This is a genomic window from Paraburkholderia fungorum, assembly GCF_046026025.1.
Classification (GTDB): domain Bacteria; phylum Pseudomonadota; class Gammaproteobacteria; order Burkholderiales; family Burkholderiaceae; genus Paraburkholderia; species Paraburkholderia fungorum_E.
In genome coordinates this window covers 56754-99307 of the sequence record NZ_JAQQFL010000037.1, presented here as the reverse complement: position 1 = coordinate 99307, position 42554 = coordinate 56754, and the positions used below count along the sequence as shown (strand labels likewise).

At 63.8% G+C, this 42554-nt stretch carries 33 protein-coding genes (1 of these 33 only partly in view); 23 read left to right on the top strand and 10 right to left on the bottom strand.

Annotation, left to right across the window (positions count from 1 at the left end; genetic code table 11):
• The first annotated feature begins 275 nt into the window (after window positions 1–275).
• The 4 genes from PQR67_RS31380 (at window position 276) to PQR67_RS31365 (ending at window position 6193) form a co-directional block, all read left to right on the top strand.
• Window positions 276–1496: an MFS transporter gene (locus PQR67_RS31380; protein ID WP_408466689.1), complete on the top strand. Its 1221-nt coding sequence runs from the start codon at window positions 276–278 to the stop codon at window positions 1494–1496.
• A gap of 437 nt (window positions 1497–1933) precedes the next feature.
• Window positions 1934–4252 (top strand): sigma-54 interaction domain-containing protein, encoded by a 2319-nt coding sequence (locus PQR67_RS31375; protein WP_408466688.1) that lies wholly within the window; start codon window positions 1934–1936, stop codon window positions 4250–4252.
• Window positions 4242–5459 carry an S-methyl thiohydantoin desulfurase domain-containing protein gene (locus PQR67_RS31370; protein WP_408466687.1) on the top strand — a complete coding sequence of 406 codons (1218 nt, stop codon included), beginning with the start codon at window positions 4242–4244 and terminating at the stop codon, window positions 5457–5459. The genes PQR67_RS31375 and PQR67_RS31370 overlap by 11 nt, the downstream gene beginning before the upstream one ends.
• An 8-nt stretch (window positions 5460–5467) precedes the next feature.
• Complete coding sequence (locus PQR67_RS31365; RefSeq protein ID WP_408466694.1) at window positions 5468–6193, top strand: aspartate/glutamate racemase family protein; 726 nt, start codon at window positions 5468–5470, stop codon at window positions 6191–6193.
• A 57-nt stretch (window positions 6194–6250) separates the two neighbouring features.
• Here PQR67_RS31365 and PQR67_RS31360 read toward each other — a convergent pair whose 3' ends face one another.
• Window positions 6251–7168, bottom strand: coding sequence for a LysR family transcriptional regulator (locus PQR67_RS31360; protein ID WP_408466686.1), 918 nt, complete (start codon window positions 7166–7168; stop codon window positions 6251–6253).
• 138 nt (window positions 7169–7306) lie between these two features.
• Between PQR67_RS31360 and PQR67_RS31355 the strand changes: the two genes are divergently transcribed.
• From PQR67_RS31355 to PQR67_RS31345, 3 genes are read left to right on the top strand one after another with little or no spacing between them, the layout of a single operon-like run.
• On the top strand, window positions 7307–8191 hold the full coding sequence (locus PQR67_RS31355) for an intradiol ring-cleavage dioxygenase (protein ID WP_408466685.1): 885 nt from the start codon (window positions 7307–7309) through the stop codon (window positions 8189–8191).
• A gap of 33 nt (window positions 8192–8224) precedes the next feature.
• Complete coding sequence (locus PQR67_RS31350) at window positions 8225–9295, top strand: maleylacetate reductase (RefSeq protein ID WP_408466684.1); 1071 nt, start codon at window positions 8225–8227, stop codon at window positions 9293–9295.
• 36 nt (window positions 9296–9331) lie between these two features.
• Window positions 9332–9760: a DoxX family protein gene (locus tag PQR67_RS31345; RefSeq protein WP_408466683.1), complete on the top strand. Its 429-nt coding sequence runs from the start codon at window positions 9332–9334 to the stop codon at window positions 9758–9760.
• 43 nt (window positions 9761–9803) lie between these two features.
• On the opposite strand, the gene PQR67_RS31340 is transcribed toward PQR67_RS31345, so the two are convergent.
• Window positions 9804–11180 carry an MFS transporter gene (locus PQR67_RS31340; RefSeq protein WP_408466693.1) on the bottom strand — a complete coding sequence of 459 codons (1377 nt, stop codon included), beginning with the start codon at window positions 11178–11180 and terminating at the stop codon, window positions 9804–9806.
• 29 nt (window positions 11181–11209) lie between these two features.
• A complete protein-coding gene (locus PQR67_RS31335; protein ID WP_408466682.1) occupies window positions 11210–12181 on the bottom strand; it encodes an amidohydrolase family protein in 972 nt (323 codons plus the stop codon).
• Window positions 12182–12429: 248 nt separating this feature from the next.
• Here PQR67_RS31335 and PQR67_RS31330 point away from each other — a divergent pair, with 248 nt between their 5' ends.
• From PQR67_RS31330 to PQR67_RS31280, 11 genes are all read left to right on the top strand, one after another.
• Window positions 12430–12933 carry a MarR family winged helix-turn-helix transcriptional regulator gene (locus PQR67_RS31330; protein WP_408466681.1) on the top strand — a complete coding sequence of 168 codons (504 nt, stop codon included), beginning with the start codon at window positions 12430–12432 and terminating at the stop codon, window positions 12931–12933.
• 820 nt (window positions 12934–13753) lie between these two features.
• Window positions 13754–13942, top strand: a complete 189-nt coding sequence (locus PQR67_RS31325) for a hypothetical protein (protein WP_408466680.1) — start codon at window positions 13754–13756, stop codon at window positions 13940–13942.
• 195 nt (window positions 13943–14137) lie between these two features.
• On the top strand, window positions 14138–15010 hold the full coding sequence (locus PQR67_RS31320) for a M24 family metallopeptidase (protein WP_408466679.1): 873 nt from the start codon (window positions 14138–14140) through the stop codon (window positions 15008–15010).
• Between the two features lie 11 nt (window positions 15011–15021).
• Window positions 15022–16821, top strand: coding sequence for an SDR family oxidoreductase (locus tag PQR67_RS31315; RefSeq protein WP_408466678.1), 1800 nt, complete (start codon window positions 15022–15024; stop codon window positions 16819–16821).
• Between the two features lie 55 nt (window positions 16822–16876).
• Window positions 16877–17803 carry a metal-dependent hydrolase gene (locus PQR67_RS31310; RefSeq protein ID WP_408466677.1) on the top strand — a complete coding sequence of 309 codons (927 nt, stop codon included), beginning with the start codon at window positions 16877–16879 and terminating at the stop codon, window positions 17801–17803.
• 156 nt (window positions 17804–17959) lie between these two features.
• Entirely contained in the window at window positions 17960–18472 is a 513-nt protein-coding gene (locus PQR67_RS31305; protein WP_408466676.1) for a sigma-70 family RNA polymerase sigma factor, read from the top strand.
• A gap of 11 nt (window positions 18473–18483) precedes the next feature.
• Window positions 18484–19497, top strand: coding sequence for a FecR domain-containing protein (locus tag PQR67_RS31300; protein ID WP_408466675.1), 1014 nt, complete (start codon window positions 18484–18486; stop codon window positions 19495–19497).
• Between the two features lie 117 nt (window positions 19498–19614).
• Complete coding sequence (locus PQR67_RS31295; RefSeq protein ID WP_408466674.1) at window positions 19615–22107, top strand: TonB-dependent siderophore receptor; 2493 nt, start codon at window positions 19615–19617, stop codon at window positions 22105–22107.
• A 66-nt stretch (window positions 22108–22173) separates the two neighbouring features.
• Window positions 22174–22935 carry a hypothetical protein gene (locus PQR67_RS31290; RefSeq protein WP_408466673.1) on the top strand — a complete coding sequence of 254 codons (762 nt, stop codon included), beginning with the start codon at window positions 22174–22176 and terminating at the stop codon, window positions 22933–22935.
• A 127-nt stretch (window positions 22936–23062) separates the two neighbouring features.
• Window positions 23063–23443: a helix-turn-helix domain-containing protein gene (locus PQR67_RS31285; RefSeq protein WP_408466672.1), complete on the top strand. Its 381-nt coding sequence runs from the start codon at window positions 23063–23065 to the stop codon at window positions 23441–23443.
• Window positions 23440–24825: a HipA domain-containing protein gene (locus PQR67_RS31280; RefSeq protein WP_408466671.1), complete on the top strand. Its 1386-nt coding sequence runs from the start codon at window positions 23440–23442 to the stop codon at window positions 24823–24825. Before PQR67_RS31285 ends, PQR67_RS31280 begins: the two co-directional genes overlap by 4 nt.
• A gap of 104 nt (window positions 24826–24929) precedes the next feature.
• On the opposite strand, the gene PQR67_RS31275 is transcribed toward PQR67_RS31280, so the two are convergent.
• Window positions 24930–25211, bottom strand: a complete 282-nt coding sequence (locus tag PQR67_RS31275; RefSeq protein WP_408466670.1) for a DUF4148 domain-containing protein — start codon at window positions 25209–25211, stop codon at window positions 24930–24932.
• Between the two features lie 311 nt (window positions 25212–25522).
• Here PQR67_RS31275 and PQR67_RS31270 point away from each other — a divergent pair, with 311 nt between their 5' ends.
• Genes PQR67_RS31270 through PQR67_RS31260 form a run of 3 tightly spaced genes read left to right on the top strand, consistent with a single transcriptional unit; the run spans window position 25523 to window position 31652 of the window.
• Entirely contained in the window at window positions 25523–28792 is a 3270-nt protein-coding gene (locus PQR67_RS31270; RefSeq protein WP_408466669.1) for an efflux RND transporter permease subunit, read from the top strand.
• A 19-nt stretch (window positions 28793–28811) separates the two neighbouring features.
• Window positions 28812–30131, top strand: a complete 1320-nt coding sequence (locus PQR67_RS31265; protein WP_408466668.1) for an efflux RND transporter periplasmic adaptor subunit — start codon at window positions 28812–28814, stop codon at window positions 30129–30131.
• Window positions 30132–30158: 27 nt separating this feature from the next.
• Window positions 30159–31652: an efflux transporter outer membrane subunit gene (locus PQR67_RS31260; protein WP_408466667.1), complete on the top strand. Its 1494-nt coding sequence runs from the start codon at window positions 30159–30161 to the stop codon at window positions 31650–31652.
• Here the strand turns inward: PQR67_RS31260 and PQR67_RS31255 are convergent.
• The 3 genes from PQR67_RS31255 to PQR67_RS31245 form a co-directional block, all read right to left on the bottom strand.
• Window positions 31633–33216, bottom strand: coding sequence for a heavy metal sensor histidine kinase (locus tag PQR67_RS31255; RefSeq protein ID WP_408466666.1), 1584 nt, complete (start codon window positions 33214–33216; stop codon window positions 31633–31635). The genes PQR67_RS31260 and PQR67_RS31255 overlap by 20 nt on opposite strands.
• A complete protein-coding gene (locus PQR67_RS31250; protein ID WP_408466665.1) occupies window positions 33216–33893 on the bottom strand; it encodes a heavy metal response regulator transcription factor in 678 nt (225 codons plus the stop codon). Before PQR67_RS31250 ends, PQR67_RS31255 begins: the two co-directional genes overlap by 1 nt.
• 122 nt (window positions 33894–34015) lie before the next feature.
• Window positions 34016–34939 carry a LysR family transcriptional regulator gene (locus tag PQR67_RS31245; protein WP_408466664.1) on the bottom strand — a complete coding sequence of 308 codons (924 nt, stop codon included), beginning with the start codon at window positions 34937–34939 and terminating at the stop codon, window positions 34016–34018.
• 217 nt (window positions 34940–35156) lie between these two features.
• On the opposite strand from PQR67_RS31245, the gene PQR67_RS31240 reads away from it, so the two are divergent.
• Window positions 35157–36464, top strand: a complete 1308-nt coding sequence (locus tag PQR67_RS31240) for an MFS transporter (protein WP_408466663.1) — start codon at window positions 35157–35159, stop codon at window positions 36462–36464.
• Between the two features lie 75 nt (window positions 36465–36539).
• The gene (locus tag PQR67_RS31235) at window positions 36540–38036 is read left to right on the top strand and encodes a M81 family metallopeptidase (protein ID WP_408466662.1); all 1497 of its coding nucleotides are present in this window, start codon (window positions 36540–36542) and stop codon (window positions 38034–38036) included.
• Window positions 38037–38065: 29 nt separating this feature from the next.
• Here PQR67_RS31235 and PQR67_RS31230 read toward each other — a convergent pair whose 3' ends face one another.
• The 3 genes from PQR67_RS31230 to uca form a co-directional block, all read right to left on the bottom strand.
• A complete protein-coding gene (locus PQR67_RS31230; protein WP_408466661.1) occupies window positions 38066–38980 on the bottom strand; it encodes an ABC transporter ATP-binding protein in 915 nt (304 codons plus the stop codon).
• A gap of 102 nt (window positions 38981–39082) precedes the next feature.
• Complete coding sequence (locus PQR67_RS31225) at window positions 39083–40054, bottom strand: ABC transporter permease (RefSeq protein ID WP_408466660.1); 972 nt, start codon at window positions 40052–40054, stop codon at window positions 39083–39085.
• A 111-nt stretch (window positions 40055–40165) separates the two neighbouring features.
• On the bottom strand, window positions 40166–42554 hold the 3' portion of the coding sequence (uca, locus tag PQR67_RS31220; RefSeq protein WP_408466659.1) for an urea carboxylase. 1244 nt of this gene lie beyond the right edge of the window; only the last 2389 of its 3633 coding nucleotides appear in the window; its start codon lies beyond the right edge, outside the window — the gene reads right to left on this strand; the stop codon is at window positions 40166–40168.

Sequence of the window (42554 nt, the reverse complement as noted above, 5' to 3'; positions counted from 1 at the left end):
TCGAGCTATGCATATACCCTTAGATTCCCCAGATTTCGTCAAATTGAAGGGGACGTTGCTCCGACGCCGAGCGGCTTCTTCCGTCCGCAGAATGATCGGCCCGCACAGGCGCGACTACGGATCCCCAAAACGAATAGCCCGCGCAAGCGCCACATGCATCCATTAATCAATAGACAATCCAAGGTGACCATCCGCAAAATCGATCGCCCGATCAACACACCAACAGACCCGGTCAGGTCTTCGTGTTTGCAGCAAGTCCACCCACACAAGTCACCATGGACCAACAGAATTCCTACCGTGCTCTTCTAAAGATCCCGAACTTGTCCTCGCTCATTCTTGCAGCGACTCTATCTCGCCTGGCCGGGCGCATGTTTACCCTCACATTAGTGCTGTTCGTGCTGACGCGATTTTCGTCACCGGCATTGGCCGGATGGCTGACATTCGCCGCGATTGTCCCGGGTCTGGTGGTCAGCCCAATCGCGGGTGCGTTGCTCGATCGTATAGGGCCGACAACGGCGCTCAGGATCGATCTGATCGCCAGCGCGATCTACATCGCCGCGATCAGCATCGCCAGTTGGGCTGGCTGGGCCAGCACACCGGTTCTGTTCATGTTAGTGGTGCTGTTCTCGCTTACCGGTCCCCTGGGTGCCGCGGGAACGCGAACCCTGCTGCCGCGCCTCGTGCCGGCTCACGCGCTTGACCGGGCCAATGCGCTGGACACCGCGGTCTACGCCGTGGTCGATGTCGTGGGACCCGGTTTGGCCGGGCTGATCGTTGCCTCGCTCGGACCTGAGTCCGCGCTGTCCGTTATCGCCGTGGCCTATGCAGGTGCGGCCATCTGCCTGTCGTACGTCGAGAACCTTCCAGGACTCGCCTCCACTCAGACATCCTTGCTGCGCCAGACCATCGAAGGCGTTCAGATGGTCGCGCGTCAACCAACGCTGCGCGGGCTCGCTATTTCCTACTCGTTGTATCAGGCCACCTGGGGCGTCCTGGTAGTGGTGGTTCCGGTGTTTGTGGCAAACCACTACGCCACAGCGGTGGGCAGTTCAGTAACCGGTTTGCTGTGGGCCTCGATGGGTATTGCCGGCGGCTTTGGGGCGCTTCTCGCGGGTCATCTGCGGACAACCGGCCGTGAGCGCCTCGTCATGGCTGCCGGGATGATCGTCACCGCTTTGGCCGCATGGCCGGTTGCCGCGGAGTTCGGATTTGGTGGCCTGGCCATCGGCCTGATGCTTGCCGGTGTGGCGTCCGGTCCAATCGACGTCGCCCTGCTGACCTTGCGTCAGCGCCGCACCGATCCGCGTCAACTCGGCCGCGTGCTATCCATCTCGATGAGCTTGAATCTCGCCGGCTTTCCGGTGGGATCGGCCATTGCGGGAATGGTGATTACAACGTCCTTGTCGGCGGCGTTCGTGATGGCCGGCATTGCCTCAATCATCGCCGCCATCGCGACCGTATCCATACCCCGTGATCTTGATCGAACAGTCTTTTAGTTTCATGTCGAGCGCCCCGCTCTTAAAGAACCATCGCCAAAACGCCGTTATCGCATTGATGTATTGGCAACCAGCCCGGCGTATTGCCGCCGTCACAGAAGCCACGCACTTGTGCCCTACCCTTACACGCGATAAACCGTGACCATCGCGCAACCTGCGAATCACTCCAACCTTTCATGAGTCGCCAGCCAGAAAGCCATATAGTGTTCGCAAGACAGGGCGATGAAATCTTCAGATACGCTGGTGCGAGGGTCAGGTTTGTTTCGAAAAGACAAAATCCGCCACTAGCCGTCATACTCTGTCTCTTCTTACGGCTAACGGTCCCGGCAACGCGATCGTCAGCCATCGCCAGACCCCCGATCGATGCATGACCGCCGTCTTTCCGACCGCCATTCCCGCGTAGCGACACGCGCGAATCATGTGGAGCGCATTTTGTAATGAGTTATTCCCCCGTCGTTCCGTTTGCCCAGGACAAGGCCGATTCCGGTGCCTTCGTGGGCAGCGCGCCAGCGTTTCGTCAACTGGTCCGCATGATCGACCGGATCGCCCCTACCGATCATCCGTTGCTCATTTTTGGGCCGACCGGTTCGGGCAAGGAACTGGTCGCCCGCCGCGTGCATGCGCACAGCCAGCGCCAGGATCAACCTTTCGTCGATGTCAATTGCGGCGCGATTCCCGAGAACCTCGTGGAAGCCGAACTGTTCGGGCACGTCAGAGGTGCGTTCACCGGCGCGGGCGAAAATCGCCAGGGACTTCTTCAGCAGGTCGGCAATGGCACGTTACTGCTCGATGAAATCGGTGAACTGCCGCTCGCGCTGCAACCGAAACTGCTGCGTGTACTGGAAACACGAACGTTCCGTCCAATTGGTTCTTCAACCAGTCTGCACTTCGCAGGACGCGTTGTTGCCGCGACCCACCGCGACCTGCGCGAGCTCGCGCGCGAAGGGCAATTCCGCGAGGACCTCTTTTATCGGCTCGCGGTTTTCGTGCTTGCGGTCCCAGGCCTTGAGCAGCGCGTCGAGGACATCCCCGCGCTTGTTACCCATTTCGCATCACACCACACGCGTCGTCTCGAGTTTTCGCCAGCCGCCATCCGCCGGCTTAGCCAGCACGCATGGCCAGGCCACATCCGGCAACTGCGCAACCTGATCAGTCAGTTGAGCGTGCTCGCCGAAAACACGTTCATCGACGTCGATTCGCTCGAACCGTTTCTCGCCAATGAAAGCGGCGGACCCGTGTCGCGCGCAAGCCTCGCGGACATGCTGCTGCAGCTCGAAGGACGCGACAAACTCGCCGCCGCCGAGGATCTCCTGATCGACCGCGCGCTCGAACGGACCGGGCGCAACAAGAGTGCGGCGGCCACCCTCCTCGGGGTCGGCCGCAAGACCATCGAACGGCGGCTGAAATCGCGCGAGGAACATCACCGGGAAGCGCGCAAGTGTCTCGATCACGCGAGCGCGCTAATCGATGAGTCGAAGTTCGCCGAAGCCATTCCGCTATTGCGCCGCTGCCTCGACCTGCTGCAGACGCCCCACGAACCGGAGTCCGCGCGGCGTCTTCAGTTCGACGCCCACCGCTTGCTCGGCATGAGCCTGCGCAGCGTGCACGGCTGGCTGTACGCAGAGGCCACGGCCTGCTACGCCGCCGCGCTGGCGATCGGCGAAGGCGTCTGCACGCCTGCCGAAATCGCCGCGATCCAGTTCGGCATCTGGACCACGCAACTGACCACGCTTCAGCTCAAGCAGGCGCGCGCGACGGCGCAGAACATGCTGGAGCGCGCGCAGAACGGCGGCGAACGGGTGTCGCTCGACGAAGCGCACGTCGCGATGACCAACACCCTCTTCTGGCTTGGCGACAGCGAAGAAGCGCTGGCCTGCCTCGCGCGCGGCAATCTGCTCAGCGTGGGACGCAACGACACCCGCACCGGCTCGCAAGGGATCGATCTTGCCAGTCTCGCGCTGACGTTCGAAGGGCTCGCCGCCTACCAGATCGGCGCATTCGGTCAGGCGCGGCGTGCCATGGAGATGTTGATCCTGCGCTCGTCGGAGCCGGGCGCGCACGCCTTCGCTCATGCCGTCAACCTGCAGGGCGCCGCGTGGCTGGCCTGCCTGTTCGAAGACGTGGAGCGGCTCGGACCCCTCGCGAGCGAACTCGAGTCGGTATCGATCGCGAATGGCTTCGCGTTTTATCGCGGTATCGGTCAGATTCTTCGTGCGTGCCATCTCAGTTCGCTCGGCCATTCCGAGGAAGCGGAAACTGTCATGCTCGACGGCTACGATAACCATGTCGTTTGCAATGGCGGTGCGCTGTTCTATTCGTTCATGGCCTGGCAGCACGGCGAGTTGCTGCTGCGTGCCGGCGAGGCGAAGAAATGCGAGGCGATGCTCGCCGCCGCGATCGACGAGACCCTCGCCCGTCAGGAGCGTGTCTACCTGGGCGAACTGCTGGTCACCCGGGCCCGCGCGCAGTGGGCGTTAGGTGAGACGAACGCCGCGGAACTGGGCCTGCGTACCGCCATGTCCACCGCGCTCGCGTTCGGTTCGGTGCCTGCGCGGGTGGATGCCGCGCGTTACCTCGCCGACCTGCTGCGCGCCACCGGCCGCAGCGCCGAAGCAATCGACATCATTGAGCGCGGTTTGCGCTCGCTCAAGGCGGATCCGACCGCCCGCGTCACCAGCGCGGTAAGTCTGCTCGCCGAACTCCGGCAGGACGCTTCTTTCAACCTCGACAATAAAGGAATCGCAAATGGCCTATGAGTTACATCGGGAAGATCTGGAACCGCTGCTACTGGGTGCGGCGTTCTTCGGCAGCGGCGGCGGTGGCACGATCGAATCCGCCCGGCACCTGGCTGAGCATTTCGTAGCCGGCGACTACTATCCGACCGACACGATCAAGGTCGTTTCCGTCGACGAGGCAACGGAAGGCGCGGCGGTCATGGTCGCCTATCTCGGCGCGCCGGAAGCGATCAATTCCGCCACCTATCCGCTCGGACCGGTGACCGCCGTGCAGAACGTCCAGACCCGGCTCGCGTCGCAGTCCACCCGGCTCGCCTATGTGATGCCGCCGGAAAGCGGCGCGCTGGGCTTCACCGTGGCGGCGCTCGTGGCAGCAAAGCTCGGCCTCGCGGTCATCGACGCCGATGGCGCCGGCCGCGCCGTGCCCTCCTTGCCGATGCTGACCTTCGCGGCCGCCGAGATCGATCCGCGCCCGGCGTTCCTCGTGAGCCAGGGCGGCCTGTGCGTCGAGCTCGACGTGACGCCGCGCGCCGGCAACCACGGCGGCTCGACTCATCAACGCGACGTGTCGGCGATTGTCGAGCAGATGATGCGTCCGGTCGTCGCCGATCCGGAGTTCGGCCAGTTCGGCGGCCTCGCGATGTGGGTCATGACGCCCTCCGACATCGGCCGCGCCACGCCGATTCGCGGCACGTTGACGCGCGCACTCGAACTCGGGCGCGCCTTGCAGTCCGGCCAGATCGGCAGCGCCCGGCAGATGATCGGCTATCTCGCCGAACGTTGCGGGCTGGCCGCGCGGGCCATCTCGGAGCCCGGCGAGCTGGTCTCGGCCGAAGTCGATACGAGCGGCGGCTTCGACGTTGGCAAGATTCGCATTCAGGCCGGACAGCGGACCTACACGGTGATGTACCAGAACGAGTCGCTGCTCGCGTGGGACAGCGAACGCCCGCAGCCGATCGTGTTGTCGCCGGACAGCGTCGCGTATTTCGTGGGCGGCGAAGGCCAGTCGATTTTCAGTAACGGCGATCTGGTGGAGGCCGACGGTTCGCTGAACCCGGTGATCGGCAAACGTCCGGTGACACTCATCGCCTGGCGCGCTGAAGCCGAATTGCGCAAGCCCGGTCTGATTCTCGACAGCTTCATGCAATTGCTGAACTCGCTCGGCTATCTCGGGCCGTATGTGCCGCTCGATTCGCTTCAGTCCATGCACCAGGGAGAGGCATCTTGAGCTCGCCGCTGAATTCACCTCTGCGCATCTGTGTGCTGGTGCCGGTCGCCACGGCGCAATACAACGACCGCATCCTGAAGGCAATCGCCCCCGTCGTGCCGGCGGACGTGCAGGTCGAGATTCGCAATATCACCCAGGGACATCCGGATATCGAGAACCGCACGAACTGGCTGCAGAACGGCATGCCGGTGGTCGAACTTGCGCAGGCTATCGCCAATGACGGTTTCGACGGCATCTGGCTGACCGACTTCGATATGTGCGGTGTCGAAGCCGCGCGCGAGGTGATCGATATTCCGATCATCGGCGGTTTTCCGGCTACGGCGTTCACGGCTCTCGCGCTCAGCCAGCGATTCTCGATCATCACGATCCTGCAAAGCACGCTCGCCATGCAGCGCGCTCATCCGCAGACGTACGGCATCGAAGACACGTTCGCGTCGATTCGCGCGATCAACTGCCCGGTCGCGGACCTCGCCAACGTCGACCTGGTGGTGGTCCGCACGTTTGAAGCGGCATTGAAGGCGATCAACGACGACGGCGCGCAATCCATTCTGCTCGGGTGCACGGGTTTCGTGGACGTCGCAAGCCGCGTTTCCACGCTGCTCACCGAGGCGCTGGGTGTCTATGTGCCGGTGATCGATCCGAATCAGGCCGGCTTCAGCTTCCTCGTCTCGCTGGTGCGGATGAAGGTCCGCCCCAGCCGCCTGACTTACAGCAAGGTCAGTCTCCAGTCGTAACCGTCTCGCCTCCCTCCTGTCCATCCGGCGCGCGTTTGCCGCGCCGGATGTCCTCGCCTAGACCGCATTCCAGCGCGCTTCCAGATTCGACGAGCGCACGTACTCGCGCATCGCGTCGGTAAACGCGCGAATCTTCGCCGGCAGATGCCGCCTGCTCTGATACGCAAGATTGATCGTCAGCGGAGGCAGCCGCCAGTCCTCCAGCACGGGGGAGAGACGCCCCGCGACGATGTCGTCGTGAATGAGGTAGAGCGGCTGGACCACGATGCCCATGCCGGCGCGTCCCGCCGCACAGATCACCTGCCCTTCATTGGACTCGAAGGCCGCGGTAATCGGCACTTCGAGACGTTTGCCGTTTCTCTCCAGATGCAGCACATACGGATCCGCGGCGAGCGAATAGACGAGGAACGGATGGCGCGCGAGATCGTCAGGAGAGCGCGGGCGACCGTGCTGCGCGAGATACGCGGGCGACGCCGCCAGCACGCGGCGAGTCTGCGCGAGGCGCTGCACGGTGATGCCGGAATCGCCTTCATGCTCGCGCGTTCGAACGGCCACGTCGATACCGGCTTCGATGAAATTCGGGTAGCGGTTCGCAGCGAGGATCTCGACCAGCAGATCGGGATAGCGCGACCTGAATTCGGGCAACCAGGGCGCGATATGCAGAAGCGCGAACGACACCGAACAGGTGACGCGCAACGTGCCACGCGGACGCAGTGACAACTCGCTTGCCGCGGCGTCGGCCTCAGCCATCTCCGCGAGCAACGCGCTGCAGCGCTGGTGATAGTCGCGCCCCGCCTCGGTCAGCCACAGACGCCGCGTCGTGCGCTCGATCAGCCGCGCGCCCAGGCGATCTTCGAGTGCGGTGAGCATCCGGCTCGCCGCTGCATTCGACAGACCGAGCCGATCCGCCGCCCGCGACAAACTGCCGAGCTCGGCCGTCAGCACGAAAAACTCCATCTGCGCGAAACGATCCATATTCTTCCACCCTGCGGAAAGATGTTTTCCCAACAGCGCATATTTTTCCACGAATCACGGGGCTACAGTAGTGTGCAGCACGCCGAAGGCCTCTTCATCGGTGAGATTTGATCTGAGGAAACGATTGGGAGACACCTCATGCGAAACATCAACGATGACAACATTACGCAAGCTGTCATCGCCGCCATGTCGCAATGCAGCGACGACCGGCTGCGCACGGTGATGACGAGCCTTGTGCAGCATCTGCACTCGTTCGCGCGCGACGTCCACCTGACAGAAGATGAATGGTTCGCCGCGATCCGTTTCCTTACCGAGGTCGGGCACATCACCGACGAACGCCGTCAGGAGTTCGTGCTGCTATCGGACACGCTCGGTCTCTCGATGCTGGTTACGACGCAGAACAACCGCAAGCCGGCCGAATGCACCGAAGCGACCGTGCTAGGCCCGTTCTTCGTGCCAGAAGCGCCGCGCTTTCAGAACGGCGAAGACATCTCCAACGGCGCCGCCGGGGCGCCATGCTTCGTCAGCGGCCGGGTACGCGGTCTTGACGGCGCGGGCGTCGCACATGCCACGCTCGACGTCTGGCAGTCGGACGAAGACGGTTTCTACGACGTGCAGCTTCCGCCCGGCAGCGAGGGAGACATCGAGCCGCGAGCGCGCGCTCAATTGCAGACCGACGCGGACGGCAGTTTTCATTTCCGCTCGATACTCGCCGAGGCCTATCCGATTCCGTACGACGGACCTGTCGGCCGGATGCTGGACGCACTCGGCCGGCACCCGTGGCGGCCCGCGCATCTGCATTTCTGGATTCAGGCGGATGGCTACGAACCGCTCATCACGCACATCTTCCGCAATCACGACCAGTATCTCGACTCGGACGCCGTGTTCGGCGTGCGTTCGACGCTGATCGTCGACTGGCTGCATCACGAACCCGGCGTCGCGCCGGACGGCACAAAAATGGATACGCCCTTCTACACGGTCGAATACGAGTTCGTGCTGAACCCGCTGGATATCCACGCATGATCCGCCACACAAAGATCACCACGGAGACTCAGCATGACGCCTCATGAATTCGTCTACACGGGACGCGCGGCGCGTGTCGTGTTCGGCAGCGGCAGCCTCGCCAGCGTCGCGAGCGAAGTGCGCTCACTCGGCGCACGATCCGCGCTCGTGCTCTGCGGCAAGGAGCAGCGTGCACTCGGCGACACCATAGCGAACCAGCTTGGCTCGCTATGCGCGGGCCTCGTCGACCGCGCGACGATGCATGTGCCCGCAGCGCTCGTCGCCGAAGTTCGCGAACTCGCGGCCACGTTGCGCGCCGATTGCGTCATCGCTGCCGGCGGCGGATCGGCGATCGGTCTCGCTAAGGCGCTGGCCCTCGAATTGTCACTGCCCATTGTGGCTGTGCCGACCACCTATTCCGGCAGCGAGATGACGCCCATCTACGGCATCACCGAGGACAATCTCAAGCGCACGGGCAGCGACCTGCGCGTATTGCCCGGAACCGTCATCTACGATCCGGATCTCACCGAGAGCCTGCCCGCCGCGATGTCGCTGACGAGCGGCATCAACGCGATCGCCCACGCCGCGGAGGGCCTCTACGCACGCGACGCGAATCCGGTGACCAGTCTGATGGCGCAGGACGGGATCGCCGCGTTGGCGCGCAGTCTGCCGGCGATCGTCGCGCACCCGGGCGACAAAGCCGCGCGGGCCGATGCGTTTTACGGTTCGTGGTTGTGCGGCATGGTGCTCGGATCGGTCGGCATGGCGTTGCATCACAAGCTCTGCCATACGCTTGGCGGCACCTTCAACCTGCCGCACGCGCCCACCCACACGATCGTGTTGGCGCACGCGCTCGCGTACAACGCCGAGGCCGCACCGGACGCGATGAAACGCATCGCGCAAGCCCTCAATCATCACGATGCGGCACAGGGCATCTACGAACTCGCGCGCGATCATGGCGCACCCGTTTCGCTCGCCGCGATCGGCATGGACGAAGTATCGCTCGATCTCGCTGCCGACCTCGCCTGCCGCAATCCGTACTGGAATCCTCGGCCCATCGAGCGCGAGCCGATACGTGCGCTGCTTCAGCGTGCGTTCGAGGGCGCACCGCCCTCACCGCAATGAAACCGCAACTTCCCTGACTACGAGCGAACAATTTTCATGAATACGAACACGAACGCGACGCCCACCTCCTTTGACAATCAGACGCCTCAGCGCATCGCCTGCACCTTGATGTCGGCGCTTTTCCTGGTCTCCGGAATCCGCAAGCTGATGACGTGGTCGGCCACCGCCGGCTATTTCGCGGCGCTGGGCCTGCCGCTGCCGGGCGTCGTCGTGCCGCTGGTGATCCTGCTCGAGATCGGCGGACCCATTGCGTTGATCGTCGGTTGGCGCAGGCGTGAAGTGGCGTCGATTCTGGCGGTCTATACGCTGCTGACCGCGTTCGTCGCCCATCGCTTCTGGTCTGCCGACCCGGCGCAATTCAATCCGCAGCTCAACAACTTCTTCAAGAACATCGCGATGGTCGGTGGCTTCCTGCTGCTGATTGCGGCGCCGGCACGCCGCGCGCGGAGCCAGGCAGCGAACTGAAGCGCCGCCGTCCCGCGCACACGGCCTGAGGTCAGACCTCAACTCAGGCCGTTTCCGCGGATTGCCTTGCCCGTTTGAACAGACGGTCGCGCGACATGAGCCAGACCATCGCTGCGGCAAGCAGTGCGGGAACCGCGGCAGCGCAGAACAGTTGCTGCGAATTCCAGTGCAGTTGCATCAAACCCCCGGCGACGACCGGCCCGACGATCGATCCGGCGCGGCCGACGCCAAGACTCCAGCCGACCCCCGTCGCCCGCAGCGTGACCGGATAGAGCGTAGCCGACAGCGAATTGTTGGCGGGCTGCCCGCCGACGATGCCAAAGCCGCTGATGAAAACGACGGCAAGAAGCAGCAGGAGCGACACCGACGCGGCACTGGTCATCGAGACGATCGCCGCGGACGCGAGCAGGTAGCACGGACCCAGCACGCGAAAATATCCCCAACGGTCGATCAGCGGCCCCATCGCCAGCGTCCCGAGCACCCCGCCGATCTGCAGGGTCGTGCCGATCACCGCGGCGTGAGCAACGTCGTAGCCGAGGTCGGTGGCGATCGTCGGCAACCAGTTCGCAAGAAAGAACAGGTTCAACAGATTCAGGAAATTGACGCCCCACTGCAGCAACGTCACGCGGGCGCGGCCGTCGGCGAAGAGCGCCGTCACGCGGCTGCCGCGATGCGGCGGCCCGGCCGATACGTAACGCGTGCCGGTGTGGACGGACAGCTCGGGCGCAATGCGGCGCAAAACGTTCGCGAGGCGCTGCCGGCCGCGCCCGCTTGCCACCATGAACTGCATCGATTCGGGCAGCCTGAACGCCATGACGAGCGCAACGACGATCGGCACCACACCGCCGACGACGAACACCGAGCGCCAGCCGTGCGCCGGAATCAGCAGCGCCGATAGCAGGCCGCCGAGCGCCGCACCGCCTGTGAAGCCACACGAGACCCACATCATCAGCGTGGCGCGGCGGCGCGCCGGACTATATTCGCCCGCCAGCGCGATCGCGTTACCCATGATCCCGCCGAGCCCGACGCCGGTGACGAAGCGCAGCGTCAGCAGTTGCGGCAGCGACGACGCGAACGCCGTCGCCAGCATGCACGCGCCCAGAAACGCGGAGCAGCCGATCAGCACCGGGCGTCGTCCGATGCGGTCGGCGAGCGGCCCCATCAGCAGCGAGCCGGGCAGCATGCCGATCAGGCCCGCTGCAAATACCGGCCCCATCTCGACACGGGACACGTGCCACGCCCGCATCAAGGCAGGCGCGACGAAGCCCATTGACTGGACGTCGAAACCGTCGATCACGACGCACAGCGCGAGCAGCACCATGATCGACACCTGAAAGCGCCCGACCGGACGCGCGTCGATGACGGCGGCGATATCGAGCGCACCCAGGCCTGGCGCACCACCGGCTTCGGGCTCCAGCATCGCGCGTGACGGTTGCTTCATGGCGCTCCTCATGCGAGACCAAAGAGGCGCCGCGCGTTGTCGCGCCCAATCTTGCGGCGGTCGAGCTCGCTGATCTCGCAGCGGTCGAACCAGCCTGCCGCGTCCTCATGTTTCTCGAACGGATAGTCGACGGAGTACATGATGCGGTCGCTGCCGACTTCGAGCATCGTCGACAGCAGCGTCGGCGTGCGGAAATTGCCGCTCGTCGTGATGTGGACGTTGTTGCGCAGATAGTCGCCGATTTCGCGCTCGCACGGCATGCCGCGGCGGCCTTTGCGCAAGATATGGTCGATGCGCCAGACGTTGAACGGAATGCCTTCGCCAAAATGCCCGAGGATCATCTGCAACTGCGGATGACGGTCGAACAGGCCGCTCGACAACAGACGCAGCGCATGCATGCTGGTTTCGGCCGCGAATGCCCAAGTCGGCCCGGTCAGCCAGTGACATCCCTCGTAGATCGGCTCGCGCGATGCAAGCGGGTCGCGCGGATGCATGTAAAAGGGCTTACCCAGCGATGCGGCGGTGTCCCAGAAACCGGCGAAGCGAGGATCGTCGTAGTAGACCACCGTGCTCGCATCGCCGACCTGTGAGAAGCCATTCACGAGGAAGCCGTGAAAGCCCAACTCCGTGACACAGCGTTCGAGTTCGCGCGCAGCACGTTCGGGGTCCTGCATGGGCAGCGCCGCGAACCCGCCGAAACGCGTTGGATGACGGCGTATCTGCTCGGCAAGCAGGTCGTTCGCACGCCGCGCGATATCCACCGCGCGATCCGGGTCAGGAATCGCCTGCACGGCTGGCGAATTCAGCGAGAGGATCGAAAACGACGTACCCCATTGATCCATCTGGTCGAGGCGTTGCTGTTCGAAATCAAGCAGATTCGCGCGCAAGTGCGTCCAGATTTCGGGGCGTGCATAGACCTCGGAATCGGCGATGGTCTGGTCGATGGCGAAGTGTTCTTCGAGAGCAATCTTGTCTTTCATGGTATCCCGTCAGTAACGAAGGCACGCGGCCTGGCGTCGCGTGGCACAGGTTAAAATACTTGAAAAATCATCTAATTCAAGCCGAAGCTTATACTTGAAATTTCAAATAAATACCCAGGGATTACCCGGCTTAATCCGCTAGGCATGTGTAAAGTGCGCGATGCAGATGCCTTCAACCGCACCGAAACGATGAGCGCCAAAGTGATATATACTTGCAAATGCAAATATTTCACGGGAGTAAGAGATCAATGAAGAGGCAGCGTCCCTCGCCGATCACGGTTGATCACGATCTGGAGAGAGCCGTACCGTACCTGGTGGCTCGCACCGGGAGCCGGATGGGCAATGCTTTTGCGAAAGCGCTCAAGCCATACGGTCTGAGCCTGAGCGAATGGCGCGTATGCGCGTCGCTTGGCCATAGGCCTCATCAGCGACTTTCGGAGCTGGTGACGCGGGCGTGTGTCGATATGTCCGCCCTCTCGCGCATCGTGGACCGGCTGATCGCGCAAGGGCTCGTGTCCCGTGAAAAGAGCAGCGACGACGGGCGCGCCGTCCAGCTCGCCCTGACCAGCAAAGGCGCCGAATTGACGCGCGAAATCGTTCCGCTGGCGCAGCACTACGAGACCGTCGCGTTGAACTGTTTTAGCGCGGCGGAAGCGGAAATGTTGCGTGAACTGCTAGACAGGCTCTATCACAACGCGGAACCCCTGGCTGACTTTGACATCCAGGCAGAGTCGGCGGATTCCAGCCTGTAAATTGAAGCGACCCTCTGGGTCAACTCAGGTCGGAGCGCCACTTTCCGGGTGGCGCTCCGGAGCGGTCGCCAGCCGGATGAGCAGACGAGTCCCCCGCCCCGCGCTCTGCCCCACCTCCTGGCCGGCTGGGTCCTCATGTGGACGGAAAAGCCCATCCTCTATGCGTGATACGGCCAGATGGACGAAATCGTCCATCTGTTACGAATTTCGTGGACGAGAGTGTCCAGTGTTGCAACCTCAATATCTCTAAATTCCCACGCCTGTATGACATCTTGTTCTGGCACGACTATTGCTCATAGTGTGTTGCCATCAGTGACCGCCTGGAAACTACCCGGACGGGCGTTCGCGATGTCGAGAGCAACGAATCTGTCCAATAAGCCGGGGGGCCTGAGAGACCAAAAAAGATCGCGCGCCGCAAAGTGTTCGATGCATCGGCGTCCGGCGATGTCCCGCTTGCTTCGGGATAGCCGGGCTCCATGACCGAAGGGCCGCCGCTGACCGTCGCGGCCGTTCGATTAGTCATCCGAACGATAGGCGAAGCGCCGATCGATACCGGCGATACTGGGTCGCTGGTAGCCGTTTGAGAGAGGGCTGTGCTGTTGTTGAAGTCGTAGTGACGTCGTGTGTCGACACATGGCAACTGAATACTTCCGTAGAGAAGATCGTTGCGATGCGGGCGCCGAAATCGCGGGATTAGTCTGGCTATGTACCAGACAGGCCGCTGCAGGTCCGGCCGTCGTTGCGTTCCCTTCGCGGGGAAGGCAGCGGCGGCCCGTCCTTCGCAAACCGGCCATACGGCCATTCCCGGGGAAATCGAACAATGCACCATGTCATTTTCGAAAGTGAACTCGTCCATCTGGAACGCGTAATCGCATTCGCGCCGCAGAAACCCTTTCCGCCGACCTACTGGCGCGATCGCATCAAACACCTCGAAAGTAGTCCGCAAGCCCCCCTGTACCGCAAGCGCATTGCCCGCCTGTCCCATCTTGTCGCCAAACTGACTGACTGACCCCCGCCTTCGGCCGCTGATCGGACTCCCGACACGCCGCCTAGAATCCCCGCCTTTACCCACCAGGGAAAAAACCAGTGGACTGGTCTTTCTCATGGTGTAGCATCCAATCGTTACATCATTCAATGTAACAATAAAAAATGTCATCGTGACAGGCTGCTCCGCGCCTGTCGGACAGCATATTGGGAGGCGGGTATGGGTGAGAAGGCCATTCCACACGTGAACGTGGACGAATTGGGGCAGTTCCGTGAGGTTCAGCAACTGGCTTATCGGTGCGTCGAGAGCGTCGGCGACATGCTTTCACCGGGTATGACGGAAAAAGACGCCGCCCGGCTGTTGACCGAATGGCTGCAGGACCATGGCGTGCATGACTGGCTGCACAAGCCCTTCGCCTGGTTTGGCGACCGCACCGCGTTTGAGGGCTTTTCGGGGCTGTCGCACATGGCCGGTTTCAACCTGGCTTTCTTCCCGAGCTCACGCCGCCTTGAAGCGGACATGCCGGTCATTCTCGACGTGGCGCCCGTGCTGAACGGGGTGATCGCCGATGTCGGCTACGCCACCTGCATCGGCACGAATCCGATCCTCGAACAACTGAAAGACGATCTCGCCGAACACCGCGAACTGATTGTGAATATGGTGAAGCAACGGTGCACGCTTGCCGACGTAGCACGCGCGGTCGACCTGCTGTGCAGGAAACAGGGCGTGGAGCCGCGTCATAAGGCCTATCCGTTCAAGGTGCTGGCGCATCGTGTCGCGAAGCTGCACAACCCTGCCAAGCCGCGTTTCGTCGCCCGTTTCGGCCTGAATGCCACGCGCAATCTGGTCCTCGATCAGGTGAGCGCGGGCAAAAAGGAAGGCTGGTCGCCATTGTGGTCGATCGATCGCCGCTCCGAGCATGCACCGACACCCGGCCTGTGGGCCGTCGAACCGCACCTCGGCTTTCAGGGTGTGGGCGCCAAGTTCGAAGAGCTGCTCGTCATCACCGACGACGACGCCTACTGGCTCGACGACGATCTGCCGCATGTGCGCCGCTGGGCGCAGCGCGGGCGGGCGTTGGTCGCAGCGTGACGGAGGCGCACATGCAGCTTTTAACCGAACCCGTGCCGCCCTCGCTCTACGCGGCACCGCCCGTCATGCAACACACCGCTTTCACCGTGCGCTCGGGCGACGTGACGCTAGCCGCCAGGGCCTGGGGCGATCCAGCCCGGCCTACGGTCGTGCTGGTCCACGGCTACCCCGACACCAGCGCAGTCTGGGACGCTTTGGCCGGTTTGCTGGCACACGATTTCCATGTGGTTGCCTACGATGTCCGGGGTGCGGGGCGATCCACTGCCCCAACCCGCACGAGTGCCTATCGCTTAGGAAAACTCACCGACGATTTTGTCGCCGTCATCGATGCCGTTAGTCCCAACCGGCCGGTCCATCTGGTCGCGCATGATTGGGGCTCGATCCAGGGATGGGAGTTCGTCACCGAAGAGCGCTTGCGTGGGCGCATTGCCTCGTACACATCGTGCTCGGGCCCTTGTCTCGACCATGTCGCTTTCTGGATGCGAGCGCGGTTGCTGCGCCCCACGCCGCGCTCCATCGGCAAGCTATTGGGCCAGTTGGTGCGCTCCTGGTACGTGCTGCTGTTTCATTTGCCGGTGCTCCCAGGATTGACCTGGCGTTTGTGGCTCGGCCGCGCGTGGCCGCGAGTGTTGCGCCGCGTGGAAAAGACCGAGGTCACGCCTCGTCCGACGCAAACGCGGGACGGCGTGCGCGGCGTATCGCTGTACCGCGCCAACTTCATCCGTTGCCTGTTCACGCCGCGCAAGCGTTACGCGCATGCGCCGGTCCAGGTCATCGTGCCGACGCTGGACAAATACGTCAGTCCGGCGCTCTCCGAAGATCTTTCCCGCTGGGTGCCGAAATACTGGCGCCGCGAACTGGCCGCGCGGCACTGGGTACCGCTCACCCATCCCGAACCGATGGCCCGCATGGTGCGCGAACTCGTCGAGCACACCGAAGGCGGCGACGAACCGGAAGCGCTGCAACGCGCCCGGATGGACTCGGCACGCCGGCCGCTCAGCGGCAAGCTCGCGGTCGTGACCGGTGCGGGCAGCGGCATTGGGCGATGCGTCGCGCTGGAATTCGCGAAGCAAGGTGCGGCCGTGGTCGCCGTCGATATCGACGCCGCAGCCGCGGAACGTACCGCTACGCTGATCAGGTTATTGGGCCGTCGCGCCTATGCGCGCAAGATCGACGTCGGCAGTGCCGCACAGATGGAAGCGTTGGCCGACTGGGTCGGAACGGAACTGGGCGGCGCCGATATCGTGGTGAACAACGCTGGCATCGGCATGGCAGGCGGCGTGCTCGACACCTCGGCGCAGGACTGGGAACGCATTCTTCACGTCAACCTGTGGGGGGTGATTCACGGCTCGCGCCTGTTCGCCCGGCAGATGGTGACGCGCGGCCAGGGCGGTCACATCGTCAACACGGCGTCAGCCGCGGCCTTCGCGCCTTCGCGCGACCTGCCCGCCTATGCGACCACCAAGGCCGCCGTGCTGATGCTCAGCGAGTGCATGCGCGGAGAACTCGCGGGCCAGGGTATCGGTGTCAGCGCGATCTGTCCGGGGTTTGCCGAGACCGGGATCATGGCTGCCACGCAATACGTCGGCGCCAGTGCTCAGGATCAGGACCGCATGCGCCAGAAAGCCACGAAGCTTTATCAGTTGCGGGGCCTGCAACCCGAGACGGTTGCGAAAGCGGCGCTACGTGCGGTATTGCGCAACAAGCCTGTCGTCGCGATCGGCATCGAGGCGCATTCAATGCGGTTTGTCTCGCGCTATCTGCCCTGGCTAGGTCGCGTAATCGCCCGCCTCAGCATGATGCCGCGCTGAGCTCGCCAAGTTCAATGAGCTCAATGCGCTCCCCAACCGGACGCCGGAGACCGTAATGACCCAAGAGCAGACCCAAGAGCAGACCCAAGAACAGACCCAACACAAGATCAAGGCGCGCCACGTGAAGTTCGACTGGAGCCAAACGCCGATCCAGTGGATTCCGGGCGACCCGTCGAGCACGCACATCATCAATGTGCTGAACCTGCTGTTCCCCGCCGGCGAGCTATGGTTCTGCCGCGTCTACAACAAGGCGCTGCCGCTCATCACCGACCCGGCGTTGCGTGACGACGCAGAGGGATTTCTCAGGCAGGAAGCGGTGCATTCGCGCTCGCACGGCGGTGTGCTCACGCATTACTACAAGGCCCACGGCATCGATACGCAGCCCTTCACGAAGCAACTCGACTGGCTGTTCGGCAAGCTGCTCGGCGAACAACCGCTCGGGCTGAAGATCGGCAAAACGCGCTTCTGGCTGCGCCAGCAACTTGGCGTGATCGCCGCGCTGGAGCACTTTTTCGGCTACCTCGGCAACTGGGTGCTCAATGCCGACGGGCTCGACGCAGCCCGCGCCGACCCCACCATGCTCGACCTGCTGCGTTGGCACGGCGCCGAAGAAGTCGAACATCGCACGGTAGCCTTCGACATCTTCCGGCATATGGGCGGCACCTATTTCGAACGCTGCTTCCACATGCTTTCGACCGTCATGCTTCTGTTGTACTTCCTGACGTTCGGCGCGCGCTTCATGCACCAGCGCGATCCCGCCGCCGGTCCGTACCGGGGCTTTATCCTCGCCTGGCGCGCCGGGGCGCGGCGCCGCTGCCTGCCGTCGTTCTGGAAAATGATCGCGGCGGCGCTACGCTATTTCAATCCGCGCTACACGCCTCATCACGAAGGCTCCACTGAACAGGCGCTGGCCTATCTCGCGACCTCGCCCGCGGCCCAGGCCGCGGCACATGGGGGCAACTGGGTTCGTAAAGCGGGTTAATGCGCGAGTTAATGCACGCGTTAATGCACGGGCTAATGCGCGCGCTGATCAAGACGCAAATGGATGCATTCCATCTTACATTTTGACATGTTATGATGCGAATCATTCTCATTTACAAAAGCGTCATATCCACCGATCTGACGCGCCCGGTAGGCCATGGCGGCAAACGAATCGGCCCTGCATCACGAGATGCAGGCGCTCTACAGCAATCATCACGGCTGGCTCCACGCATGGCTGCGTAAGAAGCTCGGCTGCGCGCACCGTGCGGCCGACCTTGCGCACGACACGTTCCTGCGTTTGCTCGCCCGTGATGAACCGCTGGGTCTGGACGAGCCCCGTGCGTTCCTGACAACGGTCGCGCAACGCGTGATGGCCAATTACTGGCGTCGCGAGCAGATCGAGCGTGCGTATCTGGAAGCGTTGGCACTCGTGCCCGAGCGCTTCGCACCTTCGCCGGAAGAGCGGGCGCTGCTTCTGGAAGCGCTGTGCGAAATCGACAGTCTGCTGGAGCGGCTGCCGGTCGCCGTCAAACGTGCTTTCCTGCTGGCCCAGCTCGACGGCTTGAACCACGCGGAAATCGCCACGCAACTGAAGCTTTCCGTTTCGACCGTGAAGCGCCATCTGGTGCGCGCCGGCGCGCAGTGTTTCTTCGCGCTGAACGCAGCCTGACGGATCGACGGATGAACGCGCGCGCGAGACCCGATATTCCGCAACACATCGCCATGCGCGCCGTGCAGTGGTGGATGGAATTGCAATCCGGCAAAGACACGCGCGGGCAGCAACTCGCGCTGGCGCGCTGGTGCGCCGAGCATCCGGATCACGAACGCGCATGGCAGCACATCTGCAGCGTCAGCAGCCGCTTCAGGGGGCTCGCCGAAGCAGGCGGAGCTGGTAGTGGCAGCGCGAATGCGGGCGGTGCAGCGCTCGCTCGCGCTGCGCTGACGCGTACCGGGTCGGCGAGACGCCGCGCGAACGTCAAAGTGCTTGCGACCTTGCTGTTCGCCGGCGGCGCGACATGGATCGCCGGTGAGCACGTGCCGTGGCGCGCATGGAGCGCGGATCTGCACACCGCGCTCGGTGAGCGCCGCACTCTCACGCTCGCCGACGGCACCCGCGTCACGCTGAACACCGACAGCGCCATCGATATCGCCTTCAACAGTACCGAACGGCGCGTGCGCCTGATCAAAGGCGAAATCATGATCGCCACCGGCCATCTCGCCGGGGAACGGCGGCCGTTCATTGTCGAGACCGCGCAAGGCAGTTTGCAAGCCCTGGGCACGCGCTTCGCCGTCAGGCAACAGCGTGCGCCTGGCCGCCTCGATGTGTTCGAAGGCGCAGTGCGGATCAGTCCGCTCGATGCACCTGACCTCGCGCCGGTGATCCGTGCCGGTCAACGCGTCCGCTTTACGCGTGAAGACGTCGGTGTGGTCGAGCCGATCAGCGAGAACGACGCGGCATGGACGGATGGCCTGATCGTCGCGAGCGGCATGCGGCTCGGCGATTTCGTGGCCGAACTCGACAGCTACCGCGCGGGGCATCTGAGTTGCGATCCTTCGGTAGCCGGCTTGCGGATTTCGGGCACCTTCCCGCTTTCGGACACGGACCGCGTGCTCGACACCGTGGCCAGAACCTTGCCGGTCGAAGTCGTTTTCATCACGCGTTACTGGGGCACCGTGCGCGCGGCACGCTCCTGAAACCGGCGCGCTCGCGCGGCGCTGAAAATATTTTTGTCTGCTGTGAGCTGTTTTCGAATCTCGCGTGACAAGGGAGATGAGAGCAACACATCGTCACCCTTCCAGCGAGCTTTGAACATGGGACAGTATCGAAAGACCGACGCCGGCAATGGCAGCCGTGGGGCTTTGCCCGCGCGACAGCCGGCACACTTCGCGCGGCATCTCGCCACGGCCGCGCTGATTTCGGCGGGCTTGCCGTTCAACATGGCGCTGGCGGCCGATGCCCCACCCTCCGCCGAGGCGCCGGCGCGCAGGAGCTACGACATTGCGGCCGGCCCGCTCGAAGCGGCGCTCAATCGCTTCGGGCGCGAGAGCGGGCTGCTGCTGTCGTTCCCGGCGGCACTGACAGACGGGCGCACGAGCCAGGGCCTGCATGGCGATTACGACGTACGCCAAGGCTTCGATCGAATCCTGCGGGGCACCGGACTCGGCGCGGTACAGCAGCCCAATGGCAGCTATACGCTCGTCACGCGCACGGAATCGGCGGCGAACGACCGCGACACGGACGGCACCACCCTCCCCGCCGTGACAGTCAGCTCGACGATGGTGAAAGCCGGTAGCTACCGGCCCCCCGTCGACTCGGTGGTGACGCGCTCGGACACACCGGTGCTCGACACCGCCCAGGCCGTCAACATCGTGCCGGCCCAGGTGCTGCGCGACCAGCGTCCGCGCAATCTCGACGATGCGCTCGCGAACGTGAGCGGCATCGTGCAAGGCAACACGCTGGCCGGCACGCAGGACACCTTGCTCAAGCGCGGGTTTGGCGGCAATCGTGACGGCTCGATCATGCACAACGGCATGCCGCTGGTGCAGGGGCGCGCATTCAATGCGGCCGCCGACAGCGTCGAAGTGCTCAAGGGGCCGACCTCGCTGTTGTACGGGATCATGGACCCGGGTGGTGTCGTGAACGTGGTGAGCAAGCAGCCCTTGCTCAAGCCTTATCACGCGATCTCCGTGCTCGGTTCGACCTATGGGCACGGCCGCAATGGGGCCGGCGCCACGCTCGATACGACCGGGCCGATCGGCGACTCCGGTCTCGCTTACCGGCTCGTTGTCGATCAAACCAATGAGCAATACTGGCGCAACTTCGGCGAGCATCGCGAGACGCTCGTGGCGCCATCGCTGGCGTGGTACGGACGCGATACGCAGGTGGTGGTGTCGTACGAATACCGCAAGTTTCTTTATCCCTTCGACCGCGGTACGGCGCTCGATCCGAAGACCAACAAGCCGCTTGCCATTTCGAGCCGCGAACGCCTCGACGAACCGTTCAACACAATGGACGGCGAATCGAACCTGGCGCAAATCAGCGTCGATCATCAGATCAGCCCCAACTGGAAGGCTCACTTCGGCTACAGCTACAACCGCGAGACTTACGACGCGGGCCAGTTGCGCGTGCAAGGCATCAACAGCACGACCGGCGCCGTGTCGCGCAGCAACGACGCGACGCATGGCGCGCTCAGCACCGACAGCTACGCGATTGCCTATGTGGATGGCCATTTCGACGTTGCCGGTTTGCGCAACGATCTGCAGGTCGGCGTCGACAGTGAATACCGCCGCATCTATCGCAAGGACCTGCTGCGCCAGGCCACGAAATATCCATTCAACTATTTCAATCCGGTTTATGGCCGGGAGAGCCCGTCGACCACGGTGTCGGCGAGCGACAGCGATCAGACCGACACGCTGCACGACCGCTCGTTCTTCTTCCAGGACAGTGTGCATCTCACCGACAAATGGATTCTGATCGGCGGTGCGCGTTTTCTCAGCTACAACCAGATCGCGGGAAAGGGCCGGCCGTTCGTCGTCAACACCGACATCAACGGCAGCAAATGGCTGCCGCGCGCGGGCGTGGTCTACAAATGGACCGACACGGTGTCGCTATACGGCAGCTATACGCAGTCGCTCAAGCCAACCTCGACGATCGCGCCGCTTGGCTCCGGCGTGGTGATCGATTCGTCGGTGCAGCCTGAGGAAGCCACTTCATGGGAGCTCGGCGCCAAGATTGCAATGCCCAACGGCCTGAGCGGCACGCTGGCGCTTTTCAATATCGACAAGAAGAACGTGCTGGTGCAGCAGTACAACGACACCACCAAACAGACGGACTGGCGCACCGCGGGCAAGGCGCGTTCACGCGGCGTGGAACTCGACGTGGCCGGCCAGATCGGCCAGCACTGGAGCGTGATTGCGAGCTACGCGTACATCGACGCGAAGACCACCGAAGACCCGCTGTACGCCGGCAAGCGCCTGTGGAATGCGCCGCAGAATACGGCGTCGCTCGCGGCCGTGTACGACTTCGGCACGATCTTTGGCGGCGACCAGTTGCGCGTGGGCGCCGGCGCGCACTACGTCGGCGCACGCCCGGGCGATTCGGCCAATAGCTTCACGCTGCCGGCGTACACCGTCGCCGACGCCTTCGCCACGTACGAAACGAAACTCGGCAATCGCCATCTGTCGTTCCAGCTCAACGTGAAGAATCTGTTCAACAAGACTTACTACCCGTCGAGTGCGAACAGGTACTTCGTCGCGGTTGGCGATGCACGTCAGGTGTCGTTGCTGTCGACGCTCGAGTTCTAGGCGTGCGCACCGGCACGGCGCGCACGATGCGCGCGTTCAATGGATCAACATGAGACTGGAGCTGCTATGAAGTTTTGGAACCGTTATGCCGACAAGGGCGTGGTGCCCGCACCCAAACGCCGTACTTTTCTCACCGCGGCCGCGGGCCTCGGTGCCGTGCTGGCTGTCGCGACGCCTGCTGCGCGAGCGGCATCGGGCGATTCCCGCGCGGGCAAAAAAGTCGCGATGGTCGTCCAACTGAACGGACCGAGCCTGGCCGTCGATCAGAAGATCGCGGCGCACCTGACTGCGCGCGGCTACAGCGTACGCATGCTGGATCAGGCGCAGCCGCCTGAGGCGGTGGGCGACGCGGATCTGGTCGTCATTTCATCGACGGTTTCATCGAAGCAGGTGGTGGGTGGCTGGCGCTACCTGGCCAAGCCGTTGTTGACATGGGAAAACGATCTGCTCGACGACTTCGCGATGACGGGCAAGCGTCACGACGTCGATTTTGGCGAAGCGGAGAAAGAGCGTTACGTGTGGCTGGTCAACGCGCCCCACCCGATTGCAGCCGGCCTGCCGGCCGGCGTGACGAACGTCTACGTCAAACAGGCCGGTATGAGCTGGGGCAAACCGGGCTTGGGCGCGACGACTATTGCGACGCTGTATGGCCAACCGGAAAAGGCGGCGATTTTTGCGTACGAGAAAGGCGCGACGATGGACTATGAGTCGCTGGCGCCGGCCCGACGTGTGATGTTCTTTCTGAACAACGACACCTTCGGCAATCTTTCGCCGGCGGGGAGCAGTCTGTTTGATGCAGCGGTGGATTGGGCGGTGGGATTGAGTTGAGAGGTACGATTAGTTTCCCAATGTAGAAATAATTGACAGGAGAACCCTGTTTGAACTAATGTTTCCCGATTGAGAAATAAACGAGGAAAACGCAGAGATTCTGCCTTTCTTTCCAGATAGAGAAACTATGGCACGTTCACTCGACTCCCCCGGCCCCAAACCGGCCCCGCAGGCCCAGGACCTCGGCGAGCTCGGTGAACTGGTGCGCCATCGCCGGCTTGAACTGGGGTTGCGTATCGATGATGCGGCCCATGCGTGCGGTGTGGCGGCAAACGTCCTTTCGCGGCTGGAGAACGGCAAGCCTGTCGGCGCCGACAGGCTCCTGCGCGTGTTGTCAGGGCTTGGCCTCGCCATGCTCGTGACGAGCAAGGAGGAGGCGATGTGGTATGGGCCTGCGCGCCCCCTCAAGATTGAAGGAAGCACTGCTGCCCCTGGACGGTCCAGCATGTCGCACCCGCCGGCGGCATCAGCAACGGATGATGAATGGCTGGATGACGACGAAAAATGACCTCGACCCACTCCCTTCACGTGTCCACGCGCGGCGACGCCGTCGGGCAACTCGAGTTCCAGTCGCGGGACGACCGCTACGGCTTCGCGTATGCGCCGACCTGGCAGGCCAACCGGCAGGCGTACTACCTCGCGCCGTCCATTCCGCTCGACCGCGCGCCTGACAATTCGGGCTCCGTGCACCGGTTCCTGGAGAATCTCCTGCCTGAGGGGCGCGCGCTCGATATCGCGTCGCTCTTCAGTCAGGTTTCCAAGGCCAACACCTTCGCGCTGATCCGCCTGTTGGGTCGGGAACCCGTGGGCGCGTTCAGTTTTCTAGCCATGGACGCGAGCCCGGAAGAAGCGGCGCGCATGGTGCGCGAACAGCAAAGCGAACCCGTGCGGCGTCGCATCACAGACGAAGAACTGAATGAACGGATCCGCGAGCGCGACGCCATCCCTTTTCCCGTGTGGGACGGGAAGGTCCGCCTGTCCCTGGCCGGCTACCAGGACAAGCTACAGGTACTCGTTGAAGGCAAAAACCTCTCGCTTGCCGACGGTGCGCTCAGTTCGACTCACCTGCTCAAGCCGGAGAGCCGAAACCCATACATGACGTGCATGGTGGCAAACGAGCACTTCTGCATGACCCTGGCGGCGCGGATGGGCCTCCCGGTTGCGCCAGTCGTGATTCGACGCATCCCGGAACCGATATTGCTTATCGAGCGGTTTGACCGCCGTGTCGTATGGGATAACGAGTCAGGCTTCGCGAACGCCGTCGAGCGGATGCACATCATCGACGGGTGCCAGGCGCTTGATTTGCCTTCGACATACAAATACGAGCGCAATATGGGTGGGCACGATTCGCGGCACATCCGCGAAGGCGTGAGTTTCGAACGCCTCTTCACGTTACTCGACAAGATGGTCACGCCAGCGACAGCGCGCCCATTCCTGATCCGTTGGGCTGTACTTCAGTTGCTCCTCGGCAACAGTGACGCACACGGCAAGAATGTCTCTTTCCACGTTACGGCTGCCGGACTTACGCCGGCTCCGCTCTATGACCTCGTATCCGTCAACGTATATGGCGACCGCGTCGAGAGCGACATGGCGATGGCTTACGGCGACGCGTTCACGCTCGCCGAAATTACCCCATTTGCGCTCGCAGATTTTGCACACCGCACGAACACGCCTCCTGCGCAACTTGCGCGCGAAATAACGGCTATGTCCCGTGCGGTCCTCCGGCATGCGCCGGACCTTGCCGCGTCAGACGTCTACGTAGGCGATGAGCGTGGGCTGGTCCAGGAGATTTCGGGCTTCATCAGCGCGCAGGCGCATCGGCTTATCGAGCTTGCGCCGCACATACCCAAGGTCGATCCGGACATGTTGCAGTCAGCAGCCCGAATCTGATCGACCGTCGCGCTGCGGCCGCCCCTGAACGCGACGTCATGCGTGTCAGGGGGACCGATAAGAAAACAAGGAAAGGCCAACACCGCAGGCAAACCGCCCCACCATCAGTCAGCAACCGCCTTACCCTGCCCCGCAGGCGTCGCAGCCGTTTTCAAAGCGCCATCCGTGTGATGCTGAATAGCATAAATCTCCCGATTCCTCGCAATCTCCGCCGCCGTAGGCGGATAGTCGTTATTGGGCGCCGGCACGAGCCCTTCAGCCTGAGCCTGCTGCAACTGGGCCATGACATCGGCCCGCGTCAAACCTGACGGATTGGACTGAGCAAATGCATTCGCGCCGAACGGCAAACTAAGCGCGGCAACGGCAATAGCGGTAAGCAATTTCATGATGTCTCTCCGATGGAAGTGTGTGAACTGAGTGGCCTGAACCACGCTTCCTATTCTTGTCATTTCAGCTGTCGGAGCACTGACTCGCGGATTACCGTTTTGTTATCTACGCACCGCGCTTGAACGAGAAACCCAAACTCACAAAACCAAAACCAAACGCAAACCCCAGATAACAGAACGGTAATCTACCCGACCACCCACGGTAAGCCCCCTCCCCCCACACTCCTGACTCACAAAGAAGCCCGCGTCACGCCTCGCCAGGCACTGAAACAGGACGCACGCCTCCCTCCGCCTCTTTTCAGGAAACCGTCATGTGGATCGTCAAGCTCGCGCTGAGCCGCCCATATACCTTCGTGGTTCTCGCGGTGTTGATCTTTATCGTCGGCCCGCTTGCGATACTCCGCACGCCGACAGACATCTTTCCGAACATCGACATCCCGGTGGTCAGCATTGTCTGGACCTATAACGGCTTTTCCGCCCAGGACATGGCCAACCGCATCACCTCGAACTACGAACGTGCGCTCACCTCCGACGTCGACGATATCGAGCACATCGAGTCGCAATCGCTGAACGGCGTCTCGGTGGTGAAGATCTATTTCCATCCCGGCGCGGACATCAATCGCGCGATTGCCGAGGCCGCCTCCAATTCCGCGTCGATCCTGCGTGTACTGCCGCCTGGCACGCTGCCGCCGAACATCATTACGTACAACGCATCGACGGTGCCGATCCTGCAACTCGGACTCTCCAGCAACACGCTGTCCGAACAGCAGCTCTACGACCTCGGCAACAGCCAGATCCGCACGCAACTGGCAACCGTGCAAGGCGCCTCGGTGCCGCTGCCGTTCGGCGGCAAGGTGCGGCAGATCATGGTCGATATCGATCCGCGCGCGTTGCAGGCCAAAGGCCTTGCCCCGCTCGACGTGGTCAACGCCGTCAACGCCCAGAACCTGATTCTGCCGGGCGGCACCGCGAAGATCGGCACGAAGGAATACAACGTGCAGATGAACGGCAGCACCGACACGGTGGCCGCGCTGAACAACCTGCCGATCAAGACGGTGGCCGGTGGCGTGGTGTACGTGCGCGACGTCGCCCATGTGCGCGACGGCTATGCGCCGCAAACCAATATCGTGCGCAACGACGGCAAACGCGCCGCGCTCCTCACCATCGAGAAATCCGGCAGCACCTCCACGTTGACCATCATCCAGCAGGTCAAGGCCATGCTGCCGCATATCGCGGCCGGTTTGCCGGGCGCACTGCATATCACCGCGCTGTCGGATCAATCGGTGTTCGTGAAGTCGGCGGTGGTGGGCGTGGCGCGCGAAGCCGTGATCGCGGCGGCCCTGACCGCCTTGATGATCCTGCTGTTTCTCGGCAGCTGGCGCGCCACGCTGATCATCGCGGTATCGATTCCGCTTGCCGTACTGACCTCGCTGATCGCACTTTCCGCGCTCGGCCAGACCATCAACATCATGACACTCGGCGGGCTCGCGCTCGCGGTGGGGATTCTCGTCGACGATGCCACCGTCGCGATCGAAAACATCACACATCATCTGGAAAACGGCGAGCCGTTGCACGACGCCATTCTGAACGGCTCGGGCGAAATCGCCGTGCCGACCTTCGTCTCGACACTGTCGATCTGCATCGTGTTTGTGCCGATGTTTCTGCTCTCCGGCGTGGCCCGCTATCTGTTCGTGCCGCTCGCCGAAGCGGTGGTGTTCGCGATGATCGCGTCGTACTTCTTCTCGCGTACGCTGGTGCCGACCCTGGCAATGTATCTGATGCGTGCACGCAGTAACGCGCCAGTCACGGGCAACGGCCCGATTGCACGCCTGATCCGCTTCCAGGCTGCCTTCGAACATCGCTTCGAGAGCTTGCGCGAACGCTATCGCGGGGTGCTCGGCTCGGCGATTGCGACACCGCGCCGTTTCATCGCCATCTTCCTGTTGCTGTGTATCGGTTCGCTTGCGCTCGTGCCGTTCGCCGGCCGCGATTTCTTCCCTGCGGTCGATACCGGCGAGATTCGCCTGCATCTGCGTGCGCCGACTGGCACGCGTATCGAAGACACCGCGCGCATCACCGATGAAGTCGAAGCACGTGTGCGCAGCGTGATCCCGAAACAGGAACTGGCGGCCATGCTGGACAACATCGGCGTGCCGGTGAGCGGCATCAACCTGACCTACGATTCATCCGACCCGATCGGCCCGGAAGACGCCGACGTGATGATCACGCTCGCAGCCGGACACAAACCCACCGCGGCCTATGTGGCGACGCTTCGCACTACGCTATCCAGAGATTTCCCCGGTGTCACGTTCGCTTTCCTGCCCGCCGACATCGTCAGCCAGATTCTCAACTTCGGCCTGCCCGCGCCGATCGATATCCAGATTGTCGGCAACAAGCTCGACGCCAATCGCGTCGTGGCGAACCGCTTGCTCGGGCAACTGCGCGGCGTGCGCGGTCTCGTCGATGCGCGCATCCAGCAGCCAGGCGACGAACCTGCGATCAACGTGAATGTCGACCGTACGCGGGCCATTCAGGCCGGTCTGTTGCAACGTGACGTATCGCAGAACCTGCTGATCGCGCTGTCCGGCAGTTCGCAGACTTCGCCGAATTTCTGGCTCGATCCGAGCAACGGCGTCAGCTATCCGCTGATGGCGATGATGCCGCAGTACGACATCAACTCGCTGCAGTCGCTCGCCAATATTCCGGTCGCGCAGAGCGGCGCCGCGAATGCAGGCGTGAATGCGGGCACGAACGCAGGCGCGACGGCGGCGTCCGTTGCGGCAAACGGCAACGGTCCCGCACCGCAGAACCTGCTCGGCGCGTTGAGCACGCTGACACGCGGCACCCAGCAAGCCGTCGTTTCGCACTACAACGTGCAGCCGGTGCTCGATATTTTCGCGTCGACACAGGGGCGCGACCTTGGCGGCGTGGCGACCGACGTGACCCGCCTCGTCGATCAGATCCGGCCGCAGTTGCCTCCCGGCGCGTCGATCGTGGTACGCGGCCAGGTCCAGGCGATGCACGATTCGTTCAGCGGCCTCGCCAGCGGTCTGGTGTTCGCGATCGCCCTCGTCTATCTGCTGATGGTCGTCAATTTTCAGTCGTGGCTCGATCCGTTCATCATCATCAGCGGTCTGCCGGGCTCGCTCGCCGGCATCGCGTGGATGCTGTTCAGCACCGGTACGAGCGTGAGCGTGCCGGCGCTGACCGGCACCATTCTGTGCATCGGCATTGCCACGGCTAACAGCATTCTCGTGATCAACACCGCGCGTGAGTTTCACCACGGCGGCAAGCCGCCGCTGCAGGCCGCACTCGAAGCGGGCTTCAGCCGTTTCCGGCCGGTGCTGATGACCGCGCTTGCCATGTTGATCGGCATGCTGCCCATGGCGCTCGGACTCGGCGACGGCGGCGAGCAGAACGCGCCGCTTGGCCGCGCGGTGATCGGCGGCCTCGCGCTCGGCACGGTGTCCACGCTGCTGCTTGTTCCAGTCGTCTACGGGACGGTGCACGCGTGGCTCGACAAACGCCGCGCGGCTCGCACCGCCGCACAGGAATCCCGCGTTCCCGCCCGCACACTTTGACTTCGACGAGAACATGCTCATGAACAATTCATCACTGCCACCCGAGCTCGGCGACGGTTCCGAACCGGCCCTCGAGGCGGATCGAGTCGCCGAGGCGACCACGCTCAACGACGGGACCCATGCAACCGGGCCTGCCCCGCTTTCGAGCGCCAACGAAGACGTGACCGCCCGCGCTGCCGACCAGCCCACTAGCCCAAAGCCGCGCCGCCGCCTGTGGCCGCTCGCATTGACCGGCCTCGCCGCCGCGCTGCTGATCGCCGGCATTGTGCCGCGTCTGCACGCAAGCGCCGCGCTCACGCAACAAACGCAAGCGCAAAGCATGCTCAGCGTGTCCGTGGTCATGCCGCGCCCCGCGCCGGCCGTCCATGAGTTGCTGTTGCCCGCCGCGGTGACGCCGTTCGCCGAAGCATCGATCTATGCGCGCACAAGCGGCTACCTGGCGCACTGGAATGCCGACATCGGCGCCCAGGTGAAAGCCGGTCAGACGCTCGCCACGATCGATGCGCCCGATCTGGACGCGCAACTGCGCCAGGCCCGAGCCGACGAAGCCACCGCGCAGGCCAACTTCGACTTCGCGAAGACCACCGCACAGCGCTGGCAGGAGATGCTGAAAACCCAGTCGGTCGCGCAGCAGGACGCGGATACGAAGGTCAGCGACATGGAAGCGCGTCGCGCGATGCTGGCGTCGGCGCAGGCCAACGTCGCGCATCTGGCCGAACTGGTGTCGTACGAAAAGATCACCGCGCCGTTCGACGGCACGATCACCGCGCGCAACGTCGATGTCGGCAGTCTGGTGACGGCGGGCGGCACGCCCGGCACGCCGGGTATGTCGGGCGAGCTGTTTCATATTCAGCAGACCGGCGTGCTGCGCGTGTTCGTCGACGTACCGCAGAACGACGCCCCCTACGTCACGCCCGATACCGGTGTGTATCTGAGTGCCCAGCAGTATCCCGGGCGGCGCATTGCCGCAAGAGTGGCGCGTACGACTGGCTCGATCGATCCGTCGAGCCGTACGCTGCGGGTCGAGGTCGACGTCGACAACAAGGATGGCGCGCTGATGCCGGGCGCTTACGCGCAGGTGCATCTGCAGTTGCAGTCCAGCACGCCGGCGCTCGATCTGCCGGTGAGCGCTCTGCTCTTTCGTCCGGACGGCGTGACGGTTGCCGTCGTCGACGGCAACGGGCGTGCGGCGCTCAAGACCGTGCAGATCGGCCGCGATTTCGGCACGCATGTGGAAATCACCACGGGGCTCGCCGCGACCGACCGCGTGATCGATAACCCAGGCGATTCGCTGAGTACCGGCCAGCTCGTGCAGATCGCGCCGGCCACGCATGGCTGAGCGCCTGTCATCGAAAGGATGAGCCGAATGTCTCCCCTATCTTTTTCGCGCCCGTTGTTGCGCCGTTCGTTTGCCGCCGTGCTGATCGGCGCGCTGCTGAGCGCCTGCTCGACGTTGCCGCCGTATCAACGCCCCGCTGCCGACATCCCCGCGCAGTACGCAGGCACGGTGCCGGGTTGGGCCCAGGCCGCACCTGCCGACACCACACCTCGCGGACCCTGGTGGACAGTCTTCAACGATCCGGTGTTGAACCAGCTCGAAGCGCGTATCGACGTCTCGAATCAGACCGTGCGCAAGGCGGTCGCGCAGGTTCAGCAGGCGCGTTCGATGGTGGACTATCAGCGTGCCGGTTTCTTCCCGACCATCACTGCCGGTGCAGCGCAGGACCGCTTCCGGACCTCGCAGAACGTCGAGGGCAAATCGCTCGCGGGCAAAACCGTGCCCGACTATTCGGCGGGCGTGTCGGCGAGCTGGGAGCCGGATCTGTTTGGCCGCGTGCGCGATAGCGTGGCCGGTGCGCAGGCCGATGCCCAGGCGAGCGAAGCCGACCTCGAAGCCGTGCGCCTGTCGATGAGTGCCGATCTCGCCATCGACTATTTCTCCCTGCGCTCGCTCGACACGCAAAAGACGCTGCTCGACGACAGCGTGAGCGCCTACGCCGCCGCCTTGAAGCTACTACAGCAGCAACTGAAAGACGGCGCGATCGATGCCTCCGCGGTTGCTCAGGCCACCACCCAACTCGAAGCGACGCGCACGCAAGACACCGATATCGACGTGACGCGCGCGCAGATGCAGCATGCAATCGCCACGCTGATCGGCGAGCCGGCCTCGACCTTCACCCTGCCGCCGAACGGCTCGGCCGCAACGCCGCCGGCGATTCCCGTTGGGGTGCCGTCGCAACTGCTCGAACGACGCCCCGACATCGCCGCCGCCGAACGGCGCGTGGCGTCGGCGAACGCGCAGATCGGCGTGGCGCACGCGGCTTTCTTCCCCGATCTCGTGCTGTCGGCGAGCGTGGGGCTGGAAAGCACTTTCTTCGCGCCGTGGTTGAGTGCGCCCAGTCTGTTCTGGTCGCTCGGCCCGCAACTGGTCGGCACGCTGTTCGACGGCGGCAAGCGCACGGCCAGCCTGCATGGCGCAACGGCGCAATACGACGGCGCGGTGGCGGATTACCGGCAATCCGTGCTGGTTGCCTTCCAGCAGGTGGAGGACAACTTGTCCGCCCTGCATTCACTCGCCGACGAAGCCGCGAGCCAGCAACGCGCGAGCACGGCCGCCGATCTGTCGTTGCGGCTCACGACGAACCGTTTCAACGCGGGCGCGGTCAGCTATCTCGACGTGGTCACCGCGCAGACGATTGCGTTGACGAACCAGCGCAGCGCGGATCAGATCGCGGCGCGGCGGCTGGAGTCGAGCGTGTTGTTGTTGAAGGCGCTGGGGGGCACGTGGCATGACCACGACAATGGCGCGTCGGCGGGTGTAACGGCTGCCCAACCAAGCCTTAAATCCGCCGGAACGTAAGGATGAAACGCGTGCTCTGCGCGTCGCTCTGCGCATGCACCAGGCCGCCATGCAACTCCATGATCGTGCGGACAATGGCAAGCCCCAGTCCGCTCGAACCCGTGGACCCTTGCGGTGAGCCCGCAGACGGCAGCGCACTGCGCGACGGATCGATGCGATAGAACCGGTCGAAGATCCGTTCGAGATGCTCGGGGGCGATCGGCTGCCCCTGGTTCGACACGGTGACGCGCACCGCGTCAGCGAATGCGCGAACCTCGAGCACGATCTCGCCGTCTTGTGGCGTATAACGAATCGCGTTGGCAAGCAGATTGCTGACGGCGCGGCGAAACAGTTCGAGATCCGCCGTCAGCATCGCCGCACCGGTGACCTGCACCCTGACATGCGCGTCGTCGGCGATGCCTTCGAAGTATTCGGCGATTCGCGTCAGTTCCTGCGCTGCGTCGAACTCGCGCATATGTTTGACGAACTGCGGATGCTCGGCACGGGCAAGAAACAGCACGTTTTCGATCATTCGCGCCAGACGATCGCATTCCTCCAGATTCGATGCGAGCAGCGATTCATATTCGTCGGTGGAGCGTGGCCGGGCGAGCGCGACTTCGGCGGCGCCCCGCATGTTGGCAAGCGGCGTACGCATATCGTGCGCGAGGTCGGCGGTGAAACGCGACAGGTGCTGAAAACCTCGGTCGACGCGTTCGAGCATGGCGTTGAGCGCATTCACCAGGGCGTCGAGTTCGCTCGGCACCCGCGCCACCGTGATCCGCGTATCCAGGCGATTGACCGTGACGCGGGCGGCACTCGCCGCGATATCGCGCAACGGCCGCATGGCGGCGCGAATCAGCAGATAGCTCAGCAGCACCGCCAGAATCACGCCGGCCGCGCCTGCAAGGTTGAGCTTGTCGCGATAGCGGTCGAGCAGCCGCCAGCGGTCGTTCATGTTGCGCGCGATCAGCACGGTTGCCGTGTCGCCGTCGCGCAGCCTCGCGTCCGCGAGAATCCCGCGGATCGGTGCGCCATGGCGGCCGGTCCAGGTGCCGATATCTACTTCGGTAATGCGTGCTGACGCGGCAATACGCGTGAGCGGGGGCAATGCGGCGATCGTCTCGACGCCGCCCGCTTCGGCGGTTTCATCGGGATCCTGAGTATCCGTTTGCGCGTTTGCTTCGCCCGGTTCGCTTGCCCCTTCGAGTGCGCTGGAAGCATTCGGGGCGTTCGGGACTGTCGAAGCCACGCTGCCCGTCGTACCGCCAGGCGCCGGGAATGTCTCTCCGGCGTTGTGCTCGATCGCCATGCTTCCATCCGGGCCGAACACTTCCATCGACATCGCTTCATTGCCCAGCACGAGACTGGTCAGCCGGTCGCCGTGCTCGCGAATTCCTTTTGCTGTATCGAGCTCCTGGGCGAGCCGCCGCGCATGACGCGCGGCCAGCACGATGTCGAGATCGTCCTGCGCCTTGATCTGCTTTTCCAGCGCAAGGTACAGAAAACTCCCGACCAGCACGAAAACCGCGAGCGTGGTGACACCGAAAGCAAGCGCAAGCGTTGCGGCGAGCGAGCGGCCGCGCATCAAGCGGCGTCCTTCAGTTCGAGCACATAGCCGACCCCGCGCACCGTGTGAATCAGCTTGATGGGAAAGTTATCGTCGATCTTGGTGCGCAACCGACGGATCGCCACTTCGACGACATTGGTGTCGCTGTCGAAATTCATGTCCCACACATACGACGCAATCTGTGTGCGGCTTAGCACTTCGCCCTGGCGGCGGGCCAGCAATTGCAGCAGCGAAAACTCGCGGGGCGTGAGATCGATGCGCGTGCCGCCGCGTTTCACGCGCCGTCGATTGACGTCCATTTCCAGATCGCCCACCTTGATCAGTTCGCTTTCGCGCGGCGGACCCCGGCGCGCCAGCGTACGCACCCGGGCCAGCAATTCGACGAAGGCGAACGGCTTCACGAGGTAATCGTCCGCGCCCAGCTCGAGGCCGCGCACACGATCGTCGACGTCGTCGCGGGCGGTGAGGAACAGCACGGGCGTGGCACGCGTGCTGCGCAATGTCTTGACGATGGTCCAGCCGTCCATGCCGGGCAGCATCACGTCGAGCACGATCACGTCGTACTCTTCTTCCTGCGCGAGAATCAGCCCTTGCGGGCCGTCGTTCGCGACGTCGACCGCGTAGCCGGATTCTTCCAGGCCTTTCTTCAGATAAGCCGCTGTTTTGAGCTCGTCCTCGATCACCAGGATTCGCATGGGGAGTGCTCCGCTGTGCTTGATCGTCAAATCATACCGGCAAGCGAAGCGCGTGATGATTACGATCCGGTAATGTTGGCCGCACACGGTGGCTGGCCATACCGCTCGCAGAAAGCCCCGGTTTAACCGGCCGCCGCACCGTTGAACATCGACATCCTTTCCAGCATCCAGCGCAGCAATTCGTCCGCTGCGGTGGCGAGCGGTCGCCCGGCCCGAACCAGTATCCGGGCCTTCGCCGAGGCGAACAGCGGGTAGTCGATCGGCAACGCAACCAGTTCACCCGCCGCGATTTCGTGCATCGCGGCGAAGCTGCCCATCAACGCCGCCCCCTCGCCCTTCTTCACGAAGCGTTTGAGCACCGTCAGCGAGTTGGTGGTGAGCGTTGGGCGGATCTGCACGTTATCGGCGAAGGCGAGCATCTGCGCGGCCTGCCCGAGACCGAACGCCGGCGGCATCAGTGCGAGCGGACACTGGAGCATCTCATCGACGCTGACCGGCCCGCCGCGCACCGCCAGCTGATGCCCGGCGTGCACGAGCAGCACGACAGGCTGTGGCGAGGTCGCCCGGTATTCGATGTGCGGGTCACCCGGCGGGTTGTACGCCAGCCCGATATGGGCGCGGCTTTCGACGACTTCGCTCACGATATCGTTGACCGCCAGCGTTTCCACCGTGATATCGAGCTTCGGATAGCAAGCGCAGAAGTCGGTCAGCACCTCGTCCATCAGGCCGTCGATATAGCCTTCGCTGATCGCCAGCCTGATATGCCCCTGCTGCAGCCCATGGAGCGCCTGCAAGCGCTGTTCGAATTGTTCCTGCTGCGCCTGGCAGCCGCGCCAGAACTCGATCAGATGCTGCGCCGCTTCGGTGGGCGCGACGCCGCGCGCGCGGCGCTCGAACAGCGGCGCGCCGATCTCCTCCTCCAGCAGCTTGATCTGCCGCGTGATCACCGACGCAGCCGTGTTCAGCCGGTCTGCCGCGCCGCGAATCGAACCGTGGGTGAGCACTTCATGGAAATAGCGCAAGCGGCGCTGGTTGATTTCCCGCATCGTCTGGTTCCCTTGGGTTTTGGTTTCGCCGATGTCCCCGATGTCTCGCTAATCATCGAGCGTTGCCCTATAGGCAACATTACTTCACTTTAGTTGCTCTTGCTACCCGGTTATTGGTTACCGACTATCGGCACGCGACCTGAAACACAATCGATACCCAGTTATCGCCCGGTCGTTCCCTGCCCGCCGCTCGCAACCGTTCCCCTGGAGGCTGTCCGTGTCCGCTATTCCATCGAATCCGAGTGCCGACGAGGCCACCGCGCTTTACAGCCGTCTCAACTGGCGCCTGTTGCCGTTCCTGCTTGTCTGCTATCTGTTTGCGTGCCTCGACCGGCTCAACATCGGCTTCGCGAAACTGCAGATGCAAAGCGATCTGGGTTTTTCCGACGCGGTCTACGGCGTCGGTGCCGGCATCTTCTTTCTCGGCTACGTGCTGTTCGAAGTACCAAGCAACCTGCTGCTGCCGAAAGTGGGGGCGCGCAAGACGATCAGCCGCATTCTGGTGCTGTGGGGCCTTACGTCTGCGTCGATGCTGTTCGTCCACAACGTGCCGATGTTTTACGGGCTGCGCTTCCTGCTCGGCGTATTCGAAGCCGGTTTCGCGCCAGGGATGATCTTTTACCTGACCCTCTGGTACGGCGAAGCGCGCATGGCGCGTGCGATCGCGACCGTGATGATTGCTGGGCCGCTCAGCGGCGTGGTCGGCGGCCCGTTGTCGACGTGGGTCATGACGGCCTTTGCGGGCGCCTATGGACTCGCCGGCTGGCAATGGATGTTCCTGGTCGAAGGGTTGCCGTGCATCGTGCTCGGCGTGATCGCGTGGTTCTTCCTCGTCGATCGTCCCGCCGATGCGAAGTGGCTTTCCGCCGACGACAAACGCGTGCTCGACAGCGGACTGGGCGCACCGCCCACGGCGCATCACTCATTCGGCCAGATCGCGCGTGATCCGCGCGTGTACCTGATGGCGATCGCGTACTTCTGTGTGATCTGCGGCATCTATACGGTCAATTTCTGGCTGCCGACGATTCTGAAAGCCGACGGCGTGACCGACACGATGCAGATCGGCCTCTATTCGACGATTCCCTACATTGCCGCGGTGCTCGGCATGTATCTCGGCGGCCGCAGTTCGGATCGCCACGGCGAGCGGCGTTGGCACAGCGCGGTGCCGGCGCTCATCGGCGCGGTGTCGCTGGCTGTCGCGACGCTGGCGAGCGGGCATCTCGTGATGTCGCTGCTGTTCATGACGATCGCCACGGCGATGATGTGGGTCTCCTACACCGTCTTCTGGGCCATTCCGTCCGCGTATCTGAAGGGCGATGCCGCCGCCGGCGGCATCGCGTTGATCAACACCATCGGCCTGTTGGGCGGTTTTCTGAGCCCCACGATCATCGGATGGGCCAAGACGGCAACGGGCAGCCTGCAGGCCGGCCTGTACGTGATGGTCGCGCTGCTGGCGCTCGGCGCGCTCCTGCTGGTGATGAACCGCCTGCCTTCGCGAACCCCCGCGCAGGCTCGCGGAGGCTGACACGGCTGACTCGCCGACTCATGGACATGCCGGCGCGATCCTGCGCGCCGCGCCTCATCAACGGAGAACATCAACTTGGCATTCAAGATCCTGATTGCTGGCTTCCAGCACGAGACCAATACCTTTGCACCGTCGCCCGCGACCTATGAAAGCTTTGTGCGCGGCGAAGGCCATCCGGTCATGACGCGCGGCGACGCCGTGCTTGCGCTGCGCGACGTCAATCTGCCGATCGGCGGCTTCATTCTTGCGAGCGAGCAGCACGGCCATACGCTGATGCCGGTGATCTGGGCCGCGGCAAGCCCGTCCGCGCAAGTGACCGAAGACGCCTATGAGCGGATTGCCGGCGAGATCGTCGCGGCCGCCGGCGCCGGCGGTTTCGACGCCATCTATCTCGACCTGCATGGTGCGATGGTCGCGCAGCATGTGGACGACGGTGAAGGTGAACTGCTGGCGCGGCTGCGGGCGAAGCTCGGTGCGTCGGTACCGATCGTCGCCTCGCTCGACCTTCACGCGAACGTGACCGAGCGCATGCTCGCGAACGCGGATGCGTTGGTCGCGTACCGCACCTACCCGCACGTCGACATGGCGGCTGCGGGCGCGCGCGCGGAGCGCCTGCTTGCGCGTCTGCTGGGCGAGCGCAAGCCGCTCGTGCGCGCCGCGCGCCGTCTGCCGTTTCTGATTCCGATCAACGGCATGTGCACCCTGCTCGAGCCGGCTCGCTCGCTATACGAGACACTCGGCGCGCTGGAACGGGATCAGGTCGTCTCGCTGTCGTTCGCGCCCGGCTTTCCGGCCGCTGATTTTCCGGAATGCGGCCCGGTCATCTGGGGCTACGGCGACACCACGGCGGCGGCACGCGAGGCCGTCGATGCGCTCCACGACATCATGTTGCGCGACGAAGCCTTATGGGCCGTGCCGTTTCTGTCCCCCGAGGCGGCCGTCGCCGAAGCAATGCGCCTCTCCGCTACGGCGGAGAAACCTGTGGTGATTGCCGACACGCAGGACAATCCCGGCGCGGGCGCCGATTCCAACACCACCGGCATGCTGCGCGCGTTGCTGGCCGAAGGCGCCGAGGACGCAGCAGTCGGCCTGATCTGGGATCCGGAAGCCGCCGCGCAAGCGCACGCGGCGGGTGTGGGCGCAATACTCGATCTGGCGCTCGGCGGCCGCTCGAACGCACCGGGCGACACGCCGTTCGCGGGCCGCTTCGAAGTGGTGGCGCTGTCCGATGGCCAGTGCCGCTACGATGGGCCGATGATGCACGGCATGCAGGTGAATCTCGGACCCGTCGCCTGCCTGAAAATCGGCGGCGTGCGGATTGCCGTCAGTTCGACCAAGGCGCAGATGCTCGATCGCAATCTGTATCGGGTCGCGGGCATCGAGCCGGAGCAGATGAAAATACTCGTGAACAAGAGCTCGGTGCATTTTCGCGCCGACTTCGAGCCGATTGCACACGCCGTGCTGGTCGCCAAGGCCCCCGGCCCGATGACCGCCGATCCGGGCGATTTGCCGTGGACACGGCTCACGCCCGGCATCCGCACCCGGCCGATGGGCGCGCCGTTCGCGGGCTAGGTGCGCCGCGCCGGGCGCAACGGCCGCTTTCATTCGACGTTATCCGTCACGTCCGTCATCCGGATCATGTGCGGCTTGACGGCGTCGTCTTCGTCATTCGTGGTGGCCGCGGGCGGATGAATCAGTGCTTCGAGCCGCGCCTTGGTGGCGAGAAATTCCGCTGACGTGACCTGCGAATAATCGCGCGGACGCGGCACCGGCACCTCGATCAATTCCTGCACCTCGCCGGGATTGGCCTTCAACACGAGGATACGATCGGCCAGAAAAATGGCTTCGTCCAGATCGTGCGTGATGAACAACACGGTCACGTCGATGTTGCGCCAGATATCGAGCAAATGCGTCTGCATCTTCGCCCGGGTCTGCGCATCGAGCGCGCCGAACGGTTCGTCCATCAGCAAAATGCGCGGCCGGTTCGCGAGCGCGCGGGCAATCGCCACGCGTTGCTTCATGCCGCCGGACAATTGATGCGGGTAGGCATTGGCGAACTTCGTCAGGCCGACCAGATCGAGCCATTGCAGCGCTTCGCGCTCGGCGTGCATGCTGCTGTGGCCGTTCATCTTCAAGCCGAACATGACGTTTTTCTTGACCGTCAGCCACGGAAATAGCGTGTAGCCCTGAAACACCATGCCGCGATCGGCGCCGGGCCCCTCCACGGGTTGGCCGTCGAGCAGCACGCTGCCGCTCGTCTGCCGCTCGAGGCCCGCGAGAATGCGGATCAAGGTCGACTTGCCGCAACCCGACGGTCCGATCACGCAGACGAACTCGCGCCGGTGGGTCTTGAAGCTGATGCCGTTCAGCGCGGTGCACTCGCCCTGCGGGCTCTGGAAGCGCTTGCCGAGATCGCGAACCTCGAGAATCACCTCGCGCGACTTCAGACGGTCGAAACGTTCGCGCACCGCTTCGGACTGGATGAGGTACGACGGAATCGGTTGCGGATTTAACATGATTGAATCCCTTGAATGCGGTGCAATGGGGTGCAACGGGGTGCAATGTGCGGCACCGTGCGCAGCAATGATTGGCGGCAGGCCGCGGCGCGAACGGTCCCGCTACGCTTTGAGCGTGCGGTCCCACGGAAACAGTTTGCGGCCGACGTAGCCCAGCACGAGGTCGGTGCCGAGTCCGATGATCCCGATCATCATGATTGCCGCGTAGACGTTGTCGAAATGCTCATAGCGCGCCTGCTGCGTGATGTACCACGTGATGCCGGAGCTGGTGCCGACCAGCTCCGCCACGATCAGATACGTCCACGCCCAGCCGAGCAGGATGCGCTGGTCGCGGTACAGGTCGGGCAGGATGCCGGGAATCACCACATGCGTGAGCAGCTTGAGTTTCTTCGTGCCGAGCGTCATGGCCGCTTCGAACAGACCGTACTCCAGCTTGCGCGTCGTGTTGGCCACGATCAGCACCTGCTGGAACAGCGTGCCGATCACGATGATCGCGATCTTCGGGCCGTCATAGATGCCGAGGATCGCCACCATCAGCGCACCGAACGCGGGCGCCGGCAAGTAGCGGAAGAACTCGAAAAATGGCTCCTGCAGCCGTGCGATCGCGCTGTAAGTCCCGCAGACGATGCCGACCGGCACGCCGATCGCCGACGACAGCAGAAAGCCCCAGAAGATCACCTGGATGCTGTGCCACAGGCTTTGATGCAGCCATGCGCCGTCGCGCGAGGCCGGCGGCGTGGTGAACGCGGTGTAGAACGCGCGCAGCACTTCGTGGGGTGCGGGCAGGTACACCGGGTTGACCGGCTCGCCGGTCGGCAAGGCGGTGTGGCCCGCTCGCGCATGGTTCAACTCGTCGCCGAACACCTCCTTGTCGACCCGCATGCCCGGCTGGAAATAGTCGACGCTGCCCGGGCTCTCGATCAGCACCTGTGGATGCCAGACGAACGGCGTGTAGCTGACGATGCACCATACGAGAAGCGGCAATAAAAACGAGCCGAAGCCGAGTAGCCACTTGCCGCGTGCGGAGAGTTCGCGGCGCACCGCGAACCAGTCGCTCCTGTTAATCACGGTCATGGGATTCTCCGGGAACGCGTCCGGTGCAGGTACGGGGTCCGTGTGACGCACGGCAGGAGCGGCGCGCCGCTATCGAAATCGAGTTCGATTCGAACCGTTCGCTGGCTTGTTTCATTTGCATGTCGCCTCCTCGGCGGTGCCTGCCGCAACGCCTGCGCGTGGAACCCGCAGCACCATCAACCGCTGCCCCGCGACCACCGCCGCGCCGGCGGCACAATCGATCGTTTCGATCACGCCGTCTTCCGTGGCGGCAACGGACACTTCCATCTTCATCGACTCGACGATCGCCACCACTTGCCCTTCGCTCACAGGCTCGCCTTCGCTGACCAGCAGTTTCCAGACGCTGCCCGAAACGTCGGCGACAATGCCCTGCTGACCCGCCGCCAGCGCGTCGTGCGCATCGTTGCCGGCAACCGGACCCGCGCCGCTGTCTGGTTCGCCGACGTATGCGGCGTGTCCCGCGGCATTCCAGCGCTCGCGTTCTTCGTCGAACGCCGCCTGTTGCGAGCGCTTGAAGGCTGAGATCGATTCGGCTTCGTCCTTCAGGAAACGGTTGTACGCACCGAGATCGAATACCGACTCCTCGATCTTCAGCCCCGCGCGGCCCACGATGAAGTCGGCGCGCAGCCCGGCCAACTCGGCCTCGCTGACTTCGTAGAAACGGATCTCGTCGAAAAACCGCAGCAGCCACGGCTTGCCGCTTTCGAACTCGCGCGTGGTGCGATAGCGGTTCCACATTTGCACGGTGCGGCCGACAAACTGATAACCGCCCGGCCCTTCCATGCCATACACGCACAGGTAGGCGCCGCCGATCCCCACCGCATTTTCCGGCGTCCACGTGCGCGCGGGGTTGTATTTGGTCGTGACAAGCCGGTGACGCGGATCGAGCGGCGTCGCCACGGGCGCGCCGAGATAGACGTCGCCCAGACCCATCACCAGGTAGCGCGCGTCGAACACGATGCGCTTCACGTTGTCGATGCTATCCAGACCGTTGATGCGGCGAATGAACTCGATATTGCTCGGGCACCACGGCGCATCGGGGCGCACGGATTGCATGTAGCGTTCGATCGCGATCCGCGTCGACGGGTCGTCCCATGACAGCGGCAGATGCACGATGCGGTTCGGCACGCGCATCGCGTCGACGGCGGGCAATTCGCGCTCGGCCTCCTGAAGATGCGCGAGCAAGGTGTCGAGCGACAGCGCGCGCGGGTCGAAATGCACCTGCAGCGAGCGGATGCCCGGCGTGAGGTCGACCATGCCGGGCAGCCGGTGTGCCTCGAGCCAGTTCATCAATGCGTGCACGCGAAAACGCAGGTTCAGGTCGAGCATGAGCGGGCCATATTCGACCAGCAGGTTCTGATCTCCCGAGCGGCGGTAGACCACGCCGGTGCCTTCACCGGCGGACGGATCGCTGTGGAGAACACAATCGTGCGCTGTGGGATTCGCGCTCGCCATGTCGGCAGCCGATGCAGCCGATCCCGTCAGCGCCGCTTGCACGCGCGCCGGCTCGAACCGCACCGTGTCCCCCGGCCGCAGTTGCCCGAGCTTCCACAACTCGTTGCTCACCACCGTCACCGGACAGACAAAGCCGCCGAGGCTCGGACCGTCCGGGCCGAGAATCACCGGCATGTCGCCGGTGAAATCCACTGCGCCGACCGCATACGCATTGTCGTGAATATTCGACGGATGCAGCCCCGCCTCGCCGCCGTCCGCGCGCGCCCATTGCGGCTTCGGACCGATCAGCCGGACGCCCGTGCGGCTGGAGTTGTAGTGGACCGTCCAGCGTGTGCCGTACAGCATGGCGATATCGTCGGGCGTGAAGAAATCCGGCGCACCGTGCGGACCGTCGAGTACGCCAAGGGTCCAGTCGTGGCTCAGTACCGGCACACGCGCGGGATCGAGTTGCGCGCCCACTTCGCCACGGCCTGCGTCGGCGGCGAGATGCAGCACGTCGCCCTTGCGCAGCGCGCGCCCCGCGTGGCCGCCGAACTGGCCCAACGTAAAGGTCGCCTTGCTGCCGAGATAGTCCGGCACCTGCAAACCGCCCTTGAGCGCGAGACAGGCGCGCATGCCGGCGCCAGTCACACCGCCGAGTTTGAGCACGGAACCTGCGGGCGCGCGCGTCACTTGCCACACCGTGACCGGCTCGGCGTCGAGCGTGGCGGCGAGCGGCGCGCCGCCCAGCACAAACAGCGTCGCGGTATTGAAGCGCAGTGTCGCGCCGACCATCGCGCATTCGAGTCCCGCCGCGTCCGCCGGATTGCCGAGCAGTTCGTTGGCGAGCCGGAACGACAGATCGTCCATTGGGCCGGACGGCGGCACGCCGATGTCCCAGTAGCCGACGCGGCCTGGCGTTTGCTGCACGGTGGTTTGCACGCCGCCGTCGAGCACGTCGATGGTGTGCGGCGCGAACATGAAGCGCGCGAGGAACGCGGTGGTTTGCTCGCCTCGCGCGAAGGTCGCCGACCCGGCAATGGCGCGCAGATAGTCGAGGTTCGTT

What these genes read in the sequence shown, in the direction of transcription:
- PQR67_RS31380 (WP_408466689.1), top strand. Translation starts at nt 276, where the DNA reads ATGGACCAACAGAATTCCTACCGTGCTCTTCTAAAGATCCCGAACTTG.
- PQR67_RS31375 (WP_408466688.1), top strand. Translation starts at nt 1,934, where the DNA reads ATGAGTTATTCCCCCGTCGTTCCGTTTGCCCAGGACAAGGCCGATTCC.
- PQR67_RS31370 (WP_408466687.1), top strand. Translation starts at nt 4,242, where the DNA reads ATGGCCTATGAGTTACATCGGGAAGATCTGGAACCGCTGCTACTGGGT.
- PQR67_RS31360 (WP_408466686.1), bottom strand. Translation starts at nt 7,168, where the DNA reads ATGGATCGTTTCGCGCAGATGGAGTTTTTCGTGCTGACGGCCGAGCTC.
- PQR67_RS31355 (WP_408466685.1), top strand. Translation starts at nt 7,307, where the DNA reads ATGCGAAACATCAACGATGACAACATTACGCAAGCTGTCATCGCCGCC.
- PQR67_RS31350 (WP_408466684.1), top strand. Translation starts at nt 8,225, where the DNA reads ATGACGCCTCATGAATTCGTCTACACGGGACGCGCGGCGCGTGTCGTG.
- PQR67_RS31345 (WP_408466683.1), top strand. Translation starts at nt 9,332, where the DNA reads ATGAATACGAACACGAACGCGACGCCCACCTCCTTTGACAATCAGACG.
- PQR67_RS31340 (WP_408466693.1), bottom strand. Translation starts at nt 11,180, where the DNA reads ATGCTGGAGCCCGAAGCCGGTGGTGCGCCAGGCCTGGGTGCGCTCGAT.
- PQR67_RS31335 (WP_408466682.1), bottom strand. Translation starts at nt 12,181, where the DNA reads ATGAAAGACAAGATTGCTCTCGAAGAACACTTCGCCATCGACCAGACC.
- PQR67_RS31330 (WP_408466681.1), top strand. Translation starts at nt 12,430, where the DNA reads ATGAAGAGGCAGCGTCCCTCGCCGATCACGGTTGATCACGATCTGGAG.
- PQR67_RS31325 (WP_408466680.1), top strand. Translation starts at nt 13,754, where the DNA reads ATGCACCATGTCATTTTCGAAAGTGAACTCGTCCATCTGGAACGCGTA.
- PQR67_RS31320 (WP_408466679.1), top strand. Translation starts at nt 14,138, where the DNA reads ATGGGTGAGAAGGCCATTCCACACGTGAACGTGGACGAATTGGGGCAG.
- PQR67_RS31315 (WP_408466678.1), top strand. Translation starts at nt 15,022, where the DNA reads ATGCAGCTTTTAACCGAACCCGTGCCGCCCTCGCTCTACGCGGCACCG.
- PQR67_RS31310 (WP_408466677.1), top strand. Translation starts at nt 16,877, where the DNA reads ATGACCCAAGAGCAGACCCAAGAGCAGACCCAAGAACAGACCCAACAC.
- PQR67_RS31305 (WP_408466676.1), top strand. Translation starts at nt 17,960, where the DNA reads ATGGCGGCAAACGAATCGGCCCTGCATCACGAGATGCAGGCGCTCTAC.
- PQR67_RS31300 (WP_408466675.1), top strand. Translation starts at nt 18,484, where the DNA reads ATGAACGCGCGCGCGAGACCCGATATTCCGCAACACATCGCCATGCGC.
- PQR67_RS31295 (WP_408466674.1), top strand. Translation starts at nt 19,615, where the DNA reads ATGGGACAGTATCGAAAGACCGACGCCGGCAATGGCAGCCGTGGGGCT.
- PQR67_RS31290 (WP_408466673.1), top strand. Translation starts at nt 22,174, where the DNA reads ATGAAGTTTTGGAACCGTTATGCCGACAAGGGCGTGGTGCCCGCACCC.
- PQR67_RS31285 (WP_408466672.1), top strand. Translation starts at nt 23,063, where the DNA reads ATGGCACGTTCACTCGACTCCCCCGGCCCCAAACCGGCCCCGCAGGCC.
- PQR67_RS31280 (WP_408466671.1), top strand. Translation starts at nt 23,440, where the DNA reads ATGACCTCGACCCACTCCCTTCACGTGTCCACGCGCGGCGACGCCGTC.
- PQR67_RS31275 (WP_408466670.1), bottom strand. Translation starts at nt 25,211, where the DNA reads ATGAAATTGCTTACCGCTATTGCCGTTGCCGCGCTTAGTTTGCCGTTC.
- PQR67_RS31270 (WP_408466669.1), top strand. Translation starts at nt 25,523, where the DNA reads ATGTGGATCGTCAAGCTCGCGCTGAGCCGCCCATATACCTTCGTGGTT.
- PQR67_RS31265 (WP_408466668.1), top strand. Translation starts at nt 28,812, where the DNA reads ATGAACAATTCATCACTGCCACCCGAGCTCGGCGACGGTTCCGAACCG.
- PQR67_RS31260 (WP_408466667.1), top strand. Translation starts at nt 30,159, where the DNA reads ATGTCTCCCCTATCTTTTTCGCGCCCGTTGTTGCGCCGTTCGTTTGCC.
- PQR67_RS31255 (WP_408466666.1), bottom strand. Translation starts at nt 33,216, where the DNA reads ATGCGCGGCCGCTCGCTCGCCGCAACGCTTGCGCTTGCTTTCGGTGTC.
- PQR67_RS31250 (WP_408466665.1), bottom strand. Translation starts at nt 33,893, where the DNA reads ATGCGAATCCTGGTGATCGAGGACGAGCTCAAAACAGCGGCTTATCTG.
- PQR67_RS31245 (WP_408466664.1), bottom strand. Translation starts at nt 34,939, where the DNA reads ATGCGGGAAATCAACCAGCGCCGCTTGCGCTATTTCCATGAAGTGCTC.
- PQR67_RS31230 (WP_408466661.1), bottom strand. Translation starts at nt 38,980, where the DNA reads ATGTTAAATCCGCAACCGATTCCGTCGTACCTCATCCAGTCCGAAGCG.
- PQR67_RS31225 (WP_408466660.1), bottom strand. Translation starts at nt 40,054, where the DNA reads ATGACCGTGATTAACAGGAGCGACTGGTTCGCGGTGCGCCGCGAACTC.